Genomic DNA, 56,788 nt, shown 5'->3' on the forward strand with positions numbered 1-56,788 from the left:
GCGTAATCATCGAGTGCTGCGCGAGCATATTCGTAGCCCACAGGTGCATGTTCCTTCCTCGCCGACAACTGACTTCCAGCGATATCAGTATGGAAGAGAAAGGAACGGACTACCTATATCGCGAGCAGGCTCACTCCCACAGGGGATTGATGTACACCTGCAAGAAATCGGTCGGCTGTCAGGCCGCCTTCGCGGGCAAGCCTCGCTCCTACAAAAAGCAAGCAGAGCAGCGTACGGCTTTTGCTTCTCACCACTCATCAGGCCGAGCGTTAGCTCGCCTGCTTTTGATCTTGATCTACCCGCCCCTTTCGGTAGGCTGAGTGGAGGTGTTCATCCGGGGAGTGGCGCGCAGCGCCGTGCGACGCAGTCGAACACGCTGCATGTAGGTCGTCGCGAAGCAGACCGGAGGGCAGTGTCCCCGGATGGATACCGGAGCGAAGGTACGCCGAGCCCAGGCGAGGGGCCTGACGCTTGGGGCGAGCCTTTTTGGGTACTTTTTTGGCGTTTGAAAAAAGTGCCTTGCCGTAAGGGCCAGCCCTTTCAAGGTCTTCAGTTAAAATCCCCAAAACTCCAGTCAGGGTGACTAAGCGATGTGGGCAGAAGTTCTAGCGCGGTTTGAAAAAAAGGCACCGGCCAGTGTCATGGTCAAGTTGGCACTGGAGCACGCCATTCCTGCTGAGTGGGTTGATCAGGTGTTCGAAAACCATCGCCAACGCCAGTACCCGCGTGAGCTTTTGTTTTCGACCATCGTTGAGCTGATGTCCCTTGTCTCATTGGGCTTACGGCCTTCGCTGCATGCTGCCGCGCGCCAGATGGATGATCTACCGGTCAGCCTGGCGGCGCTCTATGACAAGGTCAGCCGCACAGAACCCGCGTTGCTGCGGGCCTTGGTCACCGGTAGCGCAGAACGCTTGGCGCCGACGATAGAAGAGTTGGGCTGTTCAGCCATTTTGCCCGGCTGGCAACTACGCGTGGTTGACGGCAACCACTTGCCTTCTACCGAAAAGCGTTTGGGGGCTTTGCGGCGTGAGCGAGGCGCGGCTCGGCCGGGGTTTTCAGTAGTGGTCTACGATCCTGACCTGGATCAGGTCGTCGACTTGCAGCCTTGCGAGGATGCCTATGCCAGTGAGCGCGTCAGCGTGCTGCCGTTGTTGGCTCGCGCCAGTGAGGGACAGCTGTGGATGGCCGATCGGCTTTATTGCACGCTGCCCGTCATGCAGGCCTGCGAGGAAGCGAGCGCTTCGTTCATTATTCGCCAGCCAAGCAAACTTCCAAGGCTGATTCAGGAAAGCGACTGGCAAGAACCGATGCTTGTCGAAGCCGGAACAGTGCGCGAACAAATCATCGAACTCAAAGGCGGCTACCGCTGGCGCCGAGTTGAACTGAACCTGCAGACACCTACCGAATCAGGCGACTCTGTGATGTGGTTCTGGAGCAACTTGCCCGACACCATCAGCGCCGAGCAGATCGCCGATTTATACCGTCGTCGCTGGAGTATCGAAGGGATGTTCCAGCGTCTTGAATCGGTGCTGGACAGTGAAATCGAAAGCCTCGGCTCTCCCCGCGCGGCTTTGCTGGGCTTTGCCTCGACGGTATTGGCCTACAATGTTTTGGCCGTTCTCAAACGCAGTGTCGAACAGGCTCATCGCGAAACACAACCAGAAGGTTGGGAAGCTTCGACCTTCCATCTGGCCGTGCAAGTGCGCAGCGGTTATGAAGGCATGCAGATCGCGTTGCCCTCGGATTATCTATTACTTCAAACAACCTCAGAGACTCTGGCGGAGCGCCTGTCGGCGCTGGCCAGGAATATCAAACCCAAACAGGTTACCAAAAGCATACGCGGTCCAAAAATCGCCAAGCCCAAGGAGTGGCTGGAGGGAAAGGCTGCGAATGCTCATGTGTCGACCGATCGAGTGCTCAAAGCCCATAAAGGGAAAACACCTTGAAAGGGCTGGACTTAAAGGCGAAACCCTAAGCCGCCGTTACCGCAGGAATGGATATGTACTCAGTCAACAACAGCATGGTCGGCCCGAAGGCCGCCTTCGCGGGCAAGTCGGGACGCCGCACCGCTCGCCCCTACAAGGGCCGATAACCGCCCAACAAAAAAAATGCCCCGATCTCTCGACCGGGGCATTTTTCGTTTAACGCAACTTACACAGACAATCTCGAAGCCTTAGTGAGAAACCGCCCCACTCGCCCCCAACCCAGTCTGCGAACGAACAAACTGCGGGAAGAACAGCGCACGCTCTTTAACGCCAGCCGCGGACTTGTCAGTGATCGAGAAGAACCAGATCCCGATAAATGCAATAGCCATCGAGAACAGCGCAGGATACTCATACGGGAAGATAGCCTTCTCGTGATGCAGGATCTGCACCCAAATGGTTGGCCCAAGTACCATCAAACCTACCGCACTCACCAGACCCAACCAGCCACCGATCATCGCACCGCGAGTGGTCAGCTTCTTCCAGTACATGGAAAGCAACAGTACCGGGAAGTTACAGCTCGCTGCGATGGAGAACGCCAGGCCCACCATGAATGCGATGTTCTGGCTTTCGAACAGAATGCCCAGGCCGATCGCCAGCACCGCCAAAGCGATGGTGGTGATTTTCGAGACACGGATCTCGTCCTTCTCGTTGGCCTTGCCTTTCTTGATCACGCTGGCATACAGGTCATGAGACACCGCCGAAGCACCGGCCAGAGTCAAACCGGCAACCACTGCCAGAATGGTCGCGAACGCTACCGCCGAGATGAAGCCAAGGAAAATGCTGCCACCCACCGCGTTGGCCAGGTGCACCGCCGCCATGTTGTTACCGCCCAACAGCGCGCCAGCCGCATCTTTAAAGGCTGGATTGGTGCTGACCAGCAGGATCGCGCCGAAGCCGATGATGAAGGTCAGGATGTAGAAGTAGCCAATGAAGCCGGTTGCATACAGCACGCTCTTGCGAGCTTCCTTCGCGTCACTCACGGTGAAGAAGCGCATCAGGATATGCGGCAGGCCAGCGGTACCGAACATCAGTGCCAGCCCCAGGGAGAACGCGGAAACCGGATCTTTCACCAGACCGCCCGGGCTCATGATCGCTTCGCCTTTGGCGTGAACCTTGATCGCCTCGGAGAACAGTGTGTTGAAGTCAAAGTTGACGTGCTTCATCACCATCAGCGCCATGAATGAGGCACCGGACAACAACAGCACTGCCTTGATGATCTGCACCCAAGTGGTCGCCAGCATGCCGCCGAACAGAACGTACATGCACATCAGGACGCCGACCAGGATCACCGCTACGTGGTAATCCAGACCGAACAGCAACTGGATCAGCTTGCCGGCCCCGACCATTTGCGCGATCAGGTAGAACGCCACCACCACCAGCGAACCGCAAGCGGACAGCGAGCGAATCTGGGTTTGCCCAAGGCGATAGGACGCCACATCGGCAAAGGTGTATTTACCCAGGTTACGCAGGCGCTCGGCGATCAGGAACAGAATGATCGGCCAGCCCACCAGGAAGCCGATCGAGTAGATCAGGCCATCGTAGCCGGAAGTGAACACCAGGGCGGAAATACCCAGGAAGGACGCCGCGGACATGTAGTCACCGGCAATCGCCAGACCATTCTGGAAACCGGTGATCTTGCCGCCGGCCGCATAGTAGTCAGCTGCCGAGTTATTTTTCTTGGACGCCCAGTAGGTGATATACAAAGTCGCGCCGACGAACGCCACGAACATCAGGATCGCGGCGACGTTCAGCGGTTGTTTCTGAACGGCGCCGGTCAGGGCTTCAGCCGCCCAGGCACCCGGTGCGAAGACTGCAACACTCAATAAAGCCAATAGACGCCGGATCATTGCTGAGCCTCCTTGAGAATCAGATTGTTCAGGTCGTCGAATTCGCCATTGGCGCGTCGTACGTAGATTGCAGTCAGCACAAAGGCCGAGAGAATCAACCCGACACCAATCGGTATCCCCCAGGTAATCGAAGATTCGGGGCTGATTTTCGCCCCCAGAATATGCGGCCCGTAAGCAATCAAAAGGATGAATCCGGAGTAAAGCCCAAGCATGATCGCTGAAAGAATCCAGGCGAACTTTTCTCGCTTACTAACCAGCTCCTTGAAGCGCGGGCTGTTTTGAATCGAGAGGTAAATGCTGTCGTTCATTGTTTTTATCCTCGCAGCACAGATTAAAGTTGGAACGTTATCCACTCTATGCGGCTGCGGAACAGGTTCCAGACGACCTTAGTATTAGAACGACATGACAGAATCGCCATTTCCCAGCATCCCCCTTAAACATTGTGGGAGTGGGCTTGCTCCCACAGGGGAAAAGCAAAAGGCCCCTTGGCAAATATGCCAAGGGGCCTTGAGAGGTACTGACTAGAGCCGTCAGCTCAAATCATTTGGTCCAGTCTGCAACGCGTTCCGGGTGTTTGGCCACCCAGTCCTTCGCGGCGGCTTCAGGCTTGGCGCCATCTTGAATCGCCAACATGACTTCGCCGATTTCGTCTTTCGACGCCCACTGGAAGTTCTTCAGGAACTTGGCCACTTCCGGTGCTTTGGTCGCCAGTTCTTTGCTGCCGATGCTGTTCACGGTTTCAGCCGCGCCATAGACGCCTTTCGGGTCGTCCAGGAAGCGCAGTTTCCACTTTGCGAACATCCAGTGCGGCACCCAACCGGTCACAGCAATGGATTCGTTTTTCTTCTCGGCACGGGTCAGCTCGGCAATCATGCCGGCGCCGGAACTGGCCTTGAGCTGATACCCGGTCAGGTCGTAATCCTTGATTGCCTGTTCAGTCTTGAGCATCACACCTGAACCTGCGTCGATGCCGACGATGCGTTTTTTGAAGCTGTCATCGGTTTTCAGGTCATCAAGGGTTTTTGCCTTCACGTACTCCGGCACGATCAAGCCGATTTTTGCATCCTTGAAATTCGGACCGTAATCGACGACTTGATCCTTGTTCTTGGTCCAGTAGTCGCCGTGAGTCACCGGCAGCCAGGCAGACAACATGGCGTCGAGTTTGCCGGTGGCCACGCCCTGCCACATGATCCCGGTGGCGACGGCTTGTAGTTTCACGTCATAACCCAGCTTCTGCTTGATCACTTCGGCGGCCACATGCGTGGTCGCGACGCTGTCGGACCAACCGTCAACGTAACCGATGCTCAGGGTTTTGCTCTCGGCATTGGCCATCGTGGAGCCAATCGCAAGCACCAGAGCGGCACCTGCGCCTAAAAGTCGTCGCATCTTCATCGTTACTTCCCCGAAAGTGCTGCGCTCGACGGGTGCCGAGTCGCGTCAACGTATTGTTATGGTGCACAGCGCCCCCATCACGCTCACCGCAAACTCGTTCGAACATCAGCGTGATTTATCTTGGGAGCACTGATGCGTCGATAATCAACCTGACGACAACCACGACCTGTGCTGTCAGCGACCTCAAGGCATCGAGAAACGACATCAGAACGCCATTAATCACGACCGCCTCGGACGCGCCTGCCAATCCGCCCGAACTTTGCATGTCAAAATCATGCAAGGCCCCTAGCGCGGGGCAAATACAGGTAACATGCGCGGCTTTGCTCCCAGACGGCCTGACCATGCCCGCGACATCCCGCTTTCCTTTTCTGGCTTATCTTTTCGCTTGTCTGCTGGGGCTGTTTGCCCTTGGCGGCTTCTGGTACGGCCTCGGCAAACCGGTGATTCTGCCGGACGTAGCCAGCGCGACGCACAAGCTGCAATGTGCCTCCTACACCCCGTTCGACAAGGACCAGTCGCCGTTTGATGTGCCGTTCAAGTTGCGCCCCGAGCGCATGGACGCTGACCTCGCGCTGCTGGCCAAAAGCTTCGAATGTATTCGCACCTATTCCATGACCGGTCTCGAGGCCTTGCCCGATCTGGCGCGCAAGCATGGTCTGAAACTGATGATCGGTGCCTGGGTCAATAGCAACCCGGTGGACACCGAGAAAGAAGTCGACCTGCTGATCTCCTCGGCCAACGCCAATGCGGACGTGGTGACCTCGGTGATCGTCGGCAACGAAACCCTGCTGCGCAAGGAAGTCACGGGTGCGCAGTTGGCGAAGCTGATCAACAAAGTCAAAAGCCAGGTCAAGCAGCCGGTCACTTACGCGGACGTTTGGGAGTTTTGGCTCAAGCACCCGGAAATCGCCCCGGCGGTGGATTTCCTGACCATCCATTTGCTGCCGTACTGGGAAGATGATCCCTCGAACATCGACGCCGCGTTGCAGCATGTGGCTGAAGTGCGTCAGGTGTTCGGCAACAAATTCGCGCCTAAAGATGTGGTGATTGGCGAAACCGGCTGGCCGAGTGAAGGCCGTCAACGCGAGACCGCCCTGCCGAGCCGGGTCAATGAAGCCAAGTTTATCCGTGGTTTTGTCATCATGGCCGAGCAGCAACGCTGGCATTACAACCTGATCGAAGCCTTCGACCAGCCATGGAAACGTGCCAGCGAAGGTGCGGTCGGCGGTTACTGGGGGCTGTTCGATGCTGATCGTCAGGACAAGGGTGTGCTGGCCGGTCCCGTGTCGAACGTGCCGTACTGGTCGCAGTGGCTGGCCGTTGGCGGCTTGATCTTCCTGGGCACGCTGTTCCTTGGCGGGCGTGTACGCACCACGCGCGCTGCATTGGTGCTGCCGCTGCTCGGCGCGCTGGCGGCTTGCTCGATTGGCGCCTGGGGCGATCTGGCGCGTGTCACTACGCGTTTTGCCAGTGAATGGCTATGGGTGGCGTTGCTGACGGGTTTGAATCTGTTGGTGCTGGCCCACGCGGCACTGACCTTGAGCGCTCGTACCGGTTGGCGTGAGCGGGCGTTCAATGCACTGGAGCGTCGAGCGGGCTGGCTGGTCGCGGCGGCAGGTTTTGCGGCGGCGGTGATGATGCTGGAGCTGGTGCTCGATCCGCGATATCGCAGCTTCCCGAGCGTCGCGTTCATTCTGCCGGCGCTGGTTTACCTGTGCCGTCCGGTGAGCGTGCCGCGTCGTGAAATCGCCCTGCTGACCTTCATCATCGGCGCCGGCATTGCGCCGCAGCTGTATCAGGAAGGATTGCAGAACCAGCAAGCCTGGGGTTGGGCGCTGGTGAGTGTGTTGATGGTGGCGGCGTTGTGGCGCAGTTTGCGGGTTCGCAAGGGGTAAATTTTCAACGTTGCTGCTGGCCTCTTCGCGGGCAAGCCTCGCTCCTACAGTATTGAGTCGTTCATCAATTTCATGAACGACTCAATACTGTAGGAGCGAGGCTTGCCCGCGAAGAGGGACTATCAGGCGCTACGAGACGCCCGAACCAGACGCAACCCCGCAATCACCACCGCAAACACCGCCAACGTCGTGTTGTACAACGCCAGCGCCGGAAACCCGAACACCAGCGCCAGCACCGCCAGCCACCACCCGGCCCGGCCCGGCACGACAAAACCGATGATCGCGGCGGCCAATGCGGCGAAGCCCAACACCTTGAAGTGAATCATCAAGCCCAGGTTCGAACGAATCAGGCATTCCCAGCGGCTCGCCTCGTCCACGCAGAGGCCAACCCACTGCGCATCCTCCATAAAGCCATAACGCGCGCCATAACTGGCGGCCAGCCATAACGGCAGCAGAACGAGCAGCAGAATCACAGGCAGACGGCGGGACATGTAGCACTCCAATAAACGAAAACGGCGGCCAGCTTAATCCCCCGACAGCGCCAAGCAAACGCGCATAGCAGATAATTGGTCACGAAATAGCTGCAAAGTGTATCGTCCAGCTACTATTGATCCGAAATTCGGCCTGATTGGTGCCGCAGCATGGCACTTTGGCGCAAACCCCGTGGTCATAGCCTGCGAACTTTATTCGACACCTTCCTCTAAGGGATCTAGTCATGCTCCGTTCCTTGCGCTTCGCCGCCCTGTTTGGCGGCCTTATTTTGAGTGCGTCCGCACTGGCGGTCGATATCGACGCCGCCAGTTATGGCTACCCATTGACCAACCCGTTCGAGGCGACCATCGCCACGACTCCGCCGGACCTGCGTCCGGAGTTGCCACTGGACGACGACATCGATCAGCAGACACGCAGCGTGACTCTGCGCCCGGAGCGTGCATTCGAACTGCCGGACAACTTCTGGCCGGTCAAAAAGCTGACCTACCGCATAGCCACGCAGGACAAGGCAGCCCCGCTGATCTTCCTGATCGCCGGCACCGGCGCGCGTTATGACAGCAGCCACAACGAGTACCTGAAAAAGCTCTACTACAAGGCCGGTTATCACGTGGTGCAACTGTCGTCGCCCACCAGCTTCGACTTCATGAGCGCGGCGTCACGTTTTGCCACGCCGGGGATCACCAAGGAAGATGCCGAAGACATGTACCGGGTGATGCAGGCCGTGCGGGCGCAAAACCCGAACGTCGCTGTCACCGATTACTACCTGACGGGTTACAGCCTCGGTGCGCTGGACGCAGCATTCGTCGCGCACTTGGACGAAACCCGCCGCAGCTTCAACTTCAAGAAAGTCTTGCTGCTCAATCCGCCGGTCAACCTCTACACCTCGATCACCAACCTGGACAAGCTGGTCCAGACCGAGGTCAAGGGCATCAACAACAGCACCACCTTCTATGAACTGGTGCTGAACAAACTGACCCGCTACTTCCAGCAAAAAGGCTACATCGACCTCAACGATGCCCTGCTCTACGACTTCCAGCAGTCCAAGCAGCACCTGACCAACGAACAGATGGCCATGCTGATCGGCACCTCGTTCCGCTTCTCGGCGGCCGACATTGCCTTCACCTCGGACCTGATCAACCGTCGTGGCCTGATCACCCCGCCAAAAACCCCGATCACCGAAGGCTCCAGCCTCACGCCGTACCTCAAGCGTGCGCTGCAGTGCGACTTCGACTGCTACATCACCGAACAAGTGATCCCGATGTGGCGTGCACGAACCGATGGCGGGAGCCTGCTGCAACTGATCGATCAGGCCAGCCTCTACGCCTTGAAGGATTACCTGCATGACAGCCCGAAAATCGCTGTCATGCACAACGCCGACGACGTGATCCTCGGCCCGGGTGACCTCGGCTTCCTGCGCAGGACCTTCGGCGATCGTTTGACCGTTTATCCACTGGGCGGCCATTGCGGCAACCTTAATTACCGCGTCAACAGCGACGCCATGCTGGAGTTTTTCCGTGGCTAAATACCTCCTGCTTATCGCAGCGTTACTCTGTGCAGGCGTCGCCAATGCCGACAACAGCAAAGCCAACGCACCGGTTGTTATCGACAGTGACGGCTTCAAGGAGCCGCTCAGCAAACTCAAATTCAACCCGGGGCTGGATCAGCGCGAGTTCGAACGCTCCACGCTCAATGCGCTGAACGTCTACGACCCGCTGGAAGAGTGGAACCGCCGGGTTTATCACTTCAACTACCGCTTCGACCAATGGGTGTTCCTGCCGGTGGTCGACGGTTATCGCTACATCACCCCGAGTTTCCTGCGCACCGGCGTGAGCAACTTCTTCAATAACATCGGCGATGTGCCGAACCTGATGAACAGCCTGCTGCAGTTCAAAGGCAAGCGTTCGATGGAAACCACCGCGCGCCTGCTGCTCAACACCACCGTCGGCATCGCCGGCCTGTGGGACCCGGCCACCGCCATGGGTCTGCCACGTCAGGCCGAAGACTTCGGTCAGACTCTCGGCTTCTACGGTGTACCGGGCGGCGCCTACTTCGTGTTGCCGATCCTCGGCCCTTCGAACATCCGCGACACGGGCGGCCTGGTGGTGGACTTCAGCGCAGAATCGGCGATCAACTTCCTGAACGTTTCGGACGTCAGCTCCAACCATCCTGAGGTCTGGGTCCTGCGGGGCGTCGACAAGCGCTACCAGAACAGCTTCCGCTACGGCCAGCTGAACTCGCCGTTCGAGTACGAGAAAGTGCGTTACGTTTATACCGAGTCACGCAAGTTGCAGATCGCCGAGTAATTCCGGCGGTAACAAAAAAGGCCATTCGATGCAGATCGAATGGCCTTTTTTCATACGAGAAACCCCAAACCCCACAAAACCAATGTGGGAGCGGGCTTGCTCGCGAAGGCGTCATGTCAGTCAACTTTTGAGTCAACTGACAGACCGCCTTCGGGAGCAAGCCCGCTCCCACAGTTGGTCAGTGCCAGGCTTTAGTCTTTAATCGTCTTGTAAATCTTGCTGACTACCACCACAACCGCCAACACCACCGCCCCCGCCACAATCCCCGCCACCGCATTCAGCAACGTCGGCACGATAAACCCGGCACCGCCAGCCCCCGCGCTGACACTTTCAATCCAGTGATGAACCACCGGCACGCCGTGAGTGAGAATCCCGCCACCCACCAAAAACATCGCCGCAGTCCCGATCACCGACAGGCTTTTCATCATGTACGGCGCCGCACGCAGAATCCCGCCGCCGATGCTTTTGGCCATCTGCCCGGGCTTCTGGGTCAGCCACAGGCCGAGGTCATCGAGTTTGACGATGCCCGCGACCAGTCCATAGACGCCGACGGTCATGACGATGGCGATGCCTGAGAGCACGATGACCTGCTGGGTCAACGACGCACCTGCCACAGTGCCTAGGGTGATGGCGATGATTTCCGCCGACAGAATGAAGTCAGTGCGCACGGCGCCCTTGATCTTGTCCTGCTCGAACGCCACCAGATCGACCGCCGGATCGGCCACCGCCTCGACCAGTTCAGCATGCTCGGCCTGGTCTTCAGCCTTGCTGTGCAGGAATTTGTGGGCGAGTTTCTCGAAACCTTCGAAGCACAGATACGCGCCGCCGATCATCAACAACGGCGTGACTAGCCAGGGAATGAATGCGCTGATGGCCAGGGCTGACGGCACCAGGATCAGTTTGTTGAGAAACGAGCCCTTGGCCACCGCCCATACGACCGGGATTTCCCGCTCGGCACGTACGCCGCTGACCTGCTGGGCGTTGAGCGCGAGATCGTCGCCGAGCACGCCGGCGGTCTTCTTGGCGGCCATTTTGGTCATCAACGCCACGTCGTCGAGAACCGCGGCAATGTCGTCAATCAGCAACAGCAAACTGCTTCCTGCCATGAATCAGGTGTCCTTCTGGAATGAATGCTGCGCAGCATAGCGCGACCGAGCGCCACACGGGGCATTCTTGAGCGCCGCGCGAGCCCGGTGCTACCATGCGCAACCGCCAGAACAGGCAAGGAACCCCCTGGTTTATGAGCACTATCCGCGAGCGCAACAAAGAACTGATCCTGCGTGCCGCCAGTGAAGAATTTGCGGACAAGGGCTTCGCTGCGACCAAAACCAGTGACATCGCAGCCAAGGCGGGGCTGCCCAAGCCCAACGTCTATTACTATTTCAAATCCAAGGAAAACCTCTACCGCGAGGTCCTGGAAAGCATCATCGAGCCCATCTTGCAGGCCTCGACGCCGTTCAACGCCGACGGCGTGCCCAGTGAAGTGCTGAGCGGCTACATTCGCTCGAAAATCCGCATCTCCCGCGACCTGCCTTTCGCCTCCAAAGTGTTTGCCAGCGAAATCATGCACGGCGCCCCGCACCTGAGCGCCGACCTGGTCGAACAACTGAACGGCCAGGCCAAGCACAACATCGACTGCATCCAGACCTGGATCGACCGCGGCCAGATCGCTTCGATCGACCCTAACCACCTGATGTTCAGCATCTGGGCCGCGACTCAGACGTATGCCGACTTTGACTGGCAGATCACTGCCATCACTGGCAAGGCCAAGCTGGATGAAGAGGATTATGAAGCGGCGGCGCAGACGATTATTCGGTTGGTGCTTAAAGGGTGTGAGCCTGATCGGTAGACAGCGGCGCCGCCATTCGCGAGCAAGCCCGCTCCCACAGGATCTCTGGTGTTCACAGTTTTTGTGTACACCAGAGATCCTGTGGGAGCGGGCTTGCTCGCGAATGGCGGCAACTCGGTTTCAGATCAAACCCAGATAGCGTCCCACAACGGATAATCGCCAAGCTTCTCCACCAACCCCGCCCGCAATGGGTTGGCGACAACATAACGAGCAAGCTTCACCAAATCCTCCTCCCGCCTCAATGCTCGATCGTGAAAACCCTGCTGCCAAAGACTGCCTGCCCGGCCAGTCGCCGTATTGATCGATCGAGTACTCAACGATTTGGTCTGGCACATCAATTGGCCCAGCGACCCTCTTTGTAACTGAATCAACCAGTGAAAATGGTCAGGCATGACCACAAAGGCCAAAGAATCGGCAAACCCTTGCTCCTGTGCTTGCTTGAATTGGTGTACGACTAATCTGCCCAAGGTGTAATCCGTGAAAACAGGCTCCCGCTTGAGAGTATTGGCAGTTAGAAGATAGATGCGGTTTTGTTCGCCATAGCGGCCGATGCGCAGGCGGTGTGAAGCTGACAGCTCAGGCATTCCTTTGCCTCTCTCATGGTTGAATTTATGAGAAGGCTAGATCAGCGAACGGAAAACTGAGTGAAGACTCTTAGCTGGATGTGTCTGTGAGATTGCCTTCGCGAGCAAGCCCGCTCCCACAGTGGATTGACGGTGTTCAGACATTTTGTGTCCACCACCGATCCCCTGTGGGAGCGGGCTTGCTCGCGAAAGCGGTCAATCATTCACCACAAATCAAGCAGTCACCCCCGCATCCGCCCGCAACCCTACCGCCTCGATCGCACTGATCGCACATTGCTCGTCAACATCCGACAAATCCCCGCTGATCCCGACCGCCCCCAGCACGTTCCCGTCCTGATCCCGAATCAACACACCACCCGGTGCCGGCACGACGCTGCCCTGTCCCAGGCTATTTAGCGCCGCGAAGAAGGCCGGACGTTGTTGGGCGTCCAGTGCCAGCAGCCGTGAACCCTTGCCGAGGGCGATGGCGCCCCAGGCTTTGCCGATGGCGACCTGCGGGCGCAGCAGGCTGGCGCCGTCTTCGCGTTGCAGGGTAATCAAGTGCCCGCCGGCATCCAGGACCGCGATGGTCAGTGGAGCCGCCGAGATTGCACGCCCTGCGGTGATGGCCTGATTGATCAGGTTGACTGCAACTTTCAAGGTTAAAGCGCTCATGGTGCCGTCCTCATTTTGTTATAGGGAAAGCCAGTGGACTGCGCGCTTGTGCCGCAGTCCGATGCAACAAATAGAACACAATGAGTTATTTTTTTGTATACAATAATTCTCGAAAAGCGCCACATGCGACGAAAAGCCACAGCAGCACGGGCTTCCGACGAATGAAACAGTCGCTTGAGAAAATGGATTGACCTGCGCCGTCCGCCGTGAATACACTCTGCGCAAAGCCACTTGTATACAATTACAAAACGTAAGAGGCACAAAACCATGAGCAAAATGAGAGCAATCGAAGCCGCCGTTCTGGTGATGCGCCGTGAAGGGGTTGATACCGCTTTTGGCATCCCGGGCGCCGCGATCAACCCGCTGTACAACGCCTTGCAGAAGGTCGGTGGCATCGATCACGTCCTCGCGCGCCACGTTGAAGGTGCCTCGCACATGGCCGAGGGCTACACCCGCACCAAGGCCGGCAACATCGGCGTGTGCATCGGCACCTCCGGCCCGGCCGGCACCGACATGGTCACCGGGCTCTACAGCGCCTCGGCCGACTCGATCCCGATTCTGTGCATTACCGGGCAAGCCCCCCGCGCCCGTATGCACAAGGAAGACTTCCAGGCTGTCGACATCACCGCGATCGTCAAGCCAGTGACCAAGTGGGCAACCACGGTCATGGAGCCGGGCCAGGTGCCGTATGCGTTCCAGAAAGCCTTCTATGAAATGCGCTCCGGCCGTCCAGGCCCGGTGCTGATCGACCTGCCGTTCGATGTGCAGATGGCCGAAATCGAATTCGACATCGACGCCTACGAGCCACTGCCGCTGGCCAAGCCGACCGCTAACCGCGTGCAAATCGAGAAGGCCCTGGCCATGCTCGATCAGGCCGAGCGCCCGCTGCTGGTTGCCGGTGGCGGCATCATCAATGCCGACGCCAGCGAGTTGCTGGTGGAGTTCGCCGAGCTGACCGGCATTCCGGTCATCCCGACCCTGATGGGCTGGGGCACCATTCCGGACGATCACCCATTGATGGTCGGCATGGTCGGTCTGCAAACCTCGCACCGCTACGGCAACGCGACGATGCTCAAGTCCGACCTGGTACTGGGTGTCGGTAACCGTTGGGCCAACCGTCACACCGGTTCGATCGACGTTTACACCGAAGGCCGCAAATTCATTCACGTTGACATCGAACCGACCCAGATCGGCCGCGTGTTCACCCCGGACCTGGGCATCGTTTCCGACGCCGCTGCCGCGCTGACCGTGTTCATCGAAGTCGCTCGCGAATGGCAAGCCGCCGGCAAGCTGAAAAACCGCAGTGCCTGGTTGCAAGACTGCCAGCAGCGTAAAGCCAGCCTGCAGCGCAAGACTCACTTCGACAACGTGCCGGTCAAGCCGCAACGCGTTTACGAAGAGATGAACCAGGTGTTCGGCAAAGACACGTGCTACGTCAGCACCATCGGTCTGTCGCAGATTGCCGGCGCGCAGTTCCTGCACGTCTACAAGCCGCGTCACTGGATCAACTGCGGCCAGGCCGGCCCGTTGGGCTGGACCATTCCGGCAGCATTGGGCGTGGTCAAGGCTGATCCGACCCGCAAGGTCGTGGCACTGTCGGGCGACTATGATTTCCAGTTCATGATCGAAGAGTTGGCGGTGGGCGCTCAGTTCAAGCTGCCGTACATCCACGTTGTGGTAAACAATTCGTACCTGGGGCTGATTCGTCAGGCTCAGCGTGGTTTCGACATGGACTACTGCGTGCAGCTGTCCTTCGATAACCTCAACGCTCCGGAACTCAACGGTTACGGTGTCGATCACGTTGCGGTCGCCGAAGGCCTCGGCTGCAAGGCGCTGCGTGTGTTCGAACCGGGTCAGATCCAGCCTGCCCTGCGCAAGGCCCAGGAACTGATCGAAGAGTTCAAGGTGCCGGTGATCGTCGAGATTATTCTGGAGCGCGTGACCAACATTTCCATGGGCACCGAGATCAACGCCGTCAACGAATTCGAAGACCTGGCGCTGGTCGGCAACGATGCGCCAACCGCGATTTCGTTGCTGGACTAACAGCTGAACGCCCCCCCTGTAGGAGCGAGGCTTGCCCGCGAAGGCGTCGTACCATTCAACATTGATGTCGACTGACACGATGCCTTCGCGGGCAAGCCTCGCTCCTACAGGGGGGGGCCTCACAGATTTACGGGAGACCACCATGCCGCGTTTCGCAGCCAACCTGTCCATGCTGTTCACTGAGCAGGATTTTCTTGCCCGTTTCGAAGCGGCCGCCAAGGCCGGCTTCAGTGGTGTCGAATACCTGTTCCCCTACGACTTCAGCTCCGCCGAGATCAAGGCCAAGCTCGACGCCAACGGCCTGACCCAAGTGCTGTTCAACCTGCCGGCCGGTGACTGGGCCAAGGGCGAACGCGGTATCGCGTGCCTGCCGGACCGGGTAGAAGAGTTCCGCGCCGGTGTCGATCTGGCGATCGCTTACGCGCAAGTATTGGGCAACACCCAGGTCAACTGCCTGGCGGGTATTCGTCCACAAGGCGTCGACGATGCCACCGTGGAAAAAACCTTCGTCGCCAACCTCAAGTACGCCGCCGACAAGCTGCAAGCGGCGGGCATCAAACTGGTGATGGAAGCGATCAATACCCGCGACATCCCGGGCTTCTACCTGAACAACACGGCGCAAGCCCTGTCGATTCGCGAACAGGTCGGCAGCGCCAACCTGTTCCTGCAATACGACATCTACCACATGCAAATCATGGAGGGCGACCTGGCCCGCACCATGGCTGCGCACCTGGGCGAGATCAACCACATCCAGTTGGCCGACAACCCTGGGCGCAACGAACCGGGCACCGGTGAAATCAACTACCGCTTCCTGTTCGAACACCTCGACCGCATCGGTTATCAGGGTTGGGTTGGCTGTGAATACAAGCCGCTGACCACTACTGAAGCGGGTCTGGGCTGGCTTAAAACCCATAACGCGATCTGATCGAACACCGCGTCATCGTTCTTCGCGGGCAAGCCTCGCTCCTACAGGATCAGGTTGATACGCAATTGGGCGACCGACACATACCCGTAGGAGCGAGGCTTGCCCGCGAAGGCGCCCTCGCTGACACCCCACGAATTTTGCGAACAGAGCAATAAAAACAAGAGGAATTTCTCATGGCTAAAATCGGATTTATCGGCACCGGCATCATGGGCCACCCAATGGCATTGAACCTGCAGAAAGCCGGTCACAGCCTGTTCCTGTCGGCGCATCACGACCCAGCCCCGGCCGACTTGGTTGCAGGTGGCGCCGTCGCCCTGGCGAACCCGAAAGAAGTGGCACAAGAAGCCGAATTCATCATCATCATGGTGCCGGATACCCCGCAGGTCGATGACGTGCTGTTCCGCGCCGACGGCGTTGCGGCCGGTGTCGGCAAAGGCAAAGTCGTGATCGACATGAGCTCGATCTCGCCGACCGCCACCAAAGCCTTCGCCGCCAAAATCAACGAAAAAGGCGCTCAGTACCTTGACGCGCCAGTGTCCGGCGGTGAAGTCGGTGCCAAGGCTGCGACCCTGAGCATCATGGTCGGCGGCGATGCCGATGCCTTCGAACGCGTACTGCCGCTGTTCCAGGCCATGGGCAAGAACATCACCCTGGTCGGTGGCAATGGCGACGGTCAGACCGCGAAAGTGGCGAACCAGATCATCGTGGCGCTGAACATCCAGGCTGTGGCCGAAGCCCTGCTGTTCGCCTCGAAAAACGGTGCCGATCCAGCCAAGGTGCGTGAAGCGTTGATGGGCGGTTTCGCGTCGTCGAAGATCCTCGAAGTGCATGGCGAGCGCATGATCAAAGGCACCTTCGACCCGGGCTTCCGCATCAGCCTGCACCAGAAGGACCTCAACCTGGCCCTGGCCGGCGCGCGCGAGTTGGGCATCAACCTGCCGAACACCGCCAACACCCAACAAGTGTTCAGCACCTGCGCGGCCATCGGTGGCAGCAACTGGGACCACTCGGCGCTGATCAAAGGCCTGGAACACATGGCGAACTTCTCGATTCGCGATAAGTAAGCCCTGCCCCGGCACTGATCGTTCCCACGCTCTGCGTGGGAATGCAGCCCGGGACGCTCCGCGTCCCTGCCGAAGCGGACGCGGAGCGTCCATTGAGGCATTCCCACGCAGAGCGTGGGAACGATCAACAGTGATCTGTGTTGCCCTTCGAATAACAAGAAATCCGGGAGCCCGCCATGTCGGTCAATCCGCAACAATTCCTGCGCGAGCTGTTTGCCACAGCCATCGACGCGGCCCATCCGCAGCAAGTCCTCGAAGCCCATCTGCCCGCCGATCGCAGCGGTCGGGTGATCGTCATCGGCGCCGGCAAAGCCGCCGCGGCCATGGCCCAGGTCGTCGAGCGTTGCTGGCAGGGTGAAGTGTCCGGTCTGGTGGTGACACGTTACGGTCACGGCACCCCGTGCGAAAAAATCGAAGTCGTCGAAGCTGCTCACCCGGTGCCTGACGCGGCCGGTCTAGCCGTCGCAAAACGCGTATTGGAACTGGTCAGCAACCTGACCGAAGACGACCGCGTGATCTTCCTGCTCTCGGGCGGCGGTTCTGCCCTGCTGGCATTGCCGGCGGCCGGCATCACCCTCGCCGACAAGCAATCGATCAACAAAGCCCTGCTCAAATCCGGCGCCACCATCGGCGAGATGAACTGCGTGCGCAAGCACCTCTCGGCGATCAAGGGCGGTCGCCTCGGCAAGGCCTGCTGGCCCGCCACTGTTTATACCTACGCGATTTCCGATGTGCCGGGCGACCTCGCCACGGTCATCGCCTCCGGCCCCACCGTGGCCGACCCGAGCACCTCGGCCGAAGCCCTGGCGATTCTCAAGCGTTACGGCATCGACGTTCCGGCCTCGGTACGCAACTGGCTGCAGAGCCCGGAATCGGAGACGGTCAAACCCGGCGATCCGAGCCTGGCGCGCAGCCATTTCCAGTTGATCGCCCGCCCTCAGCAATCGCTTGAAGCGGCTGCGGTGAAAGCCCGTCAGGCTGGTTTCAGCCCGCTGATCCTCGGTGACCTGGAAGGCGAATCCCGCGAAGTGGCCAAGGTTCACGCCGGTATCGCGCGGCAAGTGGTCCTTCACGGCCAACCGTTGGCGGCGCCGTGCGTAATTTTGTCGGGCGGCGAAACCACCGTCACCGTGCGCGGCAATGGCCGTGGCGGACGCAACGCCGAATTCCTGCTCAGCCTCACCGACAGCCTCAAAGGCCTGCCCGGCGTCTATGCCCTGGCCGGTGACACCGACGGCATCGACGGTTCTGAAGACAACGCCGGCGCCATCATGACCCCGGACAGCTACGCCCGCGCCACCGCCCTCGGTTTGAGCGCCAGCGACGAGTTGGACAACAACAATGGCTACGGTTATTTCGAGGCGCTGGACGCACTGATCGTCACCGAACCGACCCGCACCAACGTCAACGACTTCCGCGCCATCCTGATCATCGAGAGCCCAAAAAATGACGCCTGACAAGAAGGTTAAAATCCTCGCCACCCTCGGCCCTGCCACCGACGGGATCGACGACATCCGTGAGCTGGTCCAGGCCGGGGTCAACATCTTTCGCCTGAACTTCAGCCACGGCGATCACGCCGACCACGCTCAGCGTTATCAGTGGATTCGTGAAGTCGAGCGCCAGCTGAATTACCCGCTGGGCATTCTGATGGACCTGCAAGGCCCGAAACTGCGGGTCGGCAAGTTCGCTGAAGGCAAGGTGCAACTGCATCGCGGCCAGGCCCTGCGCCTGGACCTCGACCCGACGCCGGGTGATGAGCGCCGGGTCAACTTGCCTCACCCGGAAATCATCGCCGCGCTGGAGCCCGGCATGGACCTGCTGCTGGACGACGGCAAGCTGCGCCTTCGCGTGGTCACCAAGTACGCCGACGCGATCGACACCACCGTGCTCAACGGCGGTGAACTCTCGGACCGCAAAGGTGTGAACGTGCCGCAAGCGGTGCTGGAGTTGAGCCCGCTGACCGCCAAGGATCGTCGCGACTTGAGCTTCGGTCTGGAGCTGGGTGTGGACTGGGTCGCGCTGTCGTTCGTGCAGCGTCCGGAAGACATCCGCGAAGCCCGCGAACTGATCGGCGACAAAGCGTTTTTGATGGCCAAGATCGAGAAGCCATCGGCGGTGACTCAACTGCGGGAAATCGCCGAGTTGAGCGACGCGATCATGGTCGCTCGCGGAGACCTGGGCGTGGAAGTGCCGGCCGAAAGCGTGCCGCAGATTCAGAAAAACATCATCAGCATTTGCCGCGAACTCGGCAAACCGGTGGTGGTGGCGACGCAGATGCTCGAATCGATGCGCTTCTCACCTGCCCCGACCCGCGCCGAAGTGACTGATGTGGCCAATGCCGTGGCCGAAGGGGCCGATGCGGTGATGCTGTCGGCCGAAACCGCGTCCGGCGAGTACCCGCTGGAAGCCGTGCAGATGATGAGCAAGATCATTCGCCAGGTGGAAAACGGTCCGGATTATCAGGCGCAACTGGACGTGAGCCGGCCGAAGGCTGAGGCGACTGTTTCTGATGCGATCAGCTGTGCGATCCGCCGCATCAGCAATGTGCTGCCGGTGGCGGTGTTGGTGAATTACAGCGAGTCGGGGACATCGAGTTTGCGTGCGGCACGGGAGCGGCCGACGGTGCCGATCCTCAACCTGACGCCGAACCTGCAGACGGCGCGCCGCTTGACCGTGGCGTGGGGCGTGCATTCGGTGGTCAATGATCGGCTGCGGCAGGTGGATGAAGTGTGTTCGACGGCGCTGGAGATTGCGCAGGCGCAGGGTATGGCGCAGCGCGGGGACACATTGTTGATCACGGCGGGTGTGCCGTTTGGGCAGCCGGGGTCGACTAACTCGTTGCGTATCGAGACATTGATCTAGAGCGCCCATACCGGCCTCATCGCCAGCAGGCTGGCTCCCACATTGGTTTTGTGTCGATCACGGAATCAAGAGTGAACTGAGATTCAGTGTGGGAGCCAGCCTGCTGGCGATCAGCCGGGGTCGCGCTCGACCGACTCGCTCCCTTTGACTTTCAGAACTGCCATGCCTGCCAACCACTTCAACACCCACTGCCCCGACTGGGCGACTGCCCTGCTCAACGGCTTCAGCCAGATCTTCCTCCAGCGCCATCCGCTGTGCGGTCTGCTGTGCCTGTTGGCGATTCTTTTCACCGCGCCCACCCTGCTCGGCGGTGCGCTGCTGGGCGGTGTCGCCGGTTTGCTCACCGCGCAACGCCGAAACTATGCCAAGGCCGACCGCCAGGCCGGGCTGTTCAGTTACAACGGTGTCTTGCTCGGCCTGCTGCTGAGCCTGTATTTCCCCTGGTCCGCGCTGTTGCCGCCGCTGATTATCGCTGCGGGTGGACTGAGTGCGATGTTCACTCAACAGTGGCTCAAACGCGTCCGGGTCAGCCAATACCTGCCTGCCTATACGGCGCCCTTCGTGGGGCTGGGCTGGTTGTTACTGTGCTTCGCCACGCCCTCGACAACTGCGCACCTGATCGAAATCAATACGCTGAACATGCTCGCCGCACCACTCAAAGGCCTCGGTCAGGTGATGTTCCTCGGTCATCCGCTGGCCGGTGCAATGATTGCCGTGGGTTTGCTGATCGCTGATCGCCGCGCATTCTGCTGGGCGTTGTTGGCGTCTGTCGCAGGCATGGGCTGGAGCCTGCTGCATCACGACTTCTATAGCGCATTGATCGGTCTCGGTGGCTATAACGCCGTACTTGCCGCCCTCGCCTTCAGCTCGCAGCGCCAAAAGCTCTGGCTGCCGCTGATCGGTATTGCATCAGCGCTGTTGCTGACGCCGGTGTTTGCCGCCATCGGTCTGCCAACGCTGACCGCGCCGTTCATCCTCTCCTGCTGGCTGATCCGCTCGGTTGTTCAAATGCTCGGCAAGACCACGGTCGCCCGTACGCCTTGCACTCTGGAGGAGAATCAACCTAGGCTTCGCTGATCATTGGTTCAGGCGGTATCCATGGACAGCAGCAAAAACTGGCGTGAAGACCTTTACGTCATGGTTTTCCAGAGCGACACCAAGGCCGGGCGGCGCTTCGACGGCATCCTGCTGTTGATCATCCTCGCCAGCATTGTGATTGTGATGCTCGACAGCATCGACACGGTCCACAAGAACTACGCCGACGTACTGGCGTACATCGAGTGGGGCTTCACCATCATCTTCGCCATTGAATATGGCTTGCGTCTGTACTGCTCGCCCAAGCCGTTGCGCTACGCATTCAGCTTTTATGGGCTGGTGGATTTGCTGGCGATTGTGCCCGGCATCCTGGCGCTGTATTACGCCGATGCGCAGTACCTGCTGATCATCCGAATCATTCGGATGCTGCGGATTTTCCGCGTGCTCAAGCTCAGCCCATACCTCAAGCAAGCCAACTATCTGATGTCGGCGCTGCGCGGCAGCAAGCAGAAGATCGTGGTGTTTTTGGTCAGCGTCTGCACGCTGGTGACGGTGTTCGGCACGCTGATGTACGTGATCGAAGGCCCGGAACATGGCTTCACCAGCATTCCCAAAGGCATCTACTGGGCCATCGTCACGTTGACCACCGTGGGCTTCGGCGACATCGTGCCGAAGACCCCGTTGGGCCAGGTGGTCTCGTCGCTGGTGATGATCACCGGTTACTCGATCATCGCCGTGCCCACGGGAATTTTTACCGCCGAACTGGCCAACGCCATGCGTGGCGAACAACTGCAACACGACTGCCCGGTGTGCAAGAAAAACAACCACGAACACGGCGCGGCATTTTGCTCGCGATGTGGCAATCAGCTGTTCAAGAAACTGGAATAAGCACAGTACTTTTTAATCTTTAAAGGACTATGCGAGCCCGGCTATAGTCGCTCGCAAATTGCCCCACTTTCTAAATAAAAACTTCTAGAACAAGGAATGCGCAGTGAAAAAACTTTTTGGCGCCTCACTTCTGGCCGCTGGCCTGGCACTGACCAGCGTGGCTCAGGCCGCACCGACCCTGCTCAACGTTTCCTACGACGTGATGCGAGATTTCTACAAGGACTACAACACTGCGTTCCAGAAACACTGGCAAGCGGAACACAACGAGAACATCACGCTGCAAATGTCCTTCGGCGGCTCCAGCAAACAGGCGCGTTCGGTGATCGATGGCCTGCCGGCTGACGTCATCACCATGAACATGGCCACCGACATCAATGCCCTGGCGGACAACGGCAAACTGGTCCCGGAAAACTGGGTCACCCGCCTGCCGAACAACAGCGCGCCGTTCACCTCGGCCACCGTGTTCATCGTGCGCAAAGGCAACCCGAAAGCCCTGAAAGACTGGCCAGACCTGCTCAAGGATGGCGTGCAAGTCATCGTGCCGAACCCGAAGACCTCGGGTAACGGGCGTTATACCTACCTGTCCGCCTGGGGTTATGTGCTGAAAAACGGCGGTGACGAGAACAAGGCCAAGGACTTCGTCGGCAAGCTGTTCAAGCAAGCGCCGGTGCTGGATACCGGTGGCCGTGCAGCCACCACCACGTTCATGACCAACCAGATCGGTGATGTGCTGGTGACCTTCGAAAACGAAGCGGAAATGATTGCCCGCGAGTTTGGTCGTGATCAGTTTGAAGTGATCTACCCAAGCGTCTCCGCTGAAGCCGAGCCGCCCGTGTCGGTGGTGGACAAAACCGTCGACAAGAAAGGCACTCGAGCGGCGGCCGAGGAGTACCTGAAGTACCTGTGGTCGCCGGAAGGTCAGGAAATTGCTGCGGCCAACTACCTGCGTCCACGTGATCCGGCGGTGCTGGCCAAGTACACCGATCGGTTCCCGAAAGTGGATTTTCTTTCGGTTGAGAAGACCTTTGGTGACTGGCGGACTGTGCAGAAGACCCACTTCAATGATGGTGGGATCTTTGATCAGATTTACAGCGGGCAGTAATTCCTGAGCCCAACAAAAAGGCGACCTGAGAAGGTCGCCTTTTTTGTGGCCGCTGACTGATCGTTCCCACGCTCTGCGTGGGAATGCAGCCCGGGACGCTCCGCGTCCCAGAAGCGGACGCAGAGCGTCCGTTGAGGCATTCCCACGCAGAGCGTGGGAACGATCAACAGAGGTTGGGGCCAGGTCCTACATCGGTGGTGTAACGCCATCCTTCCCGGCCGAAATGGATTGCGCCGTCAGCGTCCCGTCCGCCCCTTGGGTAACAAACGTCACGATCTTCACGCCCACCTTCAGCAAGCTGCGATCCCCCGGTATCAGGTTCACGATCGGCACATCTTCCGGCACCAGGATCTTCTGCTGCCCGCCCTTGTAGTTGACGGTCAACACCCGGCCATTGCTGACCACCAGATCACCCACGCTGCCGTTGGTCATGCTGCTGCCCTTGACCAGATCGAACGGCCGATGCCCGTCGCCGCTGCCCGCCAGCTCCGGTGGAAAGACGTGGACTTCCAGCGCCTTCAAGGTGCCGTCGTCTTGTGGAATGGCCGCCGAACCAATGTAGCTGCCCGGTTTGATGTCTTCGATATTGGCCAAGGTAACGGCGCGGACCTTGGTGTCGTTGGTCAGGTTGATCACCACGTTTTCGCCGCTGTTGACGTGGACTTTCAATACATTGGGGCTGACGCCGGTGATCTCGCCGCGCACACCGATGCGCATGCCCGGCGCGTCGGCGGCCTGGACCAGTCCCGCCGTGAACAAGCCAACCAGGGTAACAACTGAAGCGCTGCGTATAAGGTGACGAAACATCGCATTCATGGAAGTGCCTTCCGTTCAGGAAACGTGAAGAGAGAACATAAGCACGCTATCGAACAGGATGTAAGTGAATGTATCATCGGACCTCAATATTTTGACGCAAGGTTCGTCGATGGACATCACCCATGTCCCTCACTCATTCCGCAAAGGAATGATTGCTATCACTCCAATCCCTCTTCTGCCGAATCCGATACCTCTTTAGCCTGCGCGCATTCCCTTCTGTTCAGCGAGACACGTTATGAACCCAGCGACTCAGGTGCCCCACGGCGCCGCGACAATGACCAAAGGCATGGTGATGCTGTTCGCCTTTTGCTGTGGCGCGATTGTGGCCAACATCTACTACGCCCAACCGATCATCGGCCTGATCGCCCCGGACATTGGCCTGACCAGCACCATGGCCAGCCTGATCGTTTCGCTGACCCAGATCGGTTACGCGCTGGGTCTGTTCTTCCTGGTGCCGCTGGGTGATCTGCTGGAAAACCGCCGCTTGATGATCATCACGACCGTGGTGGCGATTGCCAGCCTGTTGGGCGCGGCGTTCACCGATCAGCCGAATGTGTTTTTGCTGATCTCGTTGCTGGTGGGCTTCAGCTCGGTGTCGGTGCAGATCCTGATTCCGCTGGCCGCGCACCTCGCGCCGGAAGAGTCACGCGGTCGGGTGGTCGGCGGGATCATGGGCGGTTTGCTGCTGGGGATTCTGTTAGCGCGGCCAGTGTCCAGCGTGGTGGCTGACCACTTCGGCTGGCGCGCGATGTTTGTGATCGCGGCGGTACTGATGGCCGCGATCAGCCTGGTGCTGGCGCTGACAATTCCAAAGCGCCAGCCTGATCACAGCGCTACTTATGGCCAGTTGCTCGGTTCTCTGTGGACGCTGTTGCGCCAACAACCGGTGTTGCGTCAGCGCGCGTTTTACCAGGGTTGCATGTTCGCCACCTTCAGCCTGTTCTGGACTGCCGTGCCCCTGGAACTGGCGCGCAATCATGGCTTGTCACAAACCCAGATCGCGATCTTCGCCCTGGTCGGCGCCATCGGTGCGATCGCCGCGCCGATTGCCGGTCGACTGGCCGATGCCGGCCACACCCGCATCGCCTCATTGCTGGCCCTGCTGTTCGCCAGCCTGAGTTTCCTGCCTGCGTTCATCCACCCGGTCTACAGCGTCATCGGCCTCGCGGTCACCGGCGTGGTGCTCGACTTCTGCGTACAGATGAACATGGTCCTCGGCCAACGTGCGGTCTACGCCCTCGACGCCAAAAGCCGCAGCCGCTTGAATGCGTTGTACATGACCAGCATCTTCATCGGCGGCGCCTTTGGTTCGTCGGTGGCCAGCGCGGTGTATGAGCATGGCGGCTGGTTGTGGATCGTGATTGTGGGCAGTGCATTTGCGCTGTTGGCGTTGTTGCGGTTTTTGAGTGTTTCGGAAAAGCGTTCGCTGGCGACCGCTTGAGTCATAAAAAGCATCGCGTGCAAGTCGGATCGCCGCACCGCACGCTCCCACAGGAATCTGGCTTGCTCGTGAATGTCGAGCAACAGATGCTCCGCACTTTAAATCGTCAACATTCCCCAGCCTTTACCTGAAAACTCCGGATTGCCTCGATGCTCGCTAACCGATGTTGGCACCGGAATATCCAGCCCATGCGTCTCCATTTGTTGCAGAAGTATCTGCGCAATTTCGATGGCAGCGTCGTACGCCTCCTCGAACGTATCACCGGCAGTCACAGCACCCGGGATATCTGGTATTTGAATACCTGTCGCAGTCCTCTCATCTCCCCACTCGATAATGATTGGATAGTGCACAGCGGTACCTCCAGCAAATCTTCAACTTAATGGAGCGCCACTGCACCATAGAAACCGGATTGGATCTGTTCACGATGTTTTTCAGGATGTGAACCCCTCGCGTCGGGCTCAGGATAGATCTCGCCTGACTCGTAACGCCCGAGGTCAACCCGGATTACACTCAGCGTCCAGAGCCTGAAGCGATGCTGGATGCGATTCGCGGCTGACCCGTTCACATGCAGCCTGCCCCGGCGGTATGTTCTTTCAAGGAGTTTGCAATGACCCGACGTACCTTTCTCATTACCGGTGCCAGCAAAGGCATTGGCCGGGCAGTGGCCGAGCATCTGGACCGCGCGGGGCATCGGGTGGTCGGGATTGCCCGAACGCCGGACCTGACGTTCCCCGGCATTCTGTTTCCGCTGGATTTGAGCGACAGGGCGCTGACCCAGGAAGTGTTGGCGGATCTGGCCAGGACTTACGAATTTGATGGGTTGGTGAATAACGTCGGCCTGGTTCGTCCGCAAGTGCTGGGAGAAATCGACCTCGATACCTTCGACGACGTGATGCGGGTCAACCTGCATTCGGCGCTGCAGGCCACTCAAGCGCTGCTTCCGAGCATGCGCGCCAAGGGCTGGGGCCGGGTGGTGGACATTTCCAGTTTGACCGTCCTCGGGATCACCCAGCGCACGGCGTACGCGGCGGCCAAAGCGGCGCTGATCAGCTTCACGCGTTCCTGGGCGCTGGAACTGGCGCAAACAGGCGTGACGGTGAACGCTGTGGCGCCGGGGCCGACTGAAACCGAGCTGTTTCGCACCAACAATCCGCCAGGCAGCGAAGGTGAAGCGCGGTACCTGGCGGGTGTTCCGATGGGCCGTTTGGGGCAGCCGCATGAGATCGCGGCAGCCATCGCGTTTTTGTTGTCCGAGCAGAGCGGGTTTATCACCGGGCAAACGTTGTTTGTCGACGGCGGATCTTCAATCGGTAAAGCCGCCTTCTAACTGAATACACAAAGCCCCTGTGGGAGCGGGCTTGCTCGCGAAGAGGCCATAACAGACAACATAGATGTTGAATGCCAGTCTCCTTTCGCGAGCAAGCCCGCCCCCACAGTTTGATCTTCACAAGGACGTGAGATGGACCGCCTCGGTGCAATGGAAACCTTCGAAACCGGCTCATTTTCCGCCGCCGCGAGGCGCCTGAATATCGGCCAGCCCGCCGTGTCGAAAACCATTGCGCAACTGGAAGCGCGCCTCGCGGTTCGACTGCTGTTGCGCTCGACTCGTGGCCTGACGCCCACAGAAGCCGGGCTGGCCTTTTTCGAACGCGCCAAGTGCGCCATCGAAGAAGCCGATGAGGCCGACAACGCCGCGCGTGGTGCCGCCAGCGGCCTCACCGGCAACCTGCGCATCTGCGCCACCGTGACCTTCGGCCGACTGCACATCGTTCCGCACCTCGGACCGTTCCTCGATCAGAACCCGGACCTGAACATCGACCTGATGCTCGACGACCGCAACGTCAGTCTGGTCGAAGAAGGCGTCGACTCGCCCTGCGGCTGGGCGCCCAGAGCGACTCCGGCCTCACCGCCCGCAAAATCGCCGAGTGCCGGCGCGTAAAAGCAGCGCAATGGGAGTGAATATCCTCCATTCGCGCTGAATCCAGATCAGGCCAAAAATGCATTCTTGTACACCCACTTTCATCATCTGAAAGAATGTATTTTTTTAAAACCTAGTTGGTGTTTATAAGAGAGGGAGGCCACACGCTCCATACGAACAGGATCAATCACAATTTGCGACAACAGTTCGCGAAGCTCGGCGTTGGTCGCATTTTCAATGTCCATTGCTGCCCTCATAGCCGGATGCCTTACAGGTATTAAGCTGACTAGAAAGTAACATGCTCATTGAATCCGCTTCGAAAGTTTTACTCCCCGAATTGCCGTCCCAACCCACCTGGCACACCGTGGATATTAGTCTCTTCCCACGGCCCGTTCGGGCTGATCGACCGGCTCCAGCCGTTGTTCCAGCGGTAGTAGGTGCGTTGGCGGTAGAAAGTGTTGGATTGATCATCAAGCACATAAACGCCGAGCTTGGCATCCCAATGGCTGTTACCCCCCGGTGGTGGCGCGAAGCTGGCGGAGGTGCGTGGCAGCGGCTTGGCGGGTTTGGCCGGGGTGCTTGGTTTGCTCGGCGCCGTCGAGGGCGCCGGTTTGGTGCTTGGCTGCGACGGCGGGATCGGTCGCGGGGTTGGCTGCTCAGGTGGCCGCTGGACCGCACAAGCGCTTAACCCCAAAACCAGGCTGAGAAGGGTGATACGAGCGATGGCGGTCATGGTGGCTTTCCTGTTATTTGTCCGGGCTGTCGATGGTCAGTTTTTGCGCTGCGGTGGTGCTGCTGGCCAGAGGCTGGCTGCGACCGATCCATTCGCCGGCAGTCGGTTGGCCGGCGCGGGAGATGCGCGCAACCAGTTGGACTTCAGGGAAGTTCGACAGTTTCAACTGCGGCATCATTGCGTCGGCATCGCCCAGTTCGACGGTGGCCGGCAAGTCGGCGACGGTCAGTCGCTTGGCGGCCAGCGGCGCGGGTGGCCCTGAGGTGGCGCGGGCGAAAATGAACACGCTGTCGCCGGGCTGGACCTTGGCTTTGAGCTCGGGCGCCAGATCGACGGTGACTTTAAGCTTCGCTGCCGCTTTGGCCGCTGGGGCCTGGGCGACTTTGCCGCCGCTGGCTTCAAGCTTCTCGGTCGCCCGCGTGATCCCGCCTTGCAGCGCGGCACGGGAACTGTCTTCCGGCGGCAATTGCGCCAGCAGGCGATTCCAGTAGTCGATGGCGTCCTGATAACGCTGGCTTTCAAACGCTGCGATACCCAGCAAGCCAAGGCTGGTGACTTCTTTCGGATCGGCTTTCAGTGCTTCGTCAGTCAGCGCCTGAATCTTGTCCGACCACTTTTTGCCATCGGCGAAGTACTGGGCCTGAGCCCATTGGCCGAGCAGTTCCGGCTGACGACCGGCCAGGCTCACTGTGCGTTCGAAGATTTTCGCCGCGTCGCCAGGACGATCCTGAGCCATGTACGTGCGACCGAGGAAGTACAAGCCTTCAGCCGAATCCGGCTGAGCCGCGACCGCGCGCTCCAGACGCCGGGTCATCTCTTCCATCGACTGCGGCGCCTGAGAGAATTCACGGGTCAGTTCGACTTTGTCGCTGGCGCCGAAATGCAGGTACAAGCCCAACCCCAGGACCGGCACCAGAATCGCCGCCAGCAAGGGCAACGGTTTGCCCAGGCGCGCCACGCGCGGTGCATCGACGCCTTCGGTATCGGCCAGCAATTCACGGGCCGCTTCGGCGCGACCGGTTTCCAGTTGCGCAGCGTTGAGCACGCCCTCTTCCTGCTCGGCTTGCAACTCAGCCACGCGCTCCTGATACAGCGCGACGTTCAGGGCAGTACGATCCTCTTCGAGCTGCGCACGACGGCCACGCAAAACGGGGATCAGCAGAAAACTCAGGGCAACCAGAAGTAGCAGACCTGCAGCGAGCCAGAAATCAATCATTCTTGGTTTTATCCAACAGGTGGTCGAGGCGCTCGCGCTCCTCGGCAGAAAGCTCGTCCTTGGTGTCAGTGCGTTGCACGCGACGACGGCGGACGATCACGGCGATGATCACAAAACCGCCCAGCAGCAGGCCGGCAGGGCCGAACCAGAGTAAGGCGGTCTTGGCATTCAGAGCGGGTTTATAGCGGACGAAATCACCGTAGCGATCGACCATGAAGTCGATAATCTGCTGATTGTCCTTGCCCTCGCCCAGCATGCGGAATATCTCTTTGCGCAGGTCGGCGGCAATCGGTGCGTTGGAATCGGCGATGTCCTGATTCTGGCACTTGGGGCAACGCAGCTCCTTGGTCAGCTCGCGAAAACGCTCACGATCGCCTTCTTTGGCGAACTCATAAGTGTCAATGGCCGCGTGCGCCACGCCGGCCATGCTCAAACCCAATACAACAGCGGCTATCCAGCGCTTCATGGCTTGGCCTCATCCACCAGCGCCTGATACCTGGCCGCCAGTTTTTCGCGCCAGACCTGCTCATCGATCACCCCGACAAACTTGTCGCGGATGATGCCTTTGGCGTCAATGAAGAAAGTTTCCGGCGCTCCATACACGCCGAGGTTAAGGCCCAGCGAGCCGTCCGCGTCACTGATGCCCAACTGGTAAGGGTTGTGGAATTCCACCAGCCACTTCTTCGCGTCGGCGTTGACGTCCTTGTAGTTGATGCCATAAATCGTCACGCCCTGCTGGGCCAGCTTGTTCAGTACCGGATGCTCGACCTTGCAGGCGATGCACCAAGTGGCCCAGACGTTGACCAGTGCCGGCTTGCCGAGAATGTCGGCCTTGGTCAGGGTTTTATCGCCCTCCACGGTCGGCAGGGAAAACGCCGGGAACGGCTTGCCGATCATCGCCGAAGGCAACTCGGCCGGGTCCAGGTACAACCCGCGATAAAGAAAAACAGCCACCACCAGAAAAATCGCCAGTGGCAACAGCATTAACCAACGTCTCATGCAGTGGCTCCCGTCATGCCCAGTGCTTCACGCACGCGGCTTTTCACCTTGACCCGATAACGGCGATCCAGCGCCGCCAGCAACCCGCCGAAACCTGTGAGCAGCCCGCCGAACCAGATCCAGCGCACGAACGGTTTGACATGGACACGCACGGCCCAGGCGCCATCGCCCAGCGGTTCGCCGAGTGCGACGTAAATGTCACGGGTGAAACCGGCGTCGATCCCGGCTTCGGTCATCACCGAGTTCTGCACGGTGTAGAGGCGTTTTTCAGGGTGCAGCACGCTGACTTCCTTGCCGCCCTTGATCACCCGTACGGTGCCCTTGTCCGAGGTGAAGTTCGGGCCTTCGTAGTGCTTGGCGCCTTCGAACACGAAGTGGTAACCGGCCAGGTCCATGGACTCGCCCGGCGCCAGGCGCAAATCGCGCTCGGCACTGTTCTGGCTCGACAGCACGACGCCGAGGGCGCACACGGCGATGCCGAGGTGAGCGATTTGCATGCCCCAGTAGCTGCGGGTCAGGGTCGGCAGGCCTTTGACCAGGCCTTTGTGGCGGGTTTTGTCGAAGATGTCACGCACGCCAGCAAGCAACACCCAGGCGGCGAGCATGAACGTCGCGATCACGGCCCAGTTGAAGTCGCCGTAAGCGACGCCGGCCACGACGGCCAACGCGGCACTGCCGAGCAACACCGGGGTCAGCATGTTGAACAGCCATTTGACCGGGGTGTCTTTCCAGCGCACCAGCATGCCGACCGCCATCACCATCATCAGCAACGCCATCAACGGAATGAACAACGCGTTGAAGTACGGCGGGCCGACCGACAGCTTGGCGCCGGTCATCGCATCGAGAATCAGCGGGTACAAGGTGCCGAGCAGGATCATCGACGCCGCCACCACCAGCACCAGGTTGTTCCCCAGCAGCAGGGTTTCCCGGGACCACAGATTGAAGCCGACGTGGCTTTTCACCACTGGTGCGCGCAGGGCAAACAGCGTCAGCGAACCGCCGACCACAAACAGCAGGAAGATCAGGATGAACACGCCGCGCTCAGGGTCGGAGGCAAAGGCGTGAACCGAGGTCAGAACGCCGGAACGCACGAGGAAGGTCCCCAGCAAGCTCAACGAGAACGCGGCGATGGCCAGCAACACGGTCCAGCTCTTGAACACGCCACGTTTTTCCGTGACCGCCAGCGAGTGAATCAGTGCCGTACCCACCAGCCAAGGCATGAAGGATGCGTTTTCCACCGGGTCCCAGAACCACCAGCCGCCCCAGCCGAGTTCGTAGTAGGCCCACCACGAACCGAGCGTGATGCCGATACCGAGGAAGGCCCAGGCGACGATGGTCCACGGACGCGACCAGCGCGCCCATGCCGCATCAAGACGACCGCCCATCAGCGCCGCAATGGCGAAGGCGAAAGCCACCGAGAAACCGACGTAACCCATGTACAGCATCGGCGGGTGAACGATCAGACCGATGTCTTGCAGGAGCGGATTGAGGTCCGCGCCATCGCTGGGCACTTGCGGCAGGATGCGCTTGAACGGGTTCGAGGTGAGGATCAGGAACAGCAGGAAACCGGTGCTGATCATGCCCATCACTGCCAGCACGCGGGCCAGCATCACTTGCGGCAATTGCCGGGAGAACACCGCCACCGCAAAGGTCCAGCCCCCGAGGATCAAGGCCCACAGCAGCAGCGAACCTTCGTGAGCGCCCCACACCGCGCTGAACTTGTAGTACCACGGCAAGGCGCTGTTGGAGTTGCTGGCGACGTAGGCGACAGAGAAGTCGTCGGCCATAAACGCGTAGGTCAGGCAGCCGAAGGCGAACAGCAAAAAGGCGAACTGGCCCCAGGCGGCCGGTTGGGCCAGGCTCATCCACAGACGGTCACCGCGCCAGGCGCCGAGCAACGGCACGATGGCCTGAACCAGCGCGAAACACAGCGCCAGGATCATGGCCAGGTGGCCGAGTTCAGGAATAAAAAGTGCGGATGTCATCGATCAACCCTCCTTCGCGGGCGTTGGAGCAGATTGACCGCTGTCTTTCAAAGCCTTGGTCACTTCTGGCGGCATGTACTTTTCATCGTGCTTGGCCAGCACTTCGTCGGCCACCACCACGCCCTCGGCGTTGAGTTTGCCCAGCGCCACGATGCCCTGCCCTTCGCGGAACAGGTCCGGCAGGATGCCGCGGTAGCTGATGGTCACGGATTTTTTGAAGTCGGTGACGATGAATTTCACGTCCAGCGAATCGCCGGAACGTTGCAGCGAACCTTTCTCGACCATGCCGCCCGCGCGAATGCGCGTGTCTTGCGGGGCTTCGCCGTTGGCGATCTGGGTCGGGGTGTAAAACAGATTGATGTTCTGCTGCAGGGCGCTCAGGGCCAGGCCGACGGCAGCGCCGACACCCACCAGGATCGCGAGAATGATGATAAGACGCTTTTTGCGCAGCGGATTCACTTGCCGTTCTCCCGGCGCAGACGTCGCGCCTCTTGTTGCAGATACCGCTTGCGGGCCAGGATCGGCGCCGCCACGTTGAGGGCCAGCACCGCCAGGCAGATGCCATAGGCTGACCAGACATACAGGGCGTGATGGCCCATGGCGAGGAAATCGCCGAATGAAGCAAAACTCATCGAGCGGCCTCCAGGCTGTTCTGCACTTCGGTTTTCACCCAACTGGCCCGGGCTTCGCGCTTGAGCACTTCAAGGCGCATGCGCAGCAACAGCACCGCGCCGAAGAAGCAGTAGAAACCCAGCACCGTCAGCAGCAGTGGCAGCCACATTTCGGCCGGCATCGCCGGTTTTTCGGTGAGGGTGAAGGTCGCGCCCTGGTGCAGGGTGTTCCACCACTCCACCGAGTATTTGATGATCGGAATGTTGATCACGCCGACAATCGCCAGGACCGCGCAGGCCTTGGCCGCGCTGTCACGATTGCTGATCGCGTTGCCCAGCGCAATGAGACCGAAGTACAGAAACAGCAGAATAAGCATGGACGTAAGTCGCGCATCCCAGACCCACCACGAGCCCCAGGTCGGCTTGCCCCAGATCGCGCCGGTGACCAGCGCCACGGCGGTCATCCAGGCACCGATGGGCGCCGCGCATTGCAGGGCGACGTCGGCCAGTTTCATTTTCCAGACCAGCCCGACGATGCCGCACACCGCCAGCATGACGTAGACGGACTGCGCCAGCATGGCGGCAGGAACGTGGATATAGATGATGCGAAAGCTGTTGCCTTGCTGGTAGTCAGGCGGCGCGAAGGCCAGGCCCCACACTACACCAACGCCAATCAGCAGCAACGCCGCGACGCTCAGCCATGGCAGCAGTTTGCCGCTGATGCCGTAAAACCATTTGGGCGAGCCGAGCTTATGAAACCAAGTCCAGTTCATTACTGTTTCCATCACGGTTGCTGCTCGTGTCACGAGTAGCCAGGGTCTTTACTGATCAAAAAATGACCAGACCTCATTATTCGCCGACGCTGATCTTCAGGCCAGCAGCTATTGCAAACGGTGTCAGGGTTATCGCCAGGGCGGTCAGGCTACCAAGCCACAGGAGATAACCGGTCGCCGGCATGCCTTGCAATGCCGCCTGCAAGGCGCCACTGCCAAGAATCAACACCGGGATGTACAGCGGCAGAATCAGCAGCGCCAGTAACAGGCCACCACGCTTCAATCCCACCGTCAGGGCCGCGCCCACCGCACCGAGCAGGCTCAGCACCGGTGTACCCAGCAACAAAGAAAGCAGCAACACCGGCAGACAGGCGGTTGGCAAACCGAGCATCAATGCCAGCAGTGGAGCGAGCAAAACCAGTGCCAGGCCAGAGAAGGCCCAGTGTGCCAGTACCTTGGCCAAAACCAGAAGAGGCAGGGGGTGCGACGAAAGGACCCACTGTTCAAGCGATCCGTCTTCGAAATCACTGCGGAAAAGCCCGTCCAGCGAGAGCAAGACCGATAAAAGGGCCGCGACCCAGACCAGTCCCGGAGACAAGGTTTGCAACAATTGAGACTCGGGTCCGACAGCCAAAGGGAACAGTGAAACGACGATCGCGAAGAATACCAGCGGATTTGCCAGTTCAGCAGGACGACGGAACAGCAGACGGGCCTCACGGGCGACCAACAGGCCGAAAACACTCATACGCCCCACTTCCCCAGATCGATGTCGCGATAGCCGGCTGGCATCCGGCTCAGCGTGTGGTGAGTGGTCAGCACCACCATGCCGCCGCGCTCGCAGTGGGCGGCCAGGTGTTCTTCGAGTTGCGCCACGCCTTGTTTATCGAGCGCGGTGAACGGCTCATCGAGAATCCACAGCGGCGGACTGTCCAGGTACAAGCGCGCCAATGCTACCCGGCGTTGCTGCCCGGCAGACAGCGTATGGCAAGGAACATCCTCGAAACCGCGCAATCCGACGGCAGTCAGCGCCTGCCAGATCGCCTCATGGGAGGCCGGTTGATGCAGGGCGCAGAGCCAGATCAGGTTCTCTTCCGGCGTCAGCAGATCCTTGATGCCGGCGGCATGCCCGATCCACAAAAGGTTGCGCGCCAGTTCAAGGCGCTGATCGTTCAGCGGCTGGCCGTTGAGCAGCACTTGACCGGCGGTCGGCTGCATCAGGCCGGATAACAGGCGCAGCAGGCTGGTTTTGCCACTGCCGTTAGGGCCGCTGATTTGCAACATTTCGCCACTGGCCAGTCTCAATTCGAGATTTTCGAAGAGCAGCCGAAGGTCTCGCTCACAAGCGAGGGCAACGGTTTGCAGGACTGGACTGGTCAAGAGATCACGGGCCTTCAGGGTTCAAGTCGGCAGTGGAGCGGCCGTTAAAGACATGCAGGATAAATGCATTGGCGGCCCGCTCTAAGGAGCTGGATCAAGTATTTGAAATGTTTTCAGCGCCTCGGATACAACGGGGCGGCATTATACATGCCATGCCCTCCTCTCAAGAGGGCAATTTCCTCAGGTTGTGACCGCGTATGACAGGCGAAATGAACATCCTCCCGCTACCGCAGACCACCCCCGCGAATTCGCGGCCATTGGTGCTGAGTGGCGATCTGCTCAAGCTGCTGACGCCGATGGAGGGCCTGATCACACCCGGCCAGACCGCCAACGCCGAAGTGCTGTCGCTCAAGCAGGCGGATCAGACCTTTCAACTGTTGCTCAAAGTCACCCTCGAGAGCGGCCGCCAGACCACAGTCCAGGCCACCAGCACCCAGCCGCTGCCCCAAGGCACCAACCTGGCGATCACTCAGCCATCAGCAAGCAACCTGGCCATCACGGTGCAACAAGCCATCGCGTCCAGCGTCGCCACCCTCACCCGCATCGACACGACGCAATTGCCGGTCGGGACGCTGTTGCAGGGCAAAGTGCTGACCTCGCAGGTTCTGCCGCAGGTGCCGGGACAGCCGACGGTGTTTCGCTCGATGGTGAGCCTGCTCAACACCGCGTTGAGCGGCAGCACCCTGAGCATCGAGAGCCCGACGCCGCTGCGCATCGGTACCTTGTTGAGTGCCTTGGTGCAGGACACGCAAACCTTGAAATTCGTACCGCTGAGCAATCGTCAGGAGCAGTTGGCGGTCACCCAGCAATTGGTCAGTCAGCAGAGCCGCCAAGGCTCGCTGGATGGTTTGATCAAAGTCCTGCAAAACCTGCCACCGTCAGATCAGACGTCCAGCGACCTGCGCGTTGCCGTGGAAAAACTGCTGGCCGGTTTGCCGGACGTTCAACAACTGAGTACGCCCAAAGGTTTGGCTCAGGCACTGGCCAATAGCGGCCTGTTCCTCGAAGCGAAACTGCTGACCGGTCAAAACCCGACACTGGCGCCGGACATGAAAGGCGATCTGCTCAAGCTGATCGCGCAACTGACGCCAGGATTGCCGGCCAACACCAATCTCAACGCGATCCTTGCGGCCAACACGCTGGTCCAGACCATGCCGAGCTTCGTGCGCAGCGCCCTCGGCATGCTCGGCCAGGTCAGCGCCAAACCGCTGCTCACCAGCTTCCCGCTTCCCGAACGGCTGCTGCAAAGCCAGGACGGTGAAAACGATCTGGAGCATTTGCTGCGTCTGGCCGCGGCGGCCGTTTCGCGCCTGCAAAGCCATCAGTTGTCGAGTCTCGAACAAACCGGCGTCACTGACGATGGACGGCTGCTCAGCACCTGGCAGCTGGAAATCCCGATGCGCAACCTGCAGGACATCGTGCCGTTGCAGGTCAAATTCCAGCGCGAAGAAGCGCCCGAAAAAGAACAACCGCACGAACGCCGGGACGAACGCGAGCCGAAACAGCAACTGTGGCGCGTGGACCTGGCGTTCGACATGGAGCCGCTGGGCCCGTTGCAGATTCAGGCGCAGCTGATCCGAGGCAGCCTGTCCAGCCAGCTCTGGGCCGAACGGCCGTACACCGCCAGCCTGATTGAAAGCAATCTGGCCGCGCTGCGCCAGCGTCTGCTGGACTCCGGACTGAACGTCGGCGATCTGGATTGCCACCTCGGCACGCCACCGCAAGGCCCTCAAACCCGCCTCGAACAACGCTGGGTCGACGAAACCGCATGAGAAACCCCAACACCCCACGCCAGGCCATCGCCCTCAAATACGACGGCAACCACGCCCCTACCCTCACGGCCAAAGGTGACGAAGAACTGGCCGAAGCCATTCTGAAAATTGCCCGCGATTATGAAGTGCCGATCTATGAAAACGCAGAGTTGGTGAAGCTGCTGGCGCGGATGGAACTGGGGGAGAGTATTCCGGAAGAGTTGTACCGCACGATTGCCGAGATTATTGCGTTTGCGTGGAACCTGAAGGGCAAGTTTCCGGCGGGGCATGATCCGGAGGCGCCTTCGGTGGAGAAGGATGTGACTGAGCGCGGGGATGATTATTGAGATTTCGAGAATAGCGATCTCGGCGGCCACACCAAGATCAGCTCTCGTGCAACTTTCTTATCAACTACGCCGCTGACACGCTACTCGGCTTAAAAAAACGCAAAAGCCTTAAACTACGGCCGATTATCAAACCATTGATGAGACCTGCCCCCAGAGCTGACCATGCCACCTCCGACACTTCGTTAGCCAGCTCAGGATGCACGGCCGCCTGATAACCGGTGAAATAACGCCAGGCAAAAAAGCCCCAATACACCAACAGCACCTTGATCGTCCCACCCAGCACCAACCGATTACCCTCGCATTCGACGTCGTTGTACGAATAGAAGCGCAGACCCGTAAACCATCCTGCCAATAAGCCTAGCGAGTAAACCGATAACGGTATTGCGATGCCCTGCGAGAACTCCAGGGACGAGAGGGAGATCGCGACAAATATCATCGGCGTTATCTGCAATGACCTTTTCGACTCATGATTCCTAAAGCAAGCCATGCCCCCGAAATAGGTCACTATCAAAAAAACCGCATAAACCCAAAGCGGTGTGCTGCGCAGGATATCGAGCATTGAAAGCCTTGGAATCAGAACTTTATTTTGACAGCAGGCGAAAAAAACCACGCCGACGACGTGCAGCTACCGAGAGCAAATTACCGACGACAGACCACTCTCACAAGTCGGCGCGATCCGACAAAGTTGTAGGCAGCATACTAAGGCGTCGTAGGTCTGAGGACGAGCAACCAATAGAATTTTGGGTTGAATGCAAAATCGCAACCTCGTTTCACTCGACAGATCCTACATTGAGACGGCGTACACCCTGTAGGAGCTGTCGAGTGAAACGAGGCTGCGATCTTTTAATTACCGTTAAGACTGCGGGTTAGGCCTGTCCAGCATCCGATTCACCGCCAGCTCACCCAGCATCACCACCTGCTGAATCCCCAAGATAGTATTGCGGTGTGTCCCCTCTAATAGCCCCGCGACATTACTCAGCATCACACTCGCCGATGCCAGGGATTCACAGGTGTTGGCCAGCAGGGTTTCGTCATCGGCGTCAGGGTCGACAAAGAAAATTGTCAACACCGGTTGAAAACTGACCCACCCTACCGAAGTAAAACTGACCCACCCCGGCGGTGTTTGAGGTCTGTTTATTTCTGTGGCGAGGCCGTTTCTCTCGGCACCACCTGACCTGATTTCAGCTTGTCCTTTAGTCGATAACTCTGTCCGCTGACCTGGACGATATGCGCATGGTGCAGAAGCCGATCCAGCAGCGCAGCGGTCAGTGTCGAGTCGTCCGCGAAGGTCGTTGCCCACTGGCTGAACGGCAAGTTACTGGTCAGCACCAAGCTGCCATGTTCGTACCGTTTGGCGATCACGTTGAAGAACAAGTTGGCTTCGTCACGGCCGAACGGCAAATAGCCGATCTCATCAATCACCAGCAGTTTCGAGCGTTGAACAACGCGACTGAAATACTGAGCCAGGCGCCCTTGATGGTGCGCGGCGACGAGTTGCAAAGTCAGGTCGGCGGCAGAGATAAATCGGGTCGAAATGCCTGCCATGATCGCCCGATAAGCCAGAGCGCTGGCCAAGTGTGTTTTGCCAACGCCCGAAGGCCCCAGCAGTACGACGTTTTCCTTACGCTCGATGAAGGCCAGCCCGGCCAGTTCCAGGATCTGGCTTTGCGGCGCGCCGCTGGCGAATTTGAAGTCGTATTGTTCAACCGTTTTCACCGCCGGCAGCCCGGACTGTTGCAGCAGCGCTTGCCGCCGCCGCTCGTTTCGAGCGCGATCCTCGCTTAGCAGAAGCTGTTCCAGGAAGTCGGCATAGCTCGTTTCTTTTTCGGCCGCTTGCTGGGCCAGTGCCGGCCAGTCCGTCGCAAAAGTGTCGAGCTTGAACTGTTGGCAAAGAGACTCGATGCGCAGATGTTGAAGGTTCATGGACGTACCTCAAGCAGTGCCTGATAAACCGAGAGCGGATGCTGCAAGCTTTCCACCGGCATGGGTTGGACGACCGAAATCATGCTGCTCGCAACCCCTTGAATCTCTGGCAGGGGCAACAAGTGGTGCACTTCGGTATCCAGTCGGTGTTGCGGTATTTCGCCCGTCGTCGCATGTGTTCGGGCGTTGGCGACCTCCATCAACCAAGGGCCGATCTTGCTGTTCGCGACCTCAACATCCAACAGCAAGTTGACCTGGTTAAGTGACGCGGCCAGTGGCACTACGAAGCTGTTTTTCAGGTAGTGGTTGAAGCGCTCGACCTTGCCCTTGGTCTGCGCCCGATAAGGCCGGCAGACTTTCGGTGTGAAGCCGTAGCGCTCTGCCAAATTCAATAGTGCGGTATTCCAGCGGTGCTGACCGGGGCCATAAACATCGCGTTCCTGGATGATGGTTTTGGCGTTGTCGAAGAGTAGCTTTCGCGGCGTACCGCCGAAGAAACGCAGCGCCTTTTCGATCCCGGAACACCAGGCTGCGGAGTCTTCGCGACGGGAGAAAACGACGTAGGTCGCACGACTCCAGCCCAACGTTGCAACGAATGCCAACAACGGATCGCGGCCACGCCGAATGACGGTGAAGTCCACCTGCATCTGCTCACCGGGCTCGGTTTCAAAGCGAACGACGGCTTCGTTTGCCTTGGATTTCAAGGTCAGCAGAAAGCTGGTGAGGATTGAGTATCCGCCTTCGTAACCCTGTTCGCGGATCTCCCTCAACAGCACGATGGCGGGAATCCAATGGGGTCGAGCGGCTTCTACGCGCTGGCGCAGATAGGCCTCGAAAGGCACAAGCTTGCCCACGCGCTGCGCGCGCGGGCCATAGACGACGGGCTGGCGCTGGGCCTGTAATTTGAGGTGGCGTCGAATGGTATTGCGAGAGCAGCCCATCTGCCGGGCGATGGCCCGAATAGACAAACCCTGACGAATAAGAACACTGATTTCCACGTGTTGCTCCTGGGACAGCATGGGCAGCTCGCAAAAGCTGCATTTTGCCCAAGTGGGTCAGTTTTCAACCGGTAGGGTGGGTCAGTTTTGCATCGGTACTGACAGAAAATCGTGCTGGGTTTGCGTGGGGAGTCTTTGGGAATGACCGGTTTGAGGTAGTAATCGAGGGCGCGGTCGGCGGCTTCGTTGAGTTTTTTTGAATCGGGGGTTTCGTATGGGGAAACGTCATCGGCTTCCGGCGGGTTGGGCGTAATTTTGAACATGATCTTCAATTCCGTAAGTAATGCTGACACCACCTTGCGACTAAACGAGGGGGTGGCGGCTGTCCGCAGGTTAGTCGACCGGGGAATTGAAGAAACCGGCGCACCCGGAGGTGCCCTGCGCACAGCCACCATCAAAAGCAGGTAGGAAACACCTGCCTGACGGGCACTTGTGCAACTTCAATTACCGCTGGGCGACTAAACCCGACCACTGATGGGCAGTGGCAGGGAAACGATAGAGGCCAAGGTTGAAGCGCACAAGCCGGCGGATTCTGACTGAGCCGTAGGCAGCGGCGCAAGGATGTGTAGCCAGGGAGAGTGTCTGGAGATGTCATTTAAACATCTCTGTTTAAATGCAAAAGATCGCAGCCTCGTTTCACTCGACAGCTCCTACATGGGGTACGCGTACGCCGTGTAGGAGCTGTCGAGTGAAACGAGGCTGCGATCTTTTGATCTTTCTCAGTTCTTGTGCAACTTGCGCATCAACTCCGCCTCAGCCTGGGTCAACCCGCAAGACTGAGTCAGCTCATCGACGGTAGCCCCCATCCCGACCAGCCGCGCCGCCTGGGCAAACGACAGGCTCGACGGATCGCGCTGTTCCAGCTGAGCCAGCTTGTCCGGCAACGGGCCGACGACTGCGCGCAGTTCGTGCAGGTCTTCACCCATGCGCACGTTGCCGCTCTGATAGTCGTCGACGCGCTTGGCCAGGTCCTTGATGCGCTGATCGCGCAGCGCATCGCCCTGGGCCTGTTGCGCGCCAATTTGCCGTTGAGCGCGAATGTACGCCAGGAACATTGCCAGCGTGCCTGCCCAGAAGAGGAACAGGACAATGACCGCCACCTCAAGAATCAATCAAATGTTCTCCAGGTCCGACCATTCTTCTTCGCTCATCATCTTGTCCAGTTCGACCAGGATCAGCAGTTCGTTGTTCTTGTTGCACACGCCTTGAATGAACTTGGCGGATTCTTCGTTACCGACGTTTGGCGCGGTTTCGATTTCCGACTGACGCAGGTAAACCACTTCGGCCACGCTGTCGACCATGATCCCGACCACTTGCTTGTCGGCTTCGATGATGACGATACGGGTGTTGTCGCTGATCTCGGCATTCATCAGGCCGAAGCGCTGACGGGTGTCGATCACGGTGACCACGTTACCGCGCAGGTTGATGATGCCCAGCACGTAGCTCGGGGCACCCGGAACCGGGGCAATTTCGGTGTAACGCAGGACTTCCTGAACGCGCATCACGTTGATGCCGTAGGTTTCATTGTCCAGTTTGAAGGTTACCCATTGCAGGATCGGATCTTCGGAACCTTTTGCAGACGACGCCTTATCATTCATACCCTGACCCCTCAAAAAACCGCTCCTGGCGGTGTGTGTTCTGTGTGGCGGCATTCAACAATGCCGTCGCATGATTGTTATGTCGGCTGTTATGTCGATTTGTGTAGCGGCTTGCTGCCGCTCATGTGCTTTGCCCCACCGCTGGCGATCAACTCGGCCAACGCGGAGACGTCCAGCAATGCACACATGTGCTCAATCACCGTGCCGGCGAGCCATGGCCGCTGACCTCGATGACTTCTCCATTTGATTTCGTTCGGGTCCAGGCGCAACGAGCGGCTGACCTGATGCACCGCCAGCCCCCACTCGTAGCCCTGAACCGAAATAACGTATTGCAGGCCCTGACGGAAATCGTCGCGGTAGCGGTCGGGCATGACCCAACGCGCAGTGTCCAATACTTTCAGGTTGCCGGCCTGACTCGGCAGGATCCCGAGGAACCATTCCGGCTGACCGAACAGCGGCGTCAGCTCGTGACCGGCCAGGGAGTAAATCGAGCCCAGGCACACCAGCGGCACCGCCAGGGTCAACCCGGCGACATCGAACAGCAGGCATTCGAACGGCTCGGCGGCCCACGCCGGACGACCGTCGGTTGCAACCGGTGGCGGTGTGTTGCTCGGCGGCAGATGGACTTCGACCAGCGGCGGCACCAGGGTTTGCAGCAGCGGTGCGAGGGTCGAGACCGGCGCCAGAATCGGTGTCGGCGCCTCTTCGATCACCACCGGTGCTTTTGCGACCGCAGCAACCACTGGCGCCACGACAGGCGCGGCAGGCATAACGGGTTTCTGCGCATCACGCGCCTGCTCTTCAAGCACTGCTGCCTGGAACTCATCCAGTGCTGCTTCGACCTCGACCGTTTCAACGGCCTCAATGACTTCAGCCACCGCTTCGACTTCCAGCGACAACTCTTCAGTCGCCTCCATCAGCAGGCTGTCCAGATAGGACTGGAGCGCCAGTTGTGGACGCGAGGTGATTTTCACCGGCCGATTCATGCGCGCACCTGTGTAGGAGCGAGCGGTGCGGCGATCCGACTTGCCCGCGAAGAACGATAACGCGGTTTAACTGTGAAGACCGCGGCGTCTGCTTCGCGGGCAAGCCTCGCTCCTACAGGTACATGGTATGAGTTCATCTCAGGCCACCTGCGGGACAAGTTGTGCCGCCAGCAAATGCTTGAGCAAGGCGCGATAAGCGAGAACACCACGGCTCTTGCCGTCGAATTGCGAAGGCGTCAGCCCTGCCCGACTCGCATCCCGCAGGCGCGTGTCGATCGGTATGTAGCCTTGCCAGATTTCTTCCGGGTATTTGTCGCGCAGCACGCGAAGGGTTCCGAGGGAAGCCTGGGTGCGGCGGTCGAACAGGGTCGGAATGATGGTGAACGGCAACGCCACTTTACGTGAGCGGTTGATCATCGCCAGGGTGTTGACCATGCGCTCCAGGCCTTTGACGGCCAGGTGTTCGGTCTGCACCGGGATCACCAACTGCTGGCTCGCCGCCAAGGCATTGACCATCAACACGCCGAGCAATGGCGGGCTGTCGATCACCGCGTAATCGAAGTCCTGCCACAGCTGCGCCAGGCTCTTGGCGATCACCAGGCCCAAACCACTCTGGCCCGGCGACTGACGTTCAAGCGTGGCCAGAGCGGTGCTCGACGGCAACAGCGAAATGCGTTCGTCACTGGTCGGCAGCAGCAATTGACCGGGCAAGCCTTGCGGCACAGTGCCCTTGTGCAGGAACAGGTCGTAGCTGCTGTGTTCCAGGCTGTCAGGGTCATAACCGAAATAGCTGGTCATGGAGCCGTGGGGGTCGAGATCGACCACGACCACGCGCTTGCCCGCCTCAGCCAGTAAACCGGCTAAAGCGATAGAGGAAGTGGTTTTACCGACACCACCCTTTTGATTGGCGACTGCCCAGACTCTCATTCGGATTGTTCCTCCCGGTCGAAATGGTCGACCGAGAAATAGCTCAACGTATTAATGCGGGTGACGGAGAATTGACGGCGCTCTCTCGTACCGGCGACTTGACTGGGGTCGGTGCAGTTTGTGTGCCAGCACGCTTCAACGCGGCATCCGGATGTGCATTGGCCGTTCCGGTACCGGTGAGGCTGCGGCGTACATCGAGATTGCGTGACACGACCAGCACGACACGGCGGTTACGTGCCCGGCCCTCGGCAGTGGCGTTATTGGCCACCGGCTGGAATTCGCCGTAACCCACCGACGCCAGACGTCCAGGGTTCACGCCCTGCATCGCCAGCATGCGCACGATGCTCGCCGAACGAGCCGAGGACAGCTCCCAGTTGGTCGGGTATTGCGCGGTGCGGATCGGTTGATCGTCGGTAAAGCCTTCGACGTGAATCGGGTTGTCGAACGGTTTCAGAATGCCGGCGACCTTGTCGATGATGTTGAATGCGATGTCGCTGGGCATGGCGTCGCCACTGCCGAACAGCAGGCTGGAATTGAGTTCGATCTCGACCCACAGCTCATTGCCGCGAATGGTCATCTGATTGGAACTGATCAAGTCGCCGAACGCGGCGCTGATGTCGTCGGCGATGCTTTTGAGCGGATCGCTGGCGCCCGCGATACCGGCGTCGACCTGCTCGGCGTCTTTAACCAGTGGCTTGGCCGGGGTCACGGTCTTCGGTCGCTCGTCGCCGATCGGGATCGGCTTGAGGGCGCGGTCGGAGTCGGTAAAGACCCCGATCAACGCTTCGGAAATAACCTTGTACTTGCCTTCGTTGATCGAAGAGATTGAGTACATCACCACGAAGAAAGCGAACAGCAACGTAATAAAGTCGGCGTACGAAACCAGCCAACGCTCATGGTTTACATGTTCTTCAGGTTGCCGGCGACGAGCCATAGTCCATTACTCCCATCAATCCATGAAGCCCTGAAGCTTCAACTCGATAGAGCGAGGGTTTTCACCTTCGGCGATCGACAGAATGCCTTCCAACAACATTTCGCGATAACGCGACTGCCGCAAAGCGACGGACTTGAGCTTGGCGGCAATCGGCAGCAACACCAGGTTGGCACTGGCCACGCCATAGATGGTCGCGACGAAGGCGACGGCGATGCCGCTGCCCAGTTGCGTCGGATCGGCCAGGTTGCCCATGACATGGATCAGGCCCATCACCGCACCGATGATGCCGATGGTCGGCGCGTAGCCGCCCATGCTTTCGAAGACTTTGGCGGCTTCGATGTCGCGGCTTTCCTGGGTGTAGAAATCCACTTCCAGGATGCTGCGAATCGCTTCCGGCTCCGCACCGTCCACCAGCAGTTGCAGGCCCTTGCGCGAGTAGCTGTCAGGCTCGGCATCGGCCACCCCTTCCAGACCGAGCAAACCTTCCTTGCGGGCGGTCAGGCTCCAGTTGACGACGCGGTCGATGCCACCGGCCAGATCAACGCGAGGCGGAAACAGAATCCAGCCAATGATTTGCATGGCGCGCTTGAAGGCGCTCATCGGCGATTGCAGCAATGCCGCGCCGATGGTCCCACCGAGTACGATCAGCGCCGCCGGGCCGTTGGCCAAAGCGCCGAGGTGACCGCCTTCAAGGTAGTTGCCGCCGATGATGGCGACAAACGCCATGATGATCCCGATTAGGCTTAGAACATCCATCAGACACACGCCTCGACCAAGTGCCTGCCTATATCGTCCAGACCGTAGATCGCGTCGGCGAGTTCGGCTTTGACGATGGCCATCGGCATGCCGTAGATCACGCAGCTGGCTTCATCCTGAGCCCAGATCGCACTGCCGCCCTGCTTGAGCAGGCGCGCGCCTTCACGACCGTCGGCGCCCATGCCGGTCAACACGACCGCCAGAACTTTGTCACCGTAGGTCTTGGCCGCGGAACCGAAGGTAATGTCCACGCACGGCTTGTAGTTCAAGCGCTCGTCGCCGGGGAGGATTTTCACCGCACCACGGCCGTCGATCATCATTTGCTTGCCACCCGGCGCCAGCAGCGCCAGGCCCGGACGCAGGATGTCGCCATCCTCGGCTTCCTTGACGCTAATGCGGCAGAGCTTGTCCAGACGTTCGGCGAAGGCCTTGGTGAAGGCGGCCGGCATATGCTGGATCAATACGATGGGGGCGGGGAAATTGGCCGGCAATTGGGTCAGAACCCGCTGCAAGGCAACCGGGCCGCCAGTGGACGTACCGATGGCGACCAATTTGTAGGCTTTGCGTTTCGGCGCTGGCGACGAGGCAGGTGCGTAAGTACGCGCCGGAATCGGTGCCGCTGCCGGACGCGCAGGCGCGCTGCTGCCGTAACTACTGACGCTCGAAGGCGCAGGCGTCGGGGCTGGCGCGGCGACCGGGGCCGGTGCGCTGTAGGTGTTGGCGCGACGGTTACTGCGCGAGATGCTGAGAATCTTCTCGCACAGCAGCTGTTTGACCTTCTCCGGGTTACGGGAGATGTCTTCGAAATTCTTCGGCAGGAAATCCACCGCACCGGCGTCCAGTGCATCGAGGGTTACCCGAGCACCTTCATGAGTCAGCGAGGAGAACATCAATACCGGGGTCGGGCAGCGCTGCATGATATGCCGCACGGCCGTGATGCCATCCATCATTGGCATCTCGTAGTCCATGGTGATCACGTCTGGCTTGAGGGCCAGCGCCTGATCGATCGCCTCTTTTCCGTTGGTCGCCGTACCGACGACCTGGATATTCGGATCCGCTGAAAGAATTTCCGAGACGCGGCGGCGGAAAAACCCCGAATCGTCCACCACCAGGACTTTGACTGCCATAAACACTCCGTTAGACGGAGCGAGGCTCTGTCGCCCCGCCCCACCAGAATCAAATACGCCGTGCGGCGTAACGCTTGAGCATGCTCGGAACATCGAGAATCAGCGCAATGCGGCCGTCACCGGTAATGGTGGCGCCCGACATGCCCGGGGTTCCCTGGAGCATTTTGCCTAATGGCTTGATGACCACTTCTTCCTGGCCTACCAATTGATCGACGACGAAGCCGATCCGCTGAGTGCCCACCGAAAGGATCACCACATGGCCCTCGCGCTGCTCTTCGTGAGCGGCGGAGCTGACCAGCCAGCGCTTGAGGTAGAACAATGGCAGTGCCTTGTCCCGCACGATCACCACTTCCTGGCCGTCCACCACGTTGGTGCGCGACAGGTCGAGGTGGAAGATCTCGTTGACGTTCACCAGCGGGAACGCGAACGCCTGGTTGCCGAGCATGACCATCAGCGTCGGCATGATCGCCAGGGTCAACGGGACCTTGATGACGATCTTCGAGCCTTTGCCCTTGGTCGAGTAGATATTGATGGTGCCGTTAAGCTGGGCGATCTTGGTTTTCACCACGTCCATGCCCACGCCACGACCCGACACGTCGGAGATCTCGGTCTTGGTCGAAAAACCCGGGGCGAAGATCAGGTTGAAGCAATCGGATTCGCTGAGGCGGTCCGCTGCATCCTTGTCCATCAACCCTTTCTTCACGGCGATGCCGCGCAACACGTCAGCATCCATGCCTTTGCCGTCATCGGAGATGGACAGCAGGATGTGGTCGCCTTCCTGTTCAGCGGACAGGATCACCTTGCCACTGCGAGGCTTGCCCATCGCTTCGCGCTCGGCCGGCTCTTCGATACCGTGGTCGACCGAGTTGCGCACCAAGTGGACCAGCGGGTCGGCCAGGGCCTCGACGAGGTTCTTGTCGAGGTCGGTTTCTTCGCCGACCAGTTCCAGGTTGATCTCTTTCTTGAGCTGGCGTGCCAGGTCGCGAACCAGACGCGGGAAGCGCCCGAAAACTTTCTTGATCGGTTGCATCCGCGTCTTCATGACCGCGGTTTGCAGGTCGGCCGTGACCACGTCGAGGTTCGACACGGCCTTGGACATGGCTTCGTCGCCGCTGTTGAGGCCCAGACGCACCAAGCGGTTACGCACCAGTACCAGTTCACCCACCATGTTCATGATTTCGTCGAGACGCGCGGTATCGACCCGCACGGTGGTCTCGGCTTCGCTGGCCGGTTTTTCCGGTGGTGGAGCGGACGGTGTGCGGGCCGGAGCCGGTGCAGCAGCAACAGGCTTCGGCGCTTCGGCTTTAGGCTCGGGCGCTTTGGCGACGGGTTTCGGCGCAACAGCCTTGGCGGCTGGAGCAGCCACCGCAGTACCTGTGCCGACTTCGGTGAACTTGCCTTTGCCATGCAATTCGTCGAGCAGCGATTCGAACTCGTGATCGGAAATCAGATCACCGCCAGCCGCTTTAGCGGTTGGCGCAGCCGGAGCGGGTACGGAGGCAATGGCCGACTCCAGCGCATCCACCGCAAAGTTGCCTTTGCCGTGCAGCTGGTCGAGCAATGCTTCGAATTCGTCGTCGGTGATGTCGGAGCTGTCGCCTGCCGCTTTCGGGGCAGCCGGTGCAGCGGGCGCCGCCACCGCATCGACGGCGAACTGGCCTTTGCCGTGCAGTTGATCGAGCAACGACTCGAACTCGGCATCGGTGATTTCGTCGCTGGCCGCAGAATCAGCGCCAGCCACTGGAGCAACGGCCGGCGCTTCGGCTTGAGCCTTGACGGCGTTCAGCGAGTCCAGCAGTTGTTCGAATTCGTTATCGGTGATGTCACCCGATTCTTCAGCGGCAGGTGTTTCGACCACTTCAGCAACCGGTGCGGCTTCATCAGCCGTTTGCGGCTCGGCCAGACGGGCCAGTGCCGCGAGCAATTCAGGCGTGGCAGCCGTAATCGGGCTGCGTTCGCGAACTTCGGTGAACATGCTGTTCACCGCGTCCAGCGCTTCGAGAACCACGTCCATCAGTTCCGAGTCGACGCGACGTTCACCCTTGCGCAGGATGTCGAACACGTTCTCGGCGATGTGACAGCACTCCACCAGCTCGTTGAGCTGGAGGAAGCCGGCGCCCCCTTTTACAGTGTGAAAACCGCGAAAAATTGCATTGAGCAAGTCCGCATCATCCGGTCGGCTTTCAAGCTCGACCAGCTGTTCGGACAGTTGCTCTAGAATCTCGCCGGCCTCAACCAGGAAATCCTGAAGGATCTCTTCATCGGCGCCGAAGCTCATTAAGGGGGTGCTCCTGAGGTCTAAAAACCTAAAAAACCTAAAATGCTAAAACTCTAAAATCCTAGGCTGGATAACAAATCGTCCACATCGTCCTGACCGGACACAACGTCTTCTCTTTTATCGGCATGAATCTGCGGACCTTCACCCTGAGAGAGATGTTTTTGCGGATCTTTTTCAGCGAGCATCGCATCACGGTCATGTTCGATACCCGCAAAGCGGTCTACCTGACTGGCCATGAGCACGAGCTTGAGCAGGTTGCTTTCAACTTCGGTGACCAATTGGGTCACGCGCTTGATCACCTGACCGGTGAGGTCCTGGTAATCCTGGGCCAGCAGAATGTCGTTGAGGTTGCTCGACACCGTGCGATTGTCTTCGCTGCTGCGCGTCAGGAAACCGTCGACGCGCCGGGCCAGTTCGCGGAACTCTTCAGCCCCGACTTCGCGACGCATGAACCGCCCCCAATCCGCGCTCAACGCCTGGGCTTCTTCGCTCAGGCTGTTGACCAGCGGCGTGGAATTCTCCACCAGGTCCATGGTGCGGTTGGCAGCGGCCTCGGTCAGCTTGACCACATACCCCAGGCGCTCGGTGGCGTCCGTGATCTGCGACACTTCCTCGGCTTGCGGCATGTTCGGGTCAATCTGGAAATTGACGATCGCGCTATGCAGCTCGCGAGTGAGCTTGCCCACTTCCTGATACAGGCCGCGGTCACGGGTCTGATTGAGCTCATGGATAAGTTGCACAGCGTCGCCGAACCTGCCTTTTTCAAGGCTTTCGACCAGTTCGACCGCGTGTTTTTTCAGGGTCGATTCAAAATCGCCCAGTGAAGATTCTTTATGCTCCATAGCTCCCCCGTGGCGCAGTGGATCAACCGATGCGTTCGAAAATCTTTTCGATTTTTTCTTTCAACGCCTGGGCCGTGAATGGTTTGACCACATAGCCGTTAACACCGGCCTGGGCCGCTTCGATGATCTGCTCGCGCTTGGCTTCAGCGGTCACCATCAACACCGGTAGGTGCTTGAGCTTTTCATCGGCGCGCACGTGGCGCAGCAGATCGATACCGGTCATGCCAGGCATGTTCCAGTCCGTTACCAGAAAGTCGATGCTCCCGCTGTTGAGAACCGGAATGGCTGTAATGCCATCGTCGGCCTCGACCGTGTTGGTGAACCCAAGGTCACGCAACAGGTTTTTTATGATCCGCCGCATCGTTGAGAAGTCATCAACGATGAGGATTTTCATGTTCTTGTCCAATTCGACCTCCAAGCAGTCTTAAACGCGCCCAGCACCTGGACGCGCCATTTCAATCAATCCGGCAATGCACTCGATGACTGTATGGAGCACAACAGATCGCGACCGGTGCAGTTCAACACCACACCAGCCTCGTTCGCAGTGTCCCCACACTGCCTTCAGCGCGCTCGCCACTCCCCCAAACGCCCCCGCAAACGGGCCGCGCACTGGCTGTGTAACTGGCTGACCCGAGACTCGCTGACCCCCAGGACCTCACCGATTTCCTTGAGGTTCAGCTCTTCGTCGTAGTACAGCGCCAACACCAGTCGCTCACGCTCCGGCAAATTGGCAATCGCGTCCGCCAGCGCTGCCTGGAAGCGTTCATCTTCCAGATCGCGTGACGGCTCCAGATGTGCACTCGCGCCATCCTCGTGCAGCCCTTCGTGTTCGCCGTCCTGCAACAGATCGTCGAAACTGAATAACCGGCTGCCCAGGGTGTCGTTCAAAATCCCGTAATAATCGTCGAGACTCAATTGGAGTTCGGCCGCAACCTCATGATCTTTAGCGTCACGACCGGTTTTAGCTTCAATCGAGCGAATTGCGTCGCTGACCATGCGGGTATTGCGGTGAACCGAACGTGGCGCCCAGTCCCCCTTGCGTACTTCATCGAGCATCGCGCCGCGGATTCGAATGCCCGCGTACGTCTCGAAACTCGCGCCTTTGCTGGCGTCATATTTGGTCGATACTTCAAGCAGGCCGATCATCCCGGCCTGGATCAGGTCTTCAACCTGAACACTGGCCGGCAGACGGGCCAGCAAGTGGTAAGCAATGCGTTTGACCAGTGGCGCGTAACGCTCGATCAGCTCGTACTGCGCGTCACGTGCCGACTTCTTGTAGAGGTTGTAACCGCTGGCTGTCATAACACCGGTCCTGCCGTTTGTTGCACGAGGCGCTCGACGAAAAACTCCAGGTGCCCACGCGGGTTGGCAGGCAACGGCCAGGTATCGACCTTCTGTGCAATGGCCTTGAACGCCAGGGAGCACTTGGAGCGCGGAAAGGCTTCATAGACGGCGCGCTGCTTCTGCACCGCTTTACGCACGCTTTCGTCATAAGGCACCGCGCCGACGTATTGTAAGGCGACGTCGAGGAAGCGGTCCGTGACCTTGGTCAACTTGGCGAACAGGTTGCGACCTTCCTGCGGGCTCTGGGCCATGTTGGCCAGGACGCGGAAGCGGTTCATGCCGTAATCGCGGTTCAGCAGTTTGATCAGCGCGTAGGCATCCGTGATCGAGGTCGGCTCGTCGCACACCACCAGCAAGACTTCTTGCGCTGCGCGAACGAAACTGACTACCGAGTCACCAATACCCGCAGCGGTGTCGATCACCAAGACGTCGAGGTTGTCGCCGATATCGCTGAACGCCTGGATCAGGCCAGCGTGTTGAGCCGGGCTCAGATGAACCATGCTCTGCGTGCCGGACGCGGCCGGGACGATGCGAATACCGCCGGGGCCCTGCAACAGAACGTCGCGCAGCTCACAGCGGCCTTCGATCACGTCGGCCAGGGTACGTTTGGGTGTCAGCCCCAACAGGACGTCGACGTTCGCCAGCCCCAGATCAGCGTCCAGCAGCATGACGCGCCGGCCGAGCTCAGCTAGAGCCAGGGACAAGTTCACTGACACGTTAGTCTTCCCGACGCCACCTTTGCCGCCGGTCACCGCGATCACCTGTACGGGATGCATGCTGCCCATGTTATTTCTTTACCTTGTCTTGCATAGACGGAGGCCACATTACTGGCTGCGCGCTCATAAACTGAACAATGCATGGCAGACCATCGATGTAGGTACAAAAACTGTTCATTAGTACCTCAGCCAACCTGCTTGGTCGGGCTGTGGTAAATATCAGCGAACATGTCAGCCATGGCTTCTTCGCTGGGTTCTTCTTGCATTTGCACGCTTACGGCGCGACTGACCAACTGATGACGACGCGGCAGATGCAAATCATCCGGAATCCGCGGGCCATCGGTCAGGTAGGCCACCGGTAATTCATGACTGATGGCCAGGCTTAACACCTCGCCCAGGCATGCCGTTTCATCCAGTTTAGTCAGGATGCAGCCAGCGAGACCGCAGCGTTTGTAACTGTGATAAGCGGCCGTTAGGACCTGTTTCTGGCTGGTGGTTGCCAACACCAGATAATTTTTTGACTTGATGCCACGTCCGGCCAGGCTTTCGAGCTGCATGCGCAGTGCCGGATCGCTGGCCTGAAGACCCGCGGTATCGATCAGCACCACGCGTTTGCGCAGCAAGGGATCCAGCGCCTGCACCAGCGATTGCCCCGGATCGACGTGAGTTACCGACACGTTGAGGATCCGGCCCAGGGTCTTGAGTTGCTCCTGAGCACCAATACGGTAGCTGTCCATGCTCACCAGCGCGATGTTTTGCGCGCCATATTTCAGAACGTAGCGGGCCGCGAGCTTGGCCAGAGTGGTGGTCTTGCCCATGCCGGCAGGGCCGACCATGGCAATCACGCCGCCCTCTTCCAGTGGCTCGACTTCCGGTGTGGCGATCATCCGCGCCAAGTGCGCCAGCAACATACGCCAGGCCTGACGGGGTTCTTCAATGTCGGTAATCATCGCCAGCAAGTCGCGGGACAACGGGCCGGACAGGCCGATGCGTTGCAGGCGACGCCAGAGGTTGGCCTGGGCCGGACGGCTGCCTTGCAGCTGATTCCAGGCCAGGGAGCCGAGTTGCACTTCCATCAGTTCGCGCAGGCTGTTGAGTTCGAAACGCATCGAGTCGAATGCACGCGGGTCCACACCGCCAGCGGCTGGCGCAGGGGCTGGAGCGGAGCGACGAGGTTCGGCATACGTCGGCTCGATCAGCGGCTCGGCGGCGGTCAACGGCAGGCCGGCGAACAACTGGCGATTGGTGGTCTTGTCGCCTTCGGTTTCGCCTTCGCCACGCAAGCTCAATTCGGCCTGGGCGGTGACGATCCGCGACTGGGTCTTGCGCAGCTCGTCCTCGAGTTCCATGTTCGGAACACGCGGGGCCAGCGCAGACAATTTGTAATCCAGGGCAGCCGTCAGCTCGACGCCACCGGCAATCCGGCGATTGCCAATAATGGCGGCATCAGCGCCCAGCTCATCACGAACCAGTTTCATGGCCTGACGCATATCGGCGGCGAAAAAACGCTTAACTTGCATAAACCACTACCTCAGCCGTTGGGCCCTACTGTCGCAACGATGGTCACTTGCTTGTTGTCAGGAATTTCCTGGTAAGCCAACACATGCAAACCCGGGACTGCCAGTCGGCCGAATCGCGAAAGCATCGCGCGAACCGGACCGGCCACCAGCAGAATCACCGGTTGACCTTGCATTTCCTGACGCTGCGCCGCATCGATCAACGAGCGTTGCAGTTTCTCAGCCATGCTTGGCTCCAGCAGAACGCCCTCTTCCGAGCCTTGTCCTGCCTTCTGAAGACTATTGAGCAATATCTGTTCCAACCTTGGCTCCAGAGTGATAACTGGTAGCTCGGAGTCAGTCCCTACAATGCTTTGGACGATTGCGCGGGATACGCCGACGCGCACGGCGGCCACCAACGCGGCAGTATCTTGACTCTTGGCGGCATTGTTGGCGATGGCCTCGGCAATGCTGCGGATGTCCCGTACTGGCACCTGTTCGGCCAGCAAAGCCTGCAAAACTTTCAGCAGCTGCGACAGAGACACCACACCCGGCACCAGCTCTTCGGCCAGTTTCGGTGAGCTTTTGGCCAGCAATTGCATGAGTTGCTGGACTTCTTCGTGACCGATCAGTTCGCTGGAGTGCTTGTACAGAATCTGGTTCAAGTGGGTGGCCACGACCGTACTGGCATCGACCACGGTGTAACCGAGGGATTGCGCCTGGGCACGCTGGCTGATTTCGATCCAGACCGCCTCCAGACCGAAAGCCGGATCTTTGGCGGTAATGCCGTTGAGCGTCCCGTAGACCTGCCCCGGATTGATCGCCAGTTCGCGATCCGGGTAAATCTCCGCTTCGGCCAGGATCACCCCCATCAGGGTCAGGCGATAGGCACTCGGTGCCAGGTCGAGGTTGTCACGGATATGCACAGTCGGCATCAGGAAGCCCAGATCTTGCGACAGCTTCTTGCGCACACCCTTGATCCGCGCCAGCAACTGACCGCCCTGGTTGCGGTCCACCAGCGGAATCAGCCGGTATCCGACTTCCAGGCCGATCATGTCGATCGGGGTCACGTCGTCCCAGCCCAGCTCCTTGGTTTCCTGGGCGCGAGCCGGGGATGGCAGCAGCTCCTGTTGACGCTTGACCTCTTGCAGGGCTTGAACCTTGACCACGTTCTGCTTCTTCCAGAACAGGTACGCACCGCCGGCCGCCACGGCCGCCATGCTGAGAAAGGAGAAGTGCGGCATGCCGGGCACCAGGCCCATGACCGCCATAATACCCGCCGCCACTGCCAACGCTTTCGGCGAGGCGAACATCTGGCGATTGATCTGTTTTCCCATCTCTTCCGACCCGGACGCACGAGTCACCATGATCGCCGCCGCTGTCGATAACAACAGTGATGGCAATTGCGCCACCAAACCGTCACCGATGGTCAACAGCGCATAAACCCTGCCGGCATCGCCGAAGCTCATGCCGTGCTGGAAAATACCGACGGCCATGCCGCCGATCAGGTTAATGAACAGAATCAGCAAGCCGGCAATGGCGTCGCCGCGAACGAACTTGCTGGCACCGTCCATCGAACCGTAGAACTCGGCTTCCTGGGCCACTTCCATCCGGCGCATTTTGGCTTGGTTCTGATCGATCAGGCCGGCGTTCAAGTCGGCGTCGATTGCCATTTGTTTACCGGGCATCGCATCGAGGGTGAAGCGCGCGCTCACCTCGGAAATCCGCCCGGCACCCTTGGTCACTACAACGAAGTTGATGATCATCAAAATCGCGAAGACCACGATACCGACCACGTAGTTACCGCCGATCACCACTTCGCCGAAGGCCTGGATCACCTTGCCGGCTGAGGCGTGACCGTCCTGACCGTGGAGCATCACCACCCGCGTGGAGGCCACGTTCAACGCCAGCCGCAGTAGCGTCGCCACCAATAGAATGGTCGGAAACACCGCGAAATCCAGCGGTCGCAAGGCATAGACGCAGACCAGCAACACCACGATCGACAAAGCGATGTTGAAGGTGAAGAACACATCCAACAGGAACGGTGGGATCGGCAACATCATCATCGCCAGCATGACCAGCAGCAACAACGGCACACCCAGATTGCCCCGACTTAAGTCGGCAACGTTTGTGCGGGCAGTGTTGAGTAACTGAGAGCGATCCACCGGTTTTCCCCGTTCCTTAAAGCAAACTTTTGACGCCTGAAGCAGGCGCAGGGCGGCTACTGCAAGAAACCTTCCAACTTTTGCAGAGATGGGGAATAGAGGGCTTTATTGAGGATTTGTAGCAGCTGCCGAGCTTGCGAGGCTGCGTCCGGCTGCGCAGCAGCCGTTAAACCGTTGCGAGGAATGCGGTCGAGCATGACTCCGTCTCGAACGCAGCCTCGCGAGCTCGGCAGTTGCTACGCGTTTAAAGCACCAGAAATATGGATCAACCCGCTGTCAGAATTTGCTCTTTGAGAATCGCGCCAAACCCAAGCTTGCCCCCAATCATGTAACGCGTGCCTTTGTGCATTTCCAGCCCGTCTTGATTGACCAACTCCTCTTGGGCATATCCAAGCACCACCACAGTGGCAGGGGCGACTGCTGTGGCAGGGCCCACAAACTCGCCTTTCAAAAGATTCAGCGCCCATTCAAAAGGAATGATCGGCAGATCTTTTACAACGATCGGACGCTTGTCTTCCCAACGAAAATCCATCCGGGCAGTGATGTGTAGCTGATCAGCGATGATTTCGAATTGGGGCTTGGCATATCGCCGCTCCAGCCCACCCGTTGACCATTGACTCATGTAGTACCTTGGACTCCTGAAAACATTAAACAGCGCTTCTTTGTCGCGGGTATTTCCGGCAGCATCGAAAAAATAATTGTAGGAGTAGTGGTAAGCGAAACTGGTCAGCTCAGGCCGGATAGCGTTGATCGGATTATTCAAATAGTCCGGAATGTATAGGCTGGAGATTTGCTCGAAGTTCGTGAAATCCAGGCTCATTTTGAAAGTAACGGTGTACCCGATCGCCCGCTCGGCCGGGTTTTCTTACAGCCTGCCCGAGACAAACTCCAACTCCATACCCTGCAGTTTTCGATATAGACGCTCTGTCATGATGGTTCCCTCTAGAACTGACGCAAACACCCATCCTTGGCGCTCCAATCGAATGATCAGAACCTCCACTGCAAGGACATTGATCGGGAGAATTCCCACGGGCATGACAGCGCGAGCGGGCGCTGACTGTCTACTGTCAGAGTTGACAGGTGGAGCAGGCATTTCGACAGGCGGCGCATTGCACGTGCGGTTTTTGGATGATGGAGCCACCTCCACCCACCTCTCGACCGCTCGTCGCCACTGTCAGATCTGACAGTTGCCATCAATAGCGCCTTGGAGGCCAGATAGAGCAGCCCGATGGAGCAACATACCCACAGGAAAAAACTCATGGACTCGATCACTGCCGTTACAAACCCAGCGAATCCGAAAATTCTCGAAGCCCATGGCTCCGCAGGGGATCGACTCGACTTCGACAGCGTCTACCACCGTGATTTCATTACCGCTCAAGTCCCTCATTACTCCGGCATGGCTCGGGGTCACACCGTGACCGTGACCTGGGGCAATCCTCGGCACATCTATAATTCAGAGGTGGTGACCGTCGGAACACCGGGGGCTATTGATATTCGAATCCCACGCATTGAAGTGATCGATGCCATCGGCCATACGGTAAAGGTCTACTACACCGTGCGCACCGCACCGGGCACCGCACTGATTCCTTCCAGAATCCTCCTGTTGCATATCAACCCCTACGAGTTCAATTTACTGGCACCAACCCTGTCGACAGATCAGAAAACCCTAAGCGTCAGGTACGTGGGTATGGTGCACGGCTACACCGTTCGCATACGCGCCACCGGCAAAACCACGTGGGAAAGCGACGAGCGCGAAGTGCAGACTGGCGTTACGCCGACCTTCACACTCCCTTCGAACTGGATCGCAGAAA

56 protein-coding genes and 3 pseudogenes (1 of these 59 cut by a window edge) are annotated in these 56,788 nt (G+C 59.2%); 20 read left to right on the plus strand and 39 right to left on the minus strand.

The window, feature by feature from the left end:
• Both EYC95_RS30370 and EYC95_RS17945 read left to right on the plus strand, forming a co-directional pair.
• Positions 1-320 (plus strand): annotated as a pseudogene (locus tag EYC95_RS30370) (hypothetical protein); the annotation flags it as partial.
• Between the two features lie 321 nt (positions 321-641).
• Positions 642-1,946 (plus strand): IS4 family transposase, encoded by a 1,305-nt coding sequence (locus tag EYC95_RS17945; RefSeq protein WP_131061643.1) that lies wholly within the window; start codon positions 642-644, stop codon positions 1,944-1,946.
• 227 nt (positions 1,947-2,173) lie between these two features.
• Here EYC95_RS17945 and EYC95_RS17950 read toward each other — a convergent pair whose 3' ends face one another.
• The 3 genes from EYC95_RS17950 to EYC95_RS17960 all read right to left on the minus strand — a co-directional run bounded on the left by EYC95_RS17950 (position 2,174) and on the right by EYC95_RS17960 (position 5,224).
• Positions 2,174-3,832 carry a cation acetate symporter gene (locus EYC95_RS17950; protein ID WP_131061561.1) on the minus strand — a complete coding sequence of 553 codons (1,659 nt, stop codon included), beginning with the start codon at positions 3,830-3,832 and terminating at the stop codon, positions 2,174-2,176.
• Positions 3,829-4,140, minus strand: a complete 312-nt coding sequence (locus tag EYC95_RS17955) for a DUF485 domain-containing protein (protein WP_131061562.1) — start codon at positions 4,138-4,140, stop codon at positions 3,829-3,831. The genes EYC95_RS17950 and EYC95_RS17955 overlap by 4 nt, the downstream gene beginning before the upstream one ends.
• Positions 4,141-4,372: 232 nt before the next feature.
• Positions 4,373-5,224 (minus strand): glycine betaine ABC transporter substrate-binding protein, encoded by an 852-nt coding sequence (locus EYC95_RS17960; protein WP_131061563.1) that lies wholly within the window; start codon positions 5,222-5,224, stop codon positions 4,373-4,375.
• A 299-nt stretch (positions 5,225-5,523) separates the two neighbouring features.
• Here EYC95_RS17960 and EYC95_RS17970 point away from each other — a divergent pair, with 299 nt between their 5' ends.
• Positions 5,524-7,119 carry a beta (1-6) glucans synthase gene (locus EYC95_RS17970; protein WP_131061644.1) on the plus strand — a complete coding sequence of 532 codons (1,596 nt, stop codon included), beginning with the start codon at positions 5,524-5,526 and terminating at the stop codon, positions 7,117-7,119.
• Positions 7,120-7,241: 122 nt separating this feature from the next.
• Here EYC95_RS17970 and EYC95_RS17975 read toward each other — a convergent pair whose 3' ends face one another.
• A complete protein-coding gene (locus tag EYC95_RS17975; protein ID WP_131061565.1) occupies positions 7,242-7,610 on the minus strand; it encodes a hypothetical protein in 369 nt (122 codons plus the stop codon).
• Positions 7,611-7,834: 224 nt separating this feature from the next.
• Between EYC95_RS17975 and EYC95_RS17980 the strand changes: the two genes are divergently transcribed.
• Positions 7,835-9,133: a serine/threonine protein kinase gene (locus EYC95_RS17980; protein WP_131061566.1), complete on the plus strand. Its 1,299-nt coding sequence runs from the start codon at positions 7,835-7,837 to the stop codon at positions 9,131-9,133.
• Positions 9,126-9,914 (plus strand): VacJ family lipoprotein, encoded by a 789-nt coding sequence (locus EYC95_RS17985; RefSeq protein ID WP_131061567.1) that lies wholly within the window; start codon positions 9,126-9,128, stop codon positions 9,912-9,914. The genes EYC95_RS17980 and EYC95_RS17985 overlap by 8 nt, the downstream gene beginning before the upstream one ends.
• Before the next feature lie 191 nt (positions 9,915-10,105).
• Here EYC95_RS17985 and EYC95_RS17990 read toward each other — a convergent pair whose 3' ends face one another.
• Positions 10,106-11,020, minus strand: coding sequence for a DUF808 domain-containing protein (locus tag EYC95_RS17990; RefSeq protein ID WP_131061568.1), 915 nt, complete (start codon positions 11,018-11,020; stop codon positions 10,106-10,108).
• A 134-nt stretch (positions 11,021-11,154) separates the two neighbouring features.
• On the opposite strand from EYC95_RS17990, the gene EYC95_RS17995 reads away from it, so the two are divergent.
• Positions 11,155-11,763: a TetR/AcrR family transcriptional regulator gene (locus EYC95_RS17995; protein ID WP_131061569.1), complete on the plus strand. Its 609-nt coding sequence runs from the start codon at positions 11,155-11,157 to the stop codon at positions 11,761-11,763.
• A 125-nt stretch (positions 11,764-11,888) separates the two neighbouring features.
• On the opposite strand, the gene EYC95_RS18000 is transcribed toward EYC95_RS17995, so the two are convergent.
• The gene (locus EYC95_RS18000; protein WP_131061570.1) at positions 11,889-12,347 is read right to left on the minus strand and encodes a transposase; all 459 of its coding nucleotides are present in this window, start codon (positions 12,345-12,347) and stop codon (positions 11,889-11,891) included.
• A 213-nt stretch (positions 12,348-12,560) separates the two neighbouring features.
• The gene (locus tag EYC95_RS18005; protein WP_131061571.1) at positions 12,561-13,001 is read right to left on the minus strand and encodes a heme-binding protein; all 441 of its coding nucleotides are present in this window, start codon (positions 12,999-13,001) and stop codon (positions 12,561-12,563) included.
• A 267-nt stretch (positions 13,002-13,268) separates the two neighbouring features.
• On the opposite strand from EYC95_RS18005, the gene gcl reads away from it, so the two are divergent.
• The 8 genes from gcl to EYC95_RS18050 all read left to right on the plus strand — a co-directional run bounded on the left by gcl (position 13,269) and on the right by EYC95_RS18050 (position 22,920).
• On the plus strand, positions 13,269-15,044 hold the full coding sequence (gene gcl, locus EYC95_RS18010) for a glyoxylate carboligase (RefSeq protein WP_131061572.1): 1,776 nt from the start codon (positions 13,269-13,271) through the stop codon (positions 15,042-15,044).
• A gap of 142 nt (positions 15,045-15,186) precedes the next feature.
• The gene (gene hyi, locus EYC95_RS18020) at positions 15,187-15,969 is read left to right on the plus strand and encodes a hydroxypyruvate isomerase (RefSeq protein WP_131061573.1); all 783 of its coding nucleotides are present in this window, start codon (positions 15,187-15,189) and stop codon (positions 15,967-15,969) included.
• 173 nt (positions 15,970-16,142) lie between these two features.
• The gene (locus EYC95_RS18025) at positions 16,143-17,033 is read left to right on the plus strand and encodes a 2-hydroxy-3-oxopropionate reductase (protein WP_131061574.1); all 891 of its coding nucleotides are present in this window, start codon (positions 16,143-16,145) and stop codon (positions 17,031-17,033) included.
• A 176-nt stretch (positions 17,034-17,209) separates the two neighbouring features.
• Positions 17,210-18,490 carry a glycerate kinase gene (locus EYC95_RS18030; RefSeq protein WP_131061575.1) on the plus strand — a complete coding sequence of 427 codons (1,281 nt, stop codon included), beginning with the start codon at positions 17,210-17,212 and terminating at the stop codon, positions 18,488-18,490.
• Positions 18,480-19,895, plus strand: a complete 1,416-nt coding sequence (gene pyk / locus EYC95_RS18035; protein ID WP_131061576.1) for a pyruvate kinase — start codon at positions 18,480-18,482, stop codon at positions 19,893-19,895. Before EYC95_RS18030 ends, pyk begins: the two co-directional genes overlap by 11 nt.
• Before the next feature lie 162 nt (positions 19,896-20,057).
• The gene (locus tag EYC95_RS18040) at positions 20,058-20,972 is read left to right on the plus strand and encodes an urea transporter (RefSeq protein ID WP_131061577.1); all 915 of its coding nucleotides are present in this window, start codon (positions 20,058-20,060) and stop codon (positions 20,970-20,972) included.
• A 21-nt stretch (positions 20,973-20,993) separates the two neighbouring features.
• The gene (locus EYC95_RS18045; RefSeq protein ID WP_131061578.1) at positions 20,994-21,818 is read left to right on the plus strand and encodes an ion transporter; all 825 of its coding nucleotides are present in this window, start codon (positions 20,994-20,996) and stop codon (positions 21,816-21,818) included.
• Positions 21,819-21,921: 103 nt separating this feature from the next.
• Positions 21,922-22,920 carry a sulfate ABC transporter substrate-binding protein gene (locus EYC95_RS18050; RefSeq protein ID WP_131061579.1) on the plus strand — a complete coding sequence of 333 codons (999 nt, stop codon included), beginning with the start codon at positions 21,922-21,924 and terminating at the stop codon, positions 22,918-22,920.
• Positions 22,921-23,106: 186 nt separating this feature from the next.
• Here EYC95_RS18050 and EYC95_RS18060 read toward each other — a convergent pair whose 3' ends face one another.
• Positions 23,107-23,736, minus strand: a complete 630-nt coding sequence (locus EYC95_RS18060; protein ID WP_131061581.1) for a hypothetical protein — start codon at positions 23,734-23,736, stop codon at positions 23,107-23,109.
• Positions 23,737-23,971: 235 nt separating this feature from the next.
• On the opposite strand from EYC95_RS18060, the gene EYC95_RS18065 reads away from it, so the two are divergent.
• On the plus strand, positions 23,972-25,177 hold the full coding sequence (locus EYC95_RS18065) for an MFS transporter (protein ID WP_131061582.1): 1,206 nt from the start codon (positions 23,972-23,974) through the stop codon (positions 25,175-25,177).
• Between the two features lie 101 nt (positions 25,178-25,278).
• Here EYC95_RS18065 and EYC95_RS18070 read toward each other — a convergent pair.
• Positions 25,279-25,527, minus strand: a pseudogene (locus EYC95_RS18070) (type II toxin-antitoxin system HicB family antitoxin); the annotation flags it as partial.
• A 257-nt stretch (positions 25,528-25,784) separates the two neighbouring features.
• Here EYC95_RS18070 and EYC95_RS18080 point away from each other — a divergent pair.
• Positions 25,785-26,504 (plus strand): SDR family oxidoreductase, encoded by a 720-nt coding sequence (locus EYC95_RS18080; protein WP_131061584.1) that lies wholly within the window; start codon positions 25,785-25,787, stop codon positions 26,502-26,504.
• 132 nt (positions 26,505-26,636) lie between these two features.
• Positions 26,637-27,115, plus strand: a pseudogene (locus EYC95_RS18090) (LysR family transcriptional regulator); the annotation flags it as partial.
• An 84-nt stretch (positions 27,116-27,199) separates the two neighbouring features.
• On the opposite strand, the gene EYC95_RS30175 reads toward EYC95_RS18090, so the two are convergent.
• The 11 genes from EYC95_RS30175 to ccmA all read right to left on the minus strand — a co-directional run bounded on the left by EYC95_RS30175 (position 27,200) and on the right by ccmA (position 34,789).
• Positions 27,200-27,340, minus strand: a complete 141-nt coding sequence (locus EYC95_RS30175; protein ID WP_165557472.1) for a hypothetical protein — start codon at positions 27,338-27,340, stop codon at positions 27,200-27,202.
• A gap of 80 nt (positions 27,341-27,420) precedes the next feature.
• Positions 27,421-27,828 (minus strand): hypothetical protein, encoded by a 408-nt coding sequence (locus EYC95_RS18095; protein ID WP_131061585.1) that lies wholly within the window; start codon positions 27,826-27,828, stop codon positions 27,421-27,423.
• A 13-nt stretch (positions 27,829-27,841) separates the two neighbouring features.
• Complete coding sequence (gene ccmI, locus EYC95_RS18100; protein ID WP_131061586.1) at positions 27,842-29,044, minus strand: c-type cytochrome biogenesis protein CcmI; 1,203 nt, start codon at positions 29,042-29,044, stop codon at positions 27,842-27,844.
• Positions 29,037-29,510, minus strand: a complete 474-nt coding sequence (locus tag EYC95_RS18105) for a cytochrome c-type biogenesis protein (protein WP_109628611.1) — start codon at positions 29,508-29,510, stop codon at positions 29,037-29,039. The genes ccmI and EYC95_RS18105 overlap by 8 nt, the downstream gene beginning before the upstream one ends.
• Positions 29,507-30,043, minus strand: a complete 537-nt coding sequence (locus EYC95_RS18110; protein ID WP_083375996.1) for a DsbE family thiol:disulfide interchange protein — start codon at positions 30,041-30,043, stop codon at positions 29,507-29,509. Before EYC95_RS18110 ends, EYC95_RS18105 begins: the two co-directional genes overlap by 4 nt.
• Positions 30,040-32,028 carry a heme lyase CcmF/NrfE family subunit gene (locus tag EYC95_RS18115; RefSeq protein WP_131061587.1) on the minus strand — a complete coding sequence of 663 codons (1,989 nt, stop codon included), beginning with the start codon at positions 32,026-32,028 and terminating at the stop codon, positions 30,040-30,042. Before EYC95_RS18115 ends, EYC95_RS18110 begins: the two co-directional genes overlap by 4 nt.
• Before the next feature lie 3 nt (positions 32,029-32,031).
• Positions 32,032-32,487, minus strand: coding sequence for a cytochrome c maturation protein CcmE (gene ccmE / locus EYC95_RS18120; protein ID WP_131061588.1), 456 nt, complete (start codon positions 32,485-32,487; stop codon positions 32,032-32,034).
• On the minus strand, positions 32,484-32,660 hold the full coding sequence (ccmD, locus tag EYC95_RS18125; protein WP_008145547.1) for a heme exporter protein CcmD: 177 nt from the start codon (positions 32,658-32,660) through the stop codon (positions 32,484-32,486). Before ccmD ends, ccmE begins: the two co-directional genes overlap by 4 nt.
• Positions 32,657-33,412 carry a heme ABC transporter permease gene (locus EYC95_RS18130; RefSeq protein WP_131061589.1) on the minus strand — a complete coding sequence of 252 codons (756 nt, stop codon included), beginning with the start codon at positions 33,410-33,412 and terminating at the stop codon, positions 32,657-32,659. Before EYC95_RS18130 ends, ccmD begins: the two co-directional genes overlap by 4 nt.
• 76 nt (positions 33,413-33,488) lie before the next feature.
• Entirely contained in the window at positions 33,489-34,157 is a 669-nt protein-coding gene (gene ccmB, locus EYC95_RS18135) for a heme exporter protein CcmB (RefSeq protein ID WP_090188533.1), read from the minus strand.
• Entirely contained in the window at positions 34,154-34,789 is a 636-nt protein-coding gene (ccmA, locus tag EYC95_RS18140; RefSeq protein WP_131061590.1) for a cytochrome c biogenesis heme-transporting ATPase CcmA, read from the minus strand. Before ccmA ends, ccmB begins: the two co-directional genes overlap by 4 nt.
• A 197-nt stretch (positions 34,790-34,986) precedes the next feature.
• Between ccmA and EYC95_RS18145 the strand changes: the two genes are divergently transcribed.
• Together EYC95_RS18145 and EYC95_RS18150 are read left to right on the plus strand one after the other, a co-directional pair.
• Positions 34,987-36,561 carry a flagellar hook-length control protein FliK gene (locus EYC95_RS18145; RefSeq protein ID WP_131061591.1) on the plus strand — a complete coding sequence of 525 codons (1,575 nt, stop codon included), beginning with the start codon at positions 34,987-34,989 and terminating at the stop codon, positions 36,559-36,561.
• Positions 36,558-36,887 (plus strand): EscU/YscU/HrcU family type III secretion system export apparatus switch protein, encoded by a 330-nt coding sequence (locus tag EYC95_RS18150; RefSeq protein WP_131061592.1) that lies wholly within the window; start codon positions 36,558-36,560, stop codon positions 36,885-36,887. Before EYC95_RS18145 ends, EYC95_RS18150 begins: the two co-directional genes overlap by 4 nt.
• Positions 36,888-36,951: 64 nt before the next feature.
• Here EYC95_RS18150 and EYC95_RS18155 read toward each other — a convergent pair whose 3' ends face one another.
• From EYC95_RS18155 to EYC95_RS18245, 19 genes are all read right to left on the minus strand, one after another.
• A complete protein-coding gene (locus EYC95_RS18155) occupies positions 36,952-37,446 on the minus strand; it encodes a hypothetical protein (protein WP_131061593.1) in 495 nt (164 codons plus the stop codon).
• Between the two features lie 294 nt (positions 37,447-37,740).
• The gene (locus EYC95_RS18160; protein ID WP_371928426.1) at positions 37,741-38,025 is read right to left on the minus strand and encodes a DUF6124 family protein; all 285 of its coding nucleotides are present in this window, start codon (positions 38,023-38,025) and stop codon (positions 37,741-37,743) included.
• A complete protein-coding gene (istB, locus tag EYC95_RS18165; RefSeq protein WP_131061594.1) occupies positions 38,022-38,810 on the minus strand; it encodes an IS21-like element helper ATPase IstB in 789 nt (262 codons plus the stop codon). Before istB ends, EYC95_RS18160 begins: the two co-directional genes overlap by 4 nt.
• Positions 38,807-39,829, minus strand: coding sequence for an IS21 family transposase (gene istA, locus EYC95_RS18170; protein ID WP_131061595.1), 1,023 nt, complete (start codon positions 39,827-39,829; stop codon positions 38,807-38,809). Before istA ends, istB begins: the two co-directional genes overlap by 4 nt.
• A gap of 698 nt (positions 39,830-40,527) precedes the next feature.
• Positions 40,528-40,920, minus strand: a complete 393-nt coding sequence (locus tag EYC95_RS18175; protein ID WP_131061596.1) for a DUF2802 domain-containing protein — start codon at positions 40,918-40,920, stop codon at positions 40,528-40,530.
• Positions 40,921-41,406 (minus strand): chemotaxis protein CheW, encoded by a 486-nt coding sequence (locus EYC95_RS18180; protein ID WP_131061597.1) that lies wholly within the window; start codon positions 41,404-41,406, stop codon positions 40,921-40,923.
• Between the two features lie 89 nt (positions 41,407-41,495).
• Complete coding sequence (locus tag EYC95_RS18185; RefSeq protein WP_131061598.1) at positions 41,496-42,392, minus strand: CheW domain-containing protein; 897 nt, start codon at positions 42,390-42,392, stop codon at positions 41,496-41,498.
• A gap of 138 nt (positions 42,393-42,530) precedes the next feature.
• The gene (locus EYC95_RS18190) at positions 42,531-43,319 is read right to left on the minus strand and encodes a ParA family protein (RefSeq protein WP_131061599.1); all 789 of its coding nucleotides are present in this window, start codon (positions 43,317-43,319) and stop codon (positions 42,531-42,533) included.
• Between the two features lie 43 nt (positions 43,320-43,362).
• Entirely contained in the window at positions 43,363-44,253 is an 891-nt protein-coding gene (motD, locus tag EYC95_RS18195) for a flagellar motor protein MotD (protein WP_131061600.1), read from the minus strand.
• Between the two features lie 15 nt (positions 44,254-44,268).
• Complete coding sequence (locus EYC95_RS18200) at positions 44,269-45,009, minus strand: flagellar motor protein (protein ID WP_131061601.1); 741 nt, start codon at positions 45,007-45,009, stop codon at positions 44,269-44,271.
• On the minus strand, positions 45,009-46,136 hold the full coding sequence (locus EYC95_RS18205) for a chemotaxis response regulator protein-glutamate methylesterase (protein ID WP_131061602.1): 1,128 nt from the start codon (positions 46,134-46,136) through the stop codon (positions 45,009-45,011). Before EYC95_RS18205 ends, EYC95_RS18200 begins: the two co-directional genes overlap by 1 nt.
• Positions 46,137-46,185: 49 nt before the next feature.
• Positions 46,186-48,414: a chemotaxis protein CheA gene (locus EYC95_RS18210; RefSeq protein WP_131061603.1), complete on the minus strand. Its 2,229-nt coding sequence runs from the start codon at positions 48,412-48,414 to the stop codon at positions 46,186-46,188.
• Positions 48,415-48,467: 53 nt separating this feature from the next.
• Positions 48,468-49,256 carry a protein phosphatase CheZ gene (locus EYC95_RS18215; RefSeq protein ID WP_131061604.1) on the minus strand — a complete coding sequence of 263 codons (789 nt, stop codon included), beginning with the start codon at positions 49,254-49,256 and terminating at the stop codon, positions 48,468-48,470.
• A gap of 22 nt (positions 49,257-49,278) precedes the next feature.
• Positions 49,279-49,650 carry a chemotaxis response regulator CheY gene (locus tag EYC95_RS18220; RefSeq protein ID WP_008006721.1) on the minus strand — a complete coding sequence of 124 codons (372 nt, stop codon included), beginning with the start codon at positions 49,648-49,650 and terminating at the stop codon, positions 49,279-49,281.
• 167 nt (positions 49,651-49,817) lie between these two features.
• Positions 49,818-50,558 carry an RNA polymerase sigma factor FliA gene (fliA, locus tag EYC95_RS18225; RefSeq protein ID WP_007894214.1) on the minus strand — a complete coding sequence of 247 codons (741 nt, stop codon included), beginning with the start codon at positions 50,556-50,558 and terminating at the stop codon, positions 49,818-49,820.
• A complete protein-coding gene (fleN, locus tag EYC95_RS18230; protein WP_008001746.1) occupies positions 50,555-51,385 on the minus strand; it encodes a flagellar synthesis regulator FleN in 831 nt (276 codons plus the stop codon). The genes fliA and fleN overlap by 4 nt, the downstream gene beginning before the upstream one ends.
• A gap of 116 nt (positions 51,386-51,501) precedes the next feature.
• Positions 51,502-52,836, minus strand: coding sequence for a flagellar biosynthesis protein FlhF (gene flhF, locus EYC95_RS18235; protein ID WP_131061605.1), 1,335 nt, complete (start codon positions 52,834-52,836; stop codon positions 51,502-51,504).
• Between the two features lie 11 nt (positions 52,837-52,847).
• Positions 52,848-54,977 carry a flagellar biosynthesis protein FlhA gene (gene flhA, locus EYC95_RS18240; RefSeq protein WP_131061606.1) on the minus strand — a complete coding sequence of 710 codons (2,130 nt, stop codon included), beginning with the start codon at positions 54,975-54,977 and terminating at the stop codon, positions 52,848-52,850.
• A 265-nt stretch (positions 54,978-55,242) separates the two neighbouring features.
• The gene (locus EYC95_RS18245; protein WP_256656969.1) at positions 55,243-55,797 is read right to left on the minus strand and encodes a hypothetical protein; all 555 of its coding nucleotides are present in this window, start codon (positions 55,795-55,797) and stop codon (positions 55,243-55,245) included.
• Positions 55,798-56,235: 438 nt separating this feature from the next.
• On the opposite strand from EYC95_RS18245, the gene EYC95_RS18250 reads away from it, so the two are divergent.
• A protein-coding gene (locus EYC95_RS18250) for a hypothetical protein (protein ID WP_131061607.1) crosses the window boundary here: on the plus strand, positions 56,236-56,788 show its start. It continues 728 nt past the right edge of the window; the window shows 553 of its 1,281 coding nt (coding positions 1-553); its start codon is at positions 56,236-56,238; its stop codon lies beyond the right edge, outside the window.

The sequence above is a fragment of the Pseudomonas sp. BGI-2 genome, from assembly GCF_004310295.1.
In the GTDB taxonomy this organism is placed as follows: domain Bacteria; phylum Pseudomonadota; class Gammaproteobacteria; order Pseudomonadales; family Pseudomonadaceae; genus Aquipseudomonas.

Coding starts and splice junctions, on each gene's coding strand:
- EYC95_RS17945 (WP_131061643.1), top strand. CDS start 642: ATGGTCAAGTTGGCACTGGAGCACGCCATTCCTGCTGAGTGGGTTGAT.
- EYC95_RS17950 (WP_131061561.1), bottom strand. CDS start 3,832: ATGATCCGGCGTCTATTGGCTTTATTGAGTGTTGCAGTCTTCGCACCG.
- EYC95_RS17955 (WP_131061562.1), bottom strand. CDS start 4,140: ATGAACGACAGCATTTACCTCTCGATTCAAAACAGCCCGCGCTTCAAG.
- EYC95_RS17960 (WP_131061563.1), bottom strand. CDS start 5,224: ATGAAGATGCGACGACTTTTAGGCGCAGGTGCCGCTCTGGTGCTTGCG.
- EYC95_RS17975 (WP_131061565.1), bottom strand. CDS start 7,610: ATGTCCCGCCGTCTGCCTGTGATTCTGCTGCTCGTTCTGCTGCCGTTA.
- EYC95_RS17980 (WP_131061566.1), top strand. CDS start 7,835: ATGCTCCGTTCCTTGCGCTTCGCCGCCCTGTTTGGCGGCCTTATTTTG.
- EYC95_RS17990 (WP_131061568.1), bottom strand. CDS start 11,020: ATGGCAGGAAGCAGTTTGCTGTTGCTGATTGACGACATTGCCGCGGTT.
- EYC95_RS17995 (WP_131061569.1), top strand. CDS start 11,155: ATGAGCACTATCCGCGAGCGCAACAAAGAACTGATCCTGCGTGCCGCC.
- EYC95_RS18000 (WP_131061570.1), bottom strand. CDS start 12,347: ATGCCTGAGCTGTCAGCTTCACACCGCCTGCGCATCGGCCGCTATGGC.
- EYC95_RS18005 (WP_131061571.1), bottom strand. CDS start 13,001: ATGAGCGCTTTAACCTTGAAAGTTGCAGTCAACCTGATCAATCAGGCC.
- gcl (WP_131061572.1), top strand. CDS start 13,269: ATGAGCAAAATGAGAGCAATCGAAGCCGCCGTTCTGGTGATGCGCCGT.
- hyi (WP_131061573.1), top strand. CDS start 15,187: ATGCCGCGTTTCGCAGCCAACCTGTCCATGCTGTTCACTGAGCAGGAT.
- EYC95_RS18025 (WP_131061574.1), top strand. CDS start 16,143: ATGGCTAAAATCGGATTTATCGGCACCGGCATCATGGGCCACCCAATG.
- EYC95_RS18030 (WP_131061575.1), top strand. CDS start 17,210: ATGTCGGTCAATCCGCAACAATTCCTGCGCGAGCTGTTTGCCACAGCC.
- pyk (WP_131061576.1), top strand. CDS start 18,480: ATGACGCCTGACAAGAAGGTTAAAATCCTCGCCACCCTCGGCCCTGCC.
- EYC95_RS18040 (WP_131061577.1), top strand. CDS start 20,058: ATGCCTGCCAACCACTTCAACACCCACTGCCCCGACTGGGCGACTGCC.
- EYC95_RS18045 (WP_131061578.1), top strand. CDS start 20,994: ATGGACAGCAGCAAAAACTGGCGTGAAGACCTTTACGTCATGGTTTTC.
- EYC95_RS18060 (WP_131061581.1), bottom strand. CDS start 23,736: ATGAATGCGATGTTTCGTCACCTTATACGCAGCGCTTCAGTTGTTACC.
- EYC95_RS18065 (WP_131061582.1), top strand. CDS start 23,972: ATGAACCCAGCGACTCAGGTGCCCCACGGCGCCGCGACAATGACCAAA.
- EYC95_RS18080 (WP_131061584.1), top strand. CDS start 25,785: ATGACCCGACGTACCTTTCTCATTACCGGTGCCAGCAAAGGCATTGGC.
- EYC95_RS30175 (WP_165557472.1), bottom strand. CDS start 27,340: ATGGACATTGAAAATGCGACCAACGCCGAGCTTCGCGAACTGTTGTCG.
- EYC95_RS18095 (WP_131061585.1), bottom strand. CDS start 27,828: ATGACCGCCATCGCTCGTATCACCCTTCTCAGCCTGGTTTTGGGGTTA.
- ccmI (WP_131061586.1), bottom strand. CDS start 29,044: ATGATTGATTTCTGGCTCGCTGCAGGTCTGCTACTTCTGGTTGCCCTG.
- EYC95_RS18105 (WP_109628611.1), bottom strand. CDS start 29,510: ATGAAGCGCTGGATAGCCGCTGTTGTATTGGGTTTGAGCATGGCCGGC.
- EYC95_RS18110 (WP_083375996.1), bottom strand. CDS start 30,043: ATGAGACGTTGGTTAATGCTGTTGCCACTGGCGATTTTTCTGGTGGTG.
- EYC95_RS18115 (WP_131061587.1), bottom strand. CDS start 32,028: ATGACATCCGCACTTTTTATTCCTGAACTCGGCCACCTGGCCATGATC.
- ccmD (WP_008145547.1), bottom strand. CDS start 32,660: ATGAGTTTTGCTTCATTCGGCGATTTCCTCGCCATGGGCCATCACGCC.
- EYC95_RS18130 (WP_131061589.1), bottom strand. CDS start 33,412: ATGAACTGGACTTGGTTTCATAAGCTCGGCTCGCCCAAATGGTTTTAC.
- ccmB (WP_090188533.1), bottom strand. CDS start 34,157: ATGAGTGTTTTCGGCCTGTTGGTCGCCCGTGAGGCCCGTCTGCTGTTC.
- EYC95_RS18145 (WP_131061591.1), top strand. CDS start 34,987: ATGACAGGCGAAATGAACATCCTCCCGCTACCGCAGACCACCCCCGCG.
- EYC95_RS18150 (WP_131061592.1), top strand. CDS start 36,558: ATGAGAAACCCCAACACCCCACGCCAGGCCATCGCCCTCAAATACGAC.
- EYC95_RS18155 (WP_131061593.1), bottom strand. CDS start 37,446: ATGCTCGATATCCTGCGCAGCACACCGCTTTGGGTTTATGCGGTTTTT.
- istB (WP_131061594.1), bottom strand. CDS start 38,810: ATGAACCTTCAACATCTGCGCATCGAGTCTCTTTGCCAACAGTTCAAG.
- istA (WP_131061595.1), bottom strand. CDS start 39,829: ATGCTGTCCCAGGAGCAACACGTGGAAATCAGTGTTCTTATTCGTCAG.
- EYC95_RS18180 (WP_131061597.1), bottom strand. CDS start 41,406: ATGAATGATAAGGCGTCGTCTGCAAAAGGTTCCGAAGATCCGATCCTG.
- EYC95_RS18185 (WP_131061598.1), bottom strand. CDS start 42,392: ATGAATCGGCCGGTGAAAATCACCTCGCGTCCACAACTGGCGCTCCAG.
- EYC95_RS18190 (WP_131061599.1), bottom strand. CDS start 43,319: ATGAGAGTCTGGGCAGTCGCCAATCAAAAGGGTGGTGTCGGTAAAACC.
- motD (WP_131061600.1), bottom strand. CDS start 44,253: ATGGCTCGTCGCCGGCAACCTGAAGAACATGTAAACCATGAGCGTTGG.
- EYC95_RS18200 (WP_131061601.1), bottom strand. CDS start 45,009: ATGGATGTTCTAAGCCTAATCGGGATCATCATGGCGTTTGTCGCCATC.
- EYC95_RS18205 (WP_131061602.1), bottom strand. CDS start 46,136: ATGGCAGTCAAAGTCCTGGTGGTGGACGATTCGGGGTTTTTCCGCCGC.
- EYC95_RS18210 (WP_131061603.1), bottom strand. CDS start 48,414: ATGAGCTTCGGCGCCGATGAAGAGATCCTTCAGGATTTCCTGGTTGAG.
- EYC95_RS18215 (WP_131061604.1), bottom strand. CDS start 49,256: ATGGAGCATAAAGAATCTTCACTGGGCGATTTTGAATCGACCCTGAAA.
- EYC95_RS18220 (WP_008006721.1), bottom strand. CDS start 49,650: ATGAAAATCCTCATCGTTGATGACTTCTCAACGATGCGGCGGATCATA.
- fliA (WP_007894214.1), bottom strand. CDS start 50,558: ATGACAGCCAGCGGTTACAACCTCTACAAGAAGTCGGCACGTGACGCG.
- fleN (WP_008001746.1), bottom strand. CDS start 51,385: ATGGGCAGCATGCATCCCGTACAGGTGATCGCGGTGACCGGCGGCAAA.
- flhF (WP_131061605.1), bottom strand. CDS start 52,836: ATGCAAGTTAAGCGTTTTTTCGCCGCCGATATGCGTCAGGCCATGAAA.
- EYC95_RS18245 (WP_256656969.1), bottom strand. CDS start 55,797: ATGAGCCTGGATTTCACGAACTTCGAGCAAATCTCCAGCCTATACATT.